Genomic DNA, 40,993 nt, shown 5'->3' on the forward strand with positions numbered 1-40,993 from the left:
TCGAATGCAGGAAGATCGTGAAGAACAGCGACAGTATGTGCCAATCTCCTGACTGATAAATGGGATTTGGCGTGCTGCGCACGACGCGGTTGCCGAGAAGCCGATCGACTTCCGTTCCGCAGATCGCAAGCTGGGGCTGCTGCTCAAAGAGTGCGACCTGGCGGGAAAAGCGGGTTGGATAGGAGATATCATCCGCGTCCATTCGGGCGATCAGGTCACCTCTAGCCAGGGCGATGCCCTCGTTCAAGGTCGCGATCAACCCGCGGTTCTCGCGTGAGACAATGCGAACGCGATCGTCAAGCTTCTGATATCGGCGCAGAATATCCAGCGAGAGATCGTTCGAGCCGTCGTCGATGGCGACGATCTCAAAGCGCTTGTAGTCCTGGCGCAGAATGCTCTCGACCGCCGCAGCGAGATAAGGTTCGCCGTTGTAAACGGGCAATACGACGGAGATCAGCGGGGAGGACATCGTTCGACTCGCAATGGCGTGGCAATTTGAAGTTCCTGTACTTGCCCAGCCTTCGAAATGGCTGTGGCAGACGGCGCGTCATACGTCGGTTGAAGCCTTCTTTGGGGGACGTATGGGAAATAGCGCTTGAACTGGTTAAGTGGTTTTTCGAACGCCAGCCACGAGATCGCCGCCAATGCCAACGTTCCCGTGGTTCCTAAGATGAGGCGTCCGAAACCCTGTTCCGAGACGTTGAACGGAATCCACGGCTGTGCGCTTACGACGAAGGAGAGGACGATTGGATGGAACAGGTAAACCCCGTAGCTGACACGTCCGACAGCGGTCATCGGGGGCAATTCCAATAGACGGCCGGGAGTTCCCCGCAGGCCCGACGAAGAGTATCCGACCAGGGCAGTGAGCGGTATAAGAGGAAGAACCTCCAAGCCGATCCAATTCATCCAGGCGAGCGTCGGTGACAGTGGGAGCGGTTTCAGCCACATCAAAATGGCTGTTGCAACAAGCAAGGGTGCCGAGCTTAGCCGCATCCAGCGCGGCAATGTCTGAGATCGCGCTCGATGGAGCGCAAGGAGCGCGCCGGCCACCAGGGCGTCCATCGACGCCGGAGGAAGGAGATCCCGCGCGAGCGAAGGGGTCCCCGTGAACGGCCAATAGAACCGATAGGCAAGCGAGCATGCGATGAGAGCCATGCAGATCGGCTCAAGCCAGCGGCGCGGGGCGAGCAGGATGACGAGCGGCCACACGACGTAGAACTGCTCTTCGATGCTCAGGCTCCAGGTGTGACAAAGTACCCAGGGCGTCCATTCATCGCGAAGGGCATACCAGAAATTCGAGAGGTAAAGGGCATGCCATTTGATGCTGCCGCGCGCCTGCTCGAGATTGACTAGCCAGACGAAGCTCAGCACCGCAAAGTACGGCGGAAATATGCGTAGCGCCCGGCGAATATAGAACGATCCTATCGCGGTGCGTGGTTCGAACTGGGCGGTAGAGCGCGCTTCCAGCAAAACTCGCGTTATCAGGAAGCCGCTGAGGACGAAGAACAGGCGTACGCCGATATGGCCCCAATGCGACCCGTCGGCCGCGAAAAAATGCGCGTATAGAACCATTGAGATGGCAAGAGTTCTAAGACCATCCAATTGTCGGTCGCGTGCATGAAGCATGGAGCCCCCAGTTGAGCAGAACTTGTGATAACTCCCGCTTCGCTTGTATTTTGCCGCCGTGCTTTGTTTGGAACCCCGAAAACCTATTTTTGCAGTTCGAAAAGTTCAGGCAAAATCCGACCAAACTGTGGCCGACACCGCGATTCAGACTTTAGCCCCGCAGCAGGCCAGCCTTTAGTCCTACTTCCAGCCGCCGAGTTTAGCGGGCCGCGCCTCTTGAGGATCCGAGGCACGAGCGGGCCGCAACATTTCTTAATGCGACTACACAGTGCGGCTCCTCCCCATCGCTATCGTGTGACCAAACAAGCCAGGGCGCTCGCCGGCCCAGTTAAAAGGTCCACTCCATGATCGCGTTATCGACCGTATCATCCACGCTTCGACGCTGCTGCGCGCTTTTCGGTAAAGCAGCGATGCTTGCATGTGCGTTTTCGACAGTGGCGTCCGCAGACGCTCAAATGCCGGTGACGACGATCGTCGCCAAGCGAGGCGCGCTGACGGAAAGGATCGAGGTGGTTGGTTCGCTCGCGGCGCGGGAAGAGATCGAAGTCTATCCCGCCGTCGTCGGCAAGGAGGTCAGGCAGATTCTGGTAGAGGCCGGGCAACATGTTGAACGCGGCCAGGCGCTCGCGCTCCTGGACACGACCGAAGCACTGATGTTGCTGGACAAGAATGCGGTGAGCCTCCTTCGCGCGCGTGCTGCCGTGGCGGTTGAGAGCAGCAAGATAGAGGTGGCGATGGTTACCGAAGCCGAAGCGCGCAAGAAGCTGGAACGCAGCCGCTCGCTACAGCCAAAAGGAGCGATCGCCGACAATGTCCTCGAGGAAGACCTGAATGCTCACGCCCGAGCCGTCGCGGAATTGCGACTGGCGCGCCAATCGTTGGAGCTCGCCAACGCAGATCAACAGTTGATCGCCAGCGAGCGGCGGCAAATCGAACTGACTGTTCAGAGAAGCACCCTGCGGGCCCCCAGCTCGGGTCGGATCTTGAGCCGGAAAGCGCGTGTCGGGGGGATGACATCGAGCTCCGCCGACCCTCTTTTTGTCATTGCTGACGATGATGATATCGAGTTCGTGGCGCAGGTGACGGAGACAAGCTTCGTTCGGCTGCGCGAAGGCATGAGCGCCGAAATTACCTTGCCAGGACGCGACCGAGCCATCGCGGGAACCGTCCGGTTGAATGCCGCGCAACTCGATCCCAAGACAAGAAGCGGGACGGTGCGGATCGAACTTGCAGACAAGGCCGGACTTATCCCAGGCGTCTTTGCGCGGGGTAACATCAGTGTCGAAGACCGGCAGAATGTTCTCCTCCCGGGAACGGCCGTCAAAAGCACGGCGGCCGGCCACAACGTTTACGTCGTTTCAGACGGGCTCGTGGATATCCGCCCGGTCCACATCGGATCACAGCAAGGCGGCTTCGTGGAAATCGTCGACGGCATCCGGGAGGGAGAGGAGGTAGTCCTGAAATCAGGTGCCTTCCTGAAGGCACAGGAGCGGGTGAGGCCCGTATTGGCCGCGACACCGGCAACGCGTGCCGACGCCTCCACATCTACGCCAAATCGGCTCGGAGCTCGACTTCAATGAACATATCGGCCTGGGCAATTCGCAACCCGCTTCCTTCGATCCTCCTATTCCTACTCCTTGTCACCGCGGGTCTTTACAGCTTTTCACGGCTGCCCGTTACTTACTTCCCGACCATCGACGAGCCGGCGGTGAATGTGACCATCGACCAACCCGGCGGCGCGCCGAGCGAGTTGGAGACTGAACTCACTCGTCTTGTTGAAGACGCGGTAGCGTCTCTTGCAGGCGTGGAAGAGATCAAGTCGACGGTCACTCAAGGCCGTTCCGTTACCGCTGTCGAATTTGAGTTGGGCGTGATTTCGCCAGACCGCGCCATGGGTGACGTCCGCGACGCGGTTGCGAAAATCCGCAGCGATCTTCCCGATGGAATAGATGAGCCTGTCATCGAACGGGCTGAGGAAGAAGCGCAGGCGGTGGTGACTTATGCCGTGACAAGCCAGGACATGACCGTTGCTGAGCTTTCGTGGTTCGTCGACGATGTTGTTGCCCGGCAGTTGCAGGGTCTGAAGGGCGTTGGCCGCATTGATCGTGTCGGAGGTGCTGACAGGGAAATCCATGTCGAACTCGATCCTTCGCGATTGCAGGCGCTCTCCCTGACGGCGAATGCCGTTAACGAAAGCCTCATCGCAAGCCAGTTGGATCGTTCCGGGGGCCGCAGCAACCTGAATGGCAGAGAACGGACGCTGACGACCGCCGCGGCGGCGCAGACGATTGCAGAACTGGGTGGTTCTCGCATCCTCCTGTCGGACGACGCCAGTGTGAAACTGGAAGATGTCGGCAGCGTCCAGGATACGATCACGGAGGCCCGCGCCTTTGCGACTTTGGATCAGGAGGACGTTGTAGGTTTCGCGGTCTATCGCTCAAAGGGTTCGAGCGAGCTCGCTGTTGCGGAGGAAGTGGCCGTCGCACTGGAGAAGCTACATCTCGAACAGCCGTCGATCCGCTTCAAGCTGGTCGACGACAATATGTCCTACACGGCGGGCAACTACAACTCGGCCATGCATACCCTCTATGAGGGCGCGGCATTGTCAATCGTCGTCGTATTTCTATTCCTGCGCGACTGGCGGGCCACGGTCGTGGCGGCAATCGCGCTTCCGCTTTCGATCATCCCGACCCTTTTTGCCATCGATCTCCTGGGCTTTTCCCTCAACATTCTCAGTTTGCTTGCGATCACCCTGGTGACAGGAATTCTCGTGGACGATGCGATCGTTGAAATCGAAAACGTGGTGCGTCACCGCGACATGGGCAAATCCGCCTACCGGGCTGCGTTGGACGCCTCTGACGAAATAGGGCTTGCTGTCATAGCCATATCCGCAACGATCATGGCTGTCTTCATACCCGTGGGCTTCATGAGCGGCGTGGTCGGGCTGTACTTTCGAGAATTCGGGCTGACCGTTGCGATAGCGGTGTTCTTTTCACTTCTGGTGGCCCGATTGATCACCCCAATCATGGCTGCATACATCATGACCAACGCTCCTCCGTCGGACATTCGGAGAGGGCGCCTGGTGTCGGCCTATGAGGGACTGCTGAAGGTCAGTCTGCGGTGGCGATGGATGACGGTCGGATCCGCATTCGCGGCTTTCGCATTGGCTTTATACGCCCTGACCTCGCTGCCGACCGCCTTTTTGCCGGAAGAGGATACGGGGCGGTTGACCCTTTCGGTGGAGCTGCCCCCTGGGGCGGCTTTGCAGGAAACACGAGCAGCGACGGACGAAATAGCCGCCCTGATCCGGCGGGATCCCGCGGTGGAAGGCGTATTCGTTAGGGCGGGGTCGAGTACGGCCGGACAGGAAGACGTACGATATGCGGTCGTCCTGGTCGATCTGCTCCACAAATCCGACCGCGACCGTTCATCGTTCTCGATACAAGCCGATCTTGAAAAGGCGCTTTCCTCCATTTCGGACGTCAGGCTGCGCTTTCTCAACACCCGCGGCGGGCGGGACATATCTTTCGCTGTCCTGTCCGCGGATGGCGTTCTGGCTCAGCGGGCCGCAGATAACATACTGCAGGAGCTCGCCGCTGACAGAAATTTCGTCAACCCGACCGCTGACAACGCGGCAACGCGACCAGAACTGCGGGTGAAAGTCGACCCCGACAAGGCCTCAACGATCGGTGTATCTCCGGCAGAGCTTGCGCGCACGATCCGCGTATCGACGGTGGGCGACGTCGACAGCCGACTGCCCAACTTCATCGACGGCGGCCGACAGATCCCAATCCGTGTGCTGCTCCAGACGGATGCTCGCGACGATTTGCCAACCCTTGAAATGCTGTCGGTACCGACGACGCGAGGGACGTCGGTTCCGTTGTCTTCCGTCGCCGACGTCAGCTTCGATGAGAGGGTCGCCGCCATCGAGCGATTCGATCGCCAGCGTCGCATCGAAATCTCAGCGGACATGGCTGACGGCATGACGTCGGGCCAGGGCCTCGACAGGCTGACACAGCTCAATAGCGTCAAGAACCTGCCGGCGGGCGTGCGCATTCAGGCGACCGGGGATTCCGATACCGAAGGCGAGGTGTTCTCAAGCTTTGCGGTGGCGATGGGATCGGGCGTCATGCTTGTGCTTGTCGTTCTCATCCTCCTCTTCGGAAGCGTGCTGGCGCCCTGGACCATCCTGGCCTCCCTTCCCCTGTCGATCGGCGGCGTTGCAGCTGGCCTCATGCTGAGCGGCAACGCCGTCTCGCTTCCCGTCGTCATCGGTATCCTGATGCTGATGGGGATCGTGACAAAAAACGCCATCATGCTCCTGGACTTCGCCATTGAACGTGAAGCCCATGGGCTGTCTCGCGTCGATGCGATCATCGAAGCCTGTTCGGAGCGAGTTCGCCCCATCATCATGACCACGTTCGCTATGATCGGGGGAATGGCCCCATCCGCGCTCGGGGTAGGGGACGGAGGCGAATTCAGGGCGCCGATGGCGATCGCGGTGATTGGCGGTCTGCTCGTGTCCACGGTTCTATCGTTGATCGTCATCCCGTCGCTCCACCTGATCGTTTCCGACTTTGGCGATCGTACCGCTCGGATCTTCAAGCCCTTCCTCCAGTCGGCCGAGATCTGAAGGTTGCAGGCGCCGCAAGGACGCTTGCACTACCAATGGAGGGCCGGCCAACCACCTGGCCGGCCCTGCCGTATATCGCAGAGCGTTTTTTCCGCAGCGCCGCCACTTTGCCGGTCACGTCAATTCTGCGTCGCGATGCGAGCGGCTGCGGCTCTTATCGCCATGGCTGGACGCGTTTGGTATCACTGCGTGTAGTGACCGTAACAAAACTTAATAAAGCGAAATATTCGAGGACCAGCAGCCGGCCCATTGTCGGGTCCTTAAACAGGAAAAGACCTATGCAGCCCAATTCAGCATCCGCGAAGATATTGATCGTGGAAGACGACTTCGAAATCGGCAATCTTCTGGCGTCGACAATTCAGGAAAGCGGGATGCTGCCGACCGTGGCCGAGGACGGAAACGTGATGCAGTCCCTGCTTCGCAGCAATTCCTATGATCTGATCATCCTCGATGTCATGCTGCCGGGCGAAGATGGCCTAAGCATTTGCAAACGCATCCGTTCGGAAAGAACGATCCCCATAATCCTGTTGACGGCACTCGGAGAGGAAGTCGACCGGATCGTGGGACTGGAAGTCGGCGCCGATGACTACATTACGAAACCCTTCAGCCCAAGAGAGGTGGTCGCTCGGATTCGCAGTCTCCTGCGTCGCGCCTCTTACGGCCTGACAAGTAGCTCTGCTCAAAGGAAGCTGCGGTTTGACGGATGGGTGATTGACCCGATGCGGCGCCGGCTTCACGACCCCGGCAACGCTCGCATCGCTTTGACAACGACGGAATTCGATCTTCTGCTGGCGTTCTGCAGAAATCCGGGCAGGGTCATCACCCGCGAGGAGCTGCTCTTGTTTACCCATTCCGGGCTGGCTGGGCCGATCGAGCGCAGTATTGATGTGCATATCAGCCGCCTCCGCCAAAAGATCGAGGCTGATCCTCGCGAGCCAACGCTCCTGCAGACGGTCAGGCTGGGAGGATATACTTTCACCGCGTCGGTGGAGGAGGTCTGAAGTAGCGGCCGCGATCTTTCTCCGCCGCCGCAACTGCCATATTGCGCACGGCAACGCATGTCGCCTGCGGATCGGATGCGATCCGTGCAGGCGACACGCCATTTATCTTCGCTCGCCGGCTTTAGAACTTGTAGCCAACAAAAGCAGAAACGGAAGGCTGGATCTTCTTCTCGACGATCGGGCTATCCGCGGCATCTCCGGTGAGCACTCCGATGCCTGCTTCACCACGCACCAACCAATGATCGCTCAGTGCGTATGTGGCAGAGGCAGAAAGGTCGACACGCTTCAAGCCTGCTTCCGCTTTATATTCAGGCAGGCCTGAACGTGCCGACTGAGCGGCATCGACGCCAAAATAGGCCTGCATATGTTTGTCATTGGCCACGGTGGCTTCGGCGCGTGCGCCCAGAATGAGACGCTCCGTGACCGGGGCCGAGTACTCTACCCCAAACTTTCCGATCAGGCTTTCACTGCCATTGATGGTCTGGTCGACGCTCGCATAGATTTTGACCGGACCCCAATCATAGCCGACTTTTGCGCCGACTGTTGCGGCGAAGTCGATGTCGCCGAGGCCGCGGAGGCGATCACCGTCACCCTCATCCCGCCCTGATTCGTAGCCAACCGCAGCGGAAATGGAAAATCCGCCTTGATCCAGGACAGTGACGCTGATCCCACCTGGATCGATTTCCAACCATTTGCCGTAGGTAAACACGACGAAGGGAATGGGGCTGACTTCAAATTCGTCGCTCCCTTCGTATTTAGGCTCGTAAGAAGCGCCTGCGCCAAGGATCAAGCTCCAATTGCGCTCCGGTTGGCGTTTGTCGAAACGCTGCTTGTCGAAAGGTGGCTCCGGCGTCTGCTCGGTGGCGGTCTGGTCGGCGCCATAGGCGTTTGGAGAAAATCCCGCAACGCTGAATGCGGCGCATAAGGCGAGGGGCGAAAGACGCCGCTTGGCTTTTTTAAGATGTAGCATAAGGGCTCCAGAACAGGTTATCAGTCCCCCCAACAGAGGAGCCTGCGATGGCTTGTGTTTCATGCTGGAGCCCTCGGTTGCGTGTTTTTTTGTTGCACTTTGTTGCAGCCCGCCGCGATCGGCAACGAGGCGGCCCCGCCGTAACAAAACGTAATAATCGCGCAGCAGGAAACGCGGGATCTTGTGAGGGAGTTCGACTATGTTTCCGGTTCGCCGAGCGGCCTCGGCTCAAGCGCGCTTCTCAATTCCAAAAGGGTGCTCATGTTCTTTCGCCGGCTTCCAGGCCTATCGACGATCCATAGTCAGATCACGGGCGTCATTCTTCTCAGCCTCGCCATCACCGTTTTAGGCGGCTCTTTTCTCAAGCAGCGGGTTGAAACCGGATACTCGCTAGTTGATGTTGAGGAACTCGCCGACAGTGTGTTCACGATAAGCTCCATCCTCAAAACGGCCACGCCCGAAGAGCGCGACATCGTTCTTCAAGCAGCCAATCGTGCCGGTTGGCACTTCACTCTGCGACCTCGCGCCTTGGCGGAAACGTTCAAGAGTTCATGGCCGGGGGAAAGCGTCCTGGACGCTACGATGGACTGGCTTTTTTCGCCCGATGGGAGACAGACGCCACTCGGCGGCTGGAAAACCTTTGTTGATGACAAGCGCGTCGTCTCAGCTGAGATTGACGATAAAACAATCCTCGTTTTGGACGGCCTTCCCAGCACGGCGTTCTGGAGCGAGGTCCTCGATTATCTGGTGGCGGTTATTACTTTGATCGTGCTGTTTTCTTCGTTCGGGGTCTGGGCAATCACGCGGCCGCTACGGAAGATTGCTTCCGCGGCTGCGAATGCTGACATCACGTCTGGTCGGGTAATCTTCGAAGAGGAAGGCAGCGTAGAGATCGTCGCTGTTGCGCGCTCCTTGAACGGGATGAGCGATCGTATCACCGATATGATCCACGGCAGGACGCGGATGCTGCGCGGGGTGAGCCACGATCTGCGCACGCCATTGACGAGACTAAGACTTCGAATAGAGCGGGTCGGCGACGGGCAATTGCGCGATATGTTGCTGGCGGATATCTCTCGCATCGATAGTCTCCTCAAAGAGAGCCTCAGCTATCTGCGTGACGACCATCATCGCGAGCAGGTAGAAACGATTGACCTGGCAACGACGCTGCAGACGATCTGCAGCGAGTTTGACGATGTGGGCCACAAGGTCGACTATATCGGCCCCAATCATCTGTCCGCCAATTGCAAGCCTCTCGCGATAACGCGTGCAGTGACCAACCTTTGCGAAAACGCTGTGAAATTTGGCGACAAGGTCGCAATCGAGCTGAAGCGAAGCGGAGACAAGGTCGTTGTCGACGTATCGGACAATGGCCCCGGGATACCGAAGCAATCTCGTGCACAGGTGTTGGAGCCATTCTTCAAGCTGAATGCGGCGAGGACTGACGGCAACGCCGGGTTCGGGCTAGGATTGTCCATCGTTGGGGAAATCGTGCAAGCTCACCGAGGAACGCTGGAACTGTTGGACGGGGAGTCATCCGGCCTCTTGGCGCGGTTAACGTTTCCAGCAGATCTCCAGGCTGACAGCGTCACCGCGCAGGTTCGGTGAACGCCTGGGCGATGGCTTTGATCGGTGCAGTAAGGACCTTAGCTATGGCTATAACTCGGCGGGTTTGCCCGCTCTGGGCCGGTATTTGCTGCGGAGGTATGGGCGCTCGCGTCGAAATTGCCTGCAGCATTGGTGAGGGAAGCCAACATCGCGTCCGCCTGATTGAAATATTGTTCGATCCATGGGACGGGGCCGACGCCAAATCGCCTTTTCGATCCCCACCGCTGGCCTTTTTCGACCATTGTATCCCAAGGTCTCGGCTTCCCGTGGAAGACGATGATTTTTGCGTTCCGCGGCTGCCTGATCCTCGGCAAAAGCAGATTGATCGGAAAGTATTTTGTGCAGCTTCTCTTGAAGCTGACGCAGAAACCTGTCGGCCAGTAACTTTTTTGCCGCACTGCCTGCGTCAGGTAGGACTGGTCGTTCTTGAATTGCGCGATGATCGCCTCAGCTTTGCCTACGAAGTCGTGGTAAATTCCATCGACATCTCCTGCATGAAACCCAAAGACGGATGACTGGGCACCCCTGTCCGGCCTGAAGCTATCTGGGAGAAGGCTCCAGAGATCCGGATTCCACTCCCGTTGGATCACAAAATGATGGCGCTCCCGAAGCACGCCGACCAGCGGGGCGAGTGATTGTTGGATCATGACGTCGAGATCGAGAAAAAGCACGACGTCTCCGGGCGGGAAAAGACCCGGGGCAAACACGCCGATCTTGGGCCAGCACCCTCGTCTCCACGCCTGCTCAGGCAAGCCGAGATTCGGGATATGACGAGTGAGAATGCCGGAAGCAAGGCCGCGACGATCGTCGGTCAGGCAGACAAAGTCGAACGGCTCCTCCATGTTGCGCAGCACACCGGCATAAAGAGCATTGACATGGCTGGCGGTGAAAGCCGTGCCCCATTTCATGCAAACAATCGTAACCAACATGCCGCTCCATCGATGATCTGGAGACGGTCTAAGCGACTTCGGCGCGAATGATTGTTTATAGTTGTTATATGATGTTGCCGAAGATTGTCATCGATGTCGGCGGGTTCCCACCACCAGTTGCGCCCTGGCGCCGAGGCCGAGAAAGCCGAGACCGGCGACCGTGAGGAGGATGCCCGACATGTTGAGGGTCGGGCGGATGATGATCGACGGCGCGCACAACGGCGGCACGCGAAGCAGGACGCGACCCGTATCGACATAGATCTGAAATCTGGTATATCAGGCGCTGTACGCTCACCGCCTCGTCAACGGATTTCGCGAAAATGATTCCTGAGCCCACTGGAAGCCCACGGTCCGAAGCGTTTGCGAAGATCGACCCGAAATTTCAGATGACGGTGCGCGATCACGTCCATCGCAGTTTGCGGGCTGCCATCCTCGCGGGGCGGTTCGCAACGGGGGAGAAGGTCAACGAGCGCAGCCTGGCCGAACAATTCGGCGTCAGTACCACGCCGATCAAAGAGGCGCTGCGGCAACTCGAGACGGAAGGCCTGGTCGAGGCGCTGCCCCGGCGCGGCGTCATCATCCGGTTCGATATGGGATGGGCGGAGGAGATGATTCTTGCCCGCGCGGCGCTCGAATCGATGATTGCGCACCTGGCCGCCAAGCGCATCGGCAAGCCTGCCGGCGCCGAGCTGACGGCAATAGCCGACCTGATGGCAAAGGCGACGACCTCGGCGGATGCGGACAGCCTCATTTCCCTCAACGAGCAATTCCACGAGCACATTCACCGCAGTTCGCGCTGCAGTTATCTGGCGAAACTGATCGAGCGGCAGCAATTTTATGACGCCAGCATCCGCCGCGTCATCCACATGGATCCCGCCGAGCGGCAAAAAGCCCTCGAAGAACACACCGCCATCGCTAAGGCTATCGTCACCGGTGATGCGGATCTCGCCGAGCGGCAGATGCGCAACCATGTCGTGCGCTCCGGCGAAACCTATTTGAACATCGTTTTCGGCAGCAAAAAGGATATCGGACGTGAATGACAGGCTTCAGACTGTAAGAAAGGCGCTGACCGGCATTTCCGGTGTTCCCGTGACGCCTTACCGGCAAGACGGGACTGTCGACGTCGAAAAGCTGGGAGAGCTGATCAGGCGCCTGGCGGTTGCCAAGGTCCACAACTTGATGGCGGCTGGCAATACCGGCGAGTTCTTCACGCTCACTATGGACGAAGTTCGCATCGTGCATGCCACCACGATCAAGGCGGCCGACGGCATGTCGCTGGTGAGCGCCGCCGTCGGTCGCTCGCTGACCGAAGCAAAGGCGCTTGCCAAGGACGCGATTGCCGAAGGTGCGGACGCGATCATGGGCCATCATCCCATGGACCCGTTTGCCGGGCCGTCCTATCAGGCCGGCTATTTCCTGGAACTGGCGGAGTTTTGCACCGTACCGGTCATCGCCTACGTGCGCAGCGATAGTTTCTCGGTCGAGGATTTTCGCAAACTCGCACTGCATCCGAACATCGCCGGCATCAAGTTCGCCTCGTCGAACCTGATGCTGCTCGCAGAAGTCATTCGTGCGACCCGCGACGCTCCCGCGATCTGGGTCTGCGGTCTGGCCGAAGGCTGGGCGCCGGCATTTTACGCCATGGGCGCCAAGGGCTTCACCTCGGGTCTCGTCAACGTCTTCCCCGAACGCTCGCACGCCATCCACCGGGCGCTGGAGGCGGGCAATTATGCGACGGCGCGAGAATTGATCGACAGCATCGCCGGCTTCGAAACGCTGCGCACGAAATACAATAACGGCGCCAACGTGACGGTTGTGAAGGAAGCGCTCGGCATGCTCGGCACCGATGTCGGACCGGTGCGCATTCCGGGCGTCGTCGCCCTCAACGAAGATGAGCGGCGGATCCTGCGGACCATCGTCGATCGCGTCAAAACCGAAACGCTTGCCGCCTGAGGAGGAAACCAAGGTGCATATTACCGGAATAAAGACATACATGCAGCGCGTCGACGACCGTCCTCGCCTGCTGCTCAAGATCGAGACCAGCGAAGGCATTTCCGGCTGGGGCGAATGCTACAATCATGGCCCCGACTGGGCGCTTCCGCCGCTTCTCGACTACTTCTTCCACCAGATCGAGGGAGAAGACCCGCGCCGCGTGGAATTCCTCGTCCTGAAGCTCAACCAACAGTGCCGGTTTCCTCCCGGCGCGCTCGGCCTTGCCGCGATTTCTGCAATCGATCACGCATTGTGGGATATCGCCGGCAAGGCTGCGGGTCTGCCGGTCTACATGCTGCTCGGCGGCAATGTGCGTGACCGCGTCCGCGTCTATTGCGGTGTCTATACCGCACCCGATCCACAGGACGCGCTCGATCAGACGCTCAAGCTCCATGAAGACTACGGTTATACCGCGTTCAAGCTGAGCCCCTATCGCCGCGATCTTCACAACAGCCGCTGGGGCGAACTGGTGAAGGAAACGGGCGACTATTTCGGCAAGATCCGCGAGATCACCCCTTCGCATTTCGAATTCGCCTTCGATGCACACGCGAAGATCTACGAACCTTACCAGGCCGTCCAGCTGGCTGCGGCGATCGCACCCTATGATCCGCTTTTCTACGAAGAACCGATCCGGCCTGAACATATTCCCGCATGGACGGAATTGAAGTCGAAGGTAACGGTGCCGCTGGCGACCGGCGAATCTCTCTACAACCGCTTCGAGTTCCTGGCACTGCTTTCCGCCCGCGGCGCCGACATCATCCAGCCGGACATCTGCGTCGTTGGCGGCGTCAGCGAAATGCGCCGCATCGCGGCGATCGCGGAAGCCCACTATGTCACCGTCGCACCGCATAACCCGATGGGGCCGCTCGCAACCGCGGTGAACATCCACTTCTCCGCAGCCCAGCCGAACTTCAAGATCCTGGAGTTCAAGCCGCATGTGCACGCGCCCTGGGCGCTCGACCCCTATATGCCGGTGGACGGATATATGAACCTGCGCCCGGATCGCCCGGGCTGGGGTATCGAGATCGACGAAAAGGTGCTGGCCAAGGACGATTACATCCACTGGGAGCGCAAGATCACCCGCAAGCCGGACGGCTCGACGGCCTATCCGTGAAAACCGCCGGAGATCGGCCGCAAACATGCGATGCCGAACCGGTGGCTCATGATCATGCCCGCAAGCCGTAGCGGGCATGTGTCAGAGTTCTCTCGATGCCGCGAAGCTCCGCCAGCCCCTTGAGACGTCCGATGGCGGGGTAGCCCGGCTGGGCTCCGCGCGTCAGGTCGTCGAGGATTTCCTGCCCGTGATCCGGCCGCATGGGGATGCGATGATCCTCGCGGCCTTCCCCGCGCCGACGAGCCTCTTCCGAAAGCAGTGCGGCGATCACCGCAACCATGTCCGTTCCGCCTTCCAGATGTTCGTCCTCGAAGAAAGAGCAGGGGACCGTGTCGGTGTCCCGTGTCACATTCCGCAGGTGCACGAAATGGATGCGGTCGGCAAAGCGCGAGGCGATGAAGGGCAGATCGTTATCGGGCCTGGCACCGAGCGAGCCGGTGCAGAGCGTCACGCCATTGGCGCGCGCGCCGACCTGATCCAGCATATGTGCGTAATCGGCCTCGGTCGACAGGATGCGCGGAAGGCCAAGCAACGGCCAGGGCGGATCGTCGCCGTGAGCGCAGATATTGATGCCGACCTCTTCCGCCACGGGCGTGACTTCAGTCAGAAAGTCGACGAGGTTCTGCTGCAGCCGTTCCCGGTCGATACCCTGGTAGGAGCGAAGTTTTTCCAGCAGTTGGTCGAGCGTATAGCCGTCCGCCGAGCCCGGCAGCCCCGCCCCGATGTTTTTGCCCAAGGCTGCGATCTTCGCATCGGCCATCTCGGAAAACCGTTCCGCCGCACCCTCCTGCAGCCATTCCGGGTAATCACTGTAAGCCTCGGGACGCTTGAGGATATGGATATCGAAGGCGGCAAAATCCGTCAGGTCGAACCGCATGGCCTTGGCGCCATGGCGCATGTCCCAGCGCAGGTCCGTGCGTGTCCAATCGAGGATCGGCATAAAATTGTAACAGACCGTGCGGATGCCGGAGGCCGAAAGACGCCGCAGCGTTTCCTGCCAGTTGGCGATATGGCGCTTCCAGTCGCCGGTCTGCGTCTTGATGTCTTCGGAAACCGGAACACTCTCCACGACATCCCACACCAGGCCGCCGGCCTTGATCTCCTCGTGTCGCCTGGAAATCTCGTCGACCGGCCAGACCTCGCCGGTCGCAATGTGGTGGAGCGCCGAAACGATGCCTTCCGCGCCGGCCTGCGCCGCGTCTCTTACGCTCACTTTGTCGACCGGGCCGAACCAGCGCCACGTATGTCTCATGTCTCGTCCTTCACGCTTTCTCAGTTTGTTTAAATGTGATCTGCACCTTGCAGGCCCTGGAACGGTCCTCGGCCTGTTCGAAAGCCGCGGTCGCCGCATCAAGCGGGAAACTGTGCGAGATGATCGGCCGCACGTCGATGCGCCGCGTGGCGATCAGATCGACCGCCTCGGCAAATTCGGAATGGAAGCGCTGCGAGCCGCGCCAGACGATCTCCTTGCCGACCAGCGCATTCAGCGGGATCGTCATGTCACCGGTCACGCCGACCTGGACGAGGGTTCCGCGCGGCTTGATCGCGGCAAATGCCGATCGCAGGGCCGCACCTGAAGCCGAGCATTCGAACACCACGTCGAAGCTGCCCTTGTTCTCCTGGAAGGGGAGGAGCCCGTCCGGATCGGAGGCCACGTTGATCGTTTCGGTCGCTCCCATTGACGGCGCCCGCGACAGGGCTGCGTCAGCCAGATCCGTCACCACGATTCTCGCGGCACCCGCATGCCGGGCGGCGGCAACCGTCAGAAGCCCGATCGGGCCTGCCCCCGTGACCAGCACGTTGCGACCCGACAGGTCTCCGGCCAGGGCGACGGCATGCAGGCACACCGCAAGCGGCTCCGCACAGGCAGCCTCGCCCGGCGACACGTCACGTCCCACCGGATGGCACTGGATCGCCGGAACGACCAGCCTCTCGCGGAACATGCCGTTTTCGTGCGGCAGGCGCATGGCCGAGCCCATGAAACGCATGTCGAGGCAATGGATCGGCTGGTCGATCCGGCAGTATTGGCAATGGCCGCAGGGCTGCGATGGGTTGACCGCTACCAGTTGCCCAAGATTGAGCCCGGAAACCCCTTCGCCCAAGGCTTCGACGAAGCCCGAGGCCTCGTGGCCGGCGATGATGGGTTCGCGAACCCGCACCGGCCCAAACCCGCCATCCTGGTAATAATGCAGGTCCGAGCCGCAGATGCCGCCCGCCGCCATGGCCAGCAGCACTTCGCCCGGGCCGGGCTTGCGGTAATCAAGATCTTCGATCCTGATGTCACGGATACCGTGGAGACGAGCGACGCGCGTCTTCATGCGATGCCTTTCTCTTTCAGAGAGATCGTGCCCCGTACGCGTCAGAAAGCCGTACGGGACCGGGTTTCAGCGGATCAGTCCCATCTCCGTCGGCAGCCAGAGAGTGATGGCCGGGATGAAGGTGATCAGCAGCAAGGCGATGATGAGCGGCACCAGCCAGGGAATGATCGCCATCGTCGTACGCTCGACGGATAGTCGCGCGACACGCGACAGGACGAAGAGCACCATGCCGAGCGGCGGATGCAGGAGGCCGATCATCAGGTTCAGCGTCATTATCAATCCGAAATGCACCGGATCGATACCGAACTGCTTGACCAGCGGCAGCAGGATCGGGACGAGGATGGTAATCGCCGCGATCGTATCGAGGAAGCAGCCGACGAACAGCATCAGCAGGTTCACCAGGATCAGGAAGATCCATTTGTTGCTGGTGATGGAGAGAATCGCATTCGACAGAAGCTGCGCCGTCTGGCTGACGGTCAAAAGCCAGGCAAACACGGAGGCTGCGGCCACGATGAACAGCACGGATGCCGTCGTTTCAATCGTGTCGAAGCTCGCCTTTGCGATCGTCCTGAATGTCATGGTCCGGTAGCGCACCATGCCGAGGAAAAGCGACCAGAGAACGGCCGCGACGGCTGCTTCCGTCGGCGTAAACCAGCCCATGGTCATGCCACCAATCAGGATGACCGGGGTCATCAGCGCCATCACCGCGGAAAAGTTGAAATACCAGTCGCATATCAGCAGCACGGCCAGTGCAATGAAAATGGCAAAGTTGAGCGACAGGCCGAGCGTGATCAGAACCCAGATGGTGGCCGGGACCATCATCACGACGAGGATCTCCGACGACGCGCCGATCAGGCCCTTGATGCTGAACGGGGCATCCGAGCCCCAGCGTTTGACGTAGGCAAAGATCGCCACGGTGACCATCATCAGCACCGTCATCACGACGCCGGGCACGATGCCGGCCATGAAGAGAGCGCCGATCGAGACATTCGCCATCATGCCGTAGATGACGAAGGGCAGCGACGGCGGAAAGATCGGCCCGAGCGTGGCAGAGGCCGCGGTAACGCCAACGGCCGCTTCCACCGGATAGCCGTGATCGCGCATGGCCTTGATCTCGATGGTGCCGATGCCTGCGGCATCTGCCAGTGCCGTTCCCGACATGCCGGAAAACACCACCGAGCCGATGATGTTCACCTGCGCGAGGCCACCCTTCATCCAGCCGACAAGGGCAACGGCGAAGGCGTAGATGCGGCCGGTGACGCCCGCGATATTCATCAGGTTGCCGGCGAGGATGAAGAAGGGAACGGCCAGAAGCGGAAAGCTTTCGACGCCGGCAATCAGCCGCTGCGCGGCAATGATGTCGGGCGCGACGTCATAGAAGACAATGTACAGGACCGATGACACGGCCATGGAGACGGCGACCGGAAGTCCGATCAGCATCAGGGCAAGAAACGAACCTATGAGCAGCAACATGGCGTCAATCCTCCACGCTCTGGAAAGCTTCCGGTCGCTCCAGAACGGAGTAACCCCGGCGCATGTTGGCGATGAAGACCTGGATCGAGCGCAGCAGCATCAGCACGAAGGCGGCAAGCACGGAATAGAAGACGATGTTGCGCGGCAGTTGCACCGTCACCATCTCCTCGTCCGCCACGATCTCCATGTAACGCCACATCAGCCATGATCCGTAGAGGAAGAAGCCGATGCGGATGAGATCCACCGCCGTCGCCATCACGCGGGTCACGCGGGCGGGCAGGTAATGATAGAGGACATCCACCTGGATATGGCGTGATGTGCGCACGCACATCACGGCGCCCAGGAACACCACGCCGATCAGGCAGTTGACGGCGATTTCCTCTGTCCAGGCATAACTGTTGTTGAGGACGTAGCGTGTGAAGAACTGGAGGAAGACACAACCCGTCATCAGCCAGAAAAGGGCCAGGGTGATCCAATCCTCGAACGCATAAGTGCTGAGATTGGCCTCAGTTGGCGCCTCGTCAAATGTATGGGCAAGTTCTTCAGGCGTGACCTTGGTATGAATTTCCTGCGACGCTGACATCGATAGCATCCTGTCCGGGTATGAACCTCACTGCGCCGGGAAAACGTTCGCCGGCCGGGCGAGCCGCCGCAGCCTCCAGAAAGGTGCGGCGGGCCCGCCTGGTGACCAGCCGAAACGGCAGGTCCCATGCGCAATGGAAGGAATTGTCGAACAGGCGCGGCCCGAAGACCGCGCCATGGGCTTACTTGATTGCGCGGATTGCTTCCCAGTCGGCCTTTTCATAGCCGAACTCCTCGAGCTTGACCTTTTCGACGACGTTCTTCAGGAAGTCCGCCTTGTCGACTTCCGTCACGGTCAGGCCCTTCTTCTTGAACTCGTCGACCAGTTCCTTTTCACGGGCGTCGATCGTTTTCGACGAACGCACGCTGGCTTCCTGCGCGACGTCGGAGAAGATCTTCTTGTCCTCGTCTGACAGGCTGGTCCAGAGCTTCTTCGAGAACAGCGTGTTGAGGTGGTCGACGATATGGCCGGTCAGGACGATATTCTTCTGCACCTCATAAAACTTCTTCGCCTCGATCGTGGTCAGCGGATTTTCCTGCGCGTCGACCGTGCCATTCTGCAGGGCGAGGTAAACTTCGGCAAAGGCGATCGGCGTTGTATTGGCGCCGCAGGCCCGCGGCATGGCGAGATAGGCTGGAACATCCGGCACGCGCATCTTCACGCCCTGCAGGTCGGCGCACTTGGAAATCGGCTTGTTGGATGTGGTGTGGCGCGTTCCGTAATAGGTTACGGCGGCGATATGGTTGCCGGTCTTGTCTTCATAGCCCTTGGCGAGACGCTTGAAGATGTCGCTCTTGGTATAGGCGATCAGGTGGCTCGCATCGCGGAAGATATAGGGATAATAGGTGACGCCGATCGGCTTGTAATCGCGCGCCGCAAAACTGGAGCCGGAGATGATGATATCCACGGTGCCGAGCTTGAGGCCCTGGTTGATGTCGGCTTCTTTTCCAAGCTGTGAAGCCGGATATACGTCGATCTTGTAACGGCCATTGGTCCGCTTGGCGATTTCGCCGGCGGCCCAGACGGAGTCGGTGTGGAAAGGCTCGGATGTCTCATAGACATGAGCCCATTTCAGCACGGTTTCGGCATGCGCCGAAAGCGTCGATGCAATGATGACTGCGGCGGCGCCAAGCAATGTCTTCAGTCGGTGTTTCATTCTTTCCTCCCAGTGAAACGGAACTGTATGGTCGACCCCACCGCAGTGGTGGAGGTCAGTCTTCTCTGGTCTGCTCCTCCTCGAAGCTTTCCGAGAATCTCTTTTGCGCCAGCGTCAGATGACGGCGCATGGCCTCGCGTGCCGCGGCAGGGTCTCCCGCTGCGATGGCGTCACGAATGACGCGGTGCTCCTCGAGCGCCAGCTTCCATGTGTGCGGCCCTTCGAAATAGCTGGCGAGCTTCGTAAAATAGGGCGACATCCGCGTATCGTAGATCAGCCCGGTGAAGTGCTTCAGGGCCGAATTGCCGATGATGTCGGCGATCGCCGTGTGAAAATCGCGGTCGCAGGCAAGAGCGACCGGGCCGTCGTCCAGCGACTGCTCCATGCGCTCCAAAAGCAGATCGATCCGGGCGATGCCGTCGGGCGTCACCAGACGCGCGGCCTCCTCCGCGATGCTGCTTTCGATCAGGCACCGCGCCTGAAGGATTTCGAGGGGGCCGCCTCCTTCGTCGTTCGGCAGGACGCTGGCGGGCTGTCGCGGAGCGCTGCTGATATAGACGCCGGATCCCATCCGGATCTGAATCCGGCCTTCGACCTCGAGCACGATCAGAGCCTCGCGGACCGTCGGCCGGGAAACGGAAAATCGCTCGGCAAGCTCTCGTTCGGGCGGAAGCCTCGAACCCGGCTTCAGCTCCCCCGTATCGATCAGCGTACGAATCTGCTCCGCAACCTGGCGATAAAGCCGGCGCGGCTCCAAGGCCACGAACATCGAACTCCTCCGAGCGCATCACTCCTCTGATGCGCAGGCGGTCAGATTGTCTGACCAATTTCTACTATGGGTTAATTGAAAAATCTGTCAAGTGGCCATCGGCCTATTCCGCGCGCGGTGTTTCCGTTCTCAACGCCGCTATCAGCATGTCCACGAATGCGGAAACCTTAGGCGGGCGAAAACGTGCAGCCGGATAGACCGTGAAGACGCCGCCCGACGGCAGCTGCCATTCAGGCAGGACGTGAATAAGGCGTCCATCGGCCAAGTCAGCAGTCGCGAGGAAATCCGGCAGCACGGACAATCCGCCACCTTGCCTTACTGCTTCCATGACCGCCGGCGTGGTATTGATCGCGATAGACGCCTTGAACCGCACCGTGAGTGCCTCCTGATCACCGCGCGTAAACGTCCATTCCAAAGGTTCTCGCAGCGCGTTATTGGCAACGAAGGGCAGGGCGGGCAAATCGGCGAGCCCGTTTAATTCCGCTAGTCGTGTGGCAAACTGAGGCGGGCCGACAAGGTATTGCCGGAAAAAGCCGATCCGTCTGGCCTGGAGGCTTGAGTCAGCCAGCCACCCGACGCGAATAGCGAGGTCCATGTTCTCGGAGACCAGATCGACCATCCTGTCGCTGAGATTGAGTTCCACCCTGCAATCCGGATAGCGGGACGTGAAGGCGGTGACCAAAGGCACGACTACCGACGTGCCATAGTCGTAGGGTGCGGTGATCCTCAACAGGCCCTTGGGTTCCGACCTGGCTTGAGCCAGTTCCCCCAGCGCATCCTCGGCCTCTCTGAGGATCGACACGCAACGGGCGTGAAACATCTGTCCTGCCTCGGTAGGCTGGACCCGCCGCGTCGTGCGCATCAGCAACGTCGTGCCGACCTCCTGTTCGAGCCTGGCAACCTGCTGGCTGACGACTGCCTTGGTTATGCCGAGATACTCCGCCGCCCGGGTGAAAGATCCGGCGTCGACGACAGCGACAAAATAGGCGAGCCGGTTGAGATTTCTCGCTTCTTGCATAAAAGCCCCCGCGCGACTGTCAACTCCTAGCATACATTCTGTCGTATTTGTTGGTCTTCTTCGTTCTATCCCGCCGTGTCATCTTTGGCTTCACAAGGAGCGAGGCAGGAGAGGCAAGGCCTGCAAGGCCGTCATCTCTCAGCCCCAGATAGCGAACGAAACACCGGAGACAGTCCATGTTTACAAGGAGAACGATCATGAAAACCACTCTCGCCGCAGGCGCCACCGCCGTTTTTGCGCCTGCAGGACTTGGCCATGCAGCCGGAACCCTGACCTGGAAGCATTTCCCCGCCGGACAGAACGGCTTTTTCCGTGCTCCCGTTCTGGTTTCCGGTGCGACGGAAGCCGTACTGATCGACGGCGGCTTCACGCTCCCAGACGGCAAGGCGCTGGCGGACGCGATCAAGGCGACTGGCAAGACGCTCACCACGATCTACATCAGCCAGTCCGATCCGGATTATTATTTCAGCCTTGGGCCGATCAAGGCGGCTTTCCCGGATGCCAAGGTAATCGCCGCCTCGGCAACCGTTGCCGCCATCAAGGGCAGCGTCGAGAAGAAGCTCGCCGTCTGGGGTCCGCAGCTGAAGGAAAACGGCCCGCAGACGCTGGCCGACGTCGTCATGCCGGAAGCCTTTGACGGCAAGACGCTGACGGTGGATGGCGAGACGATCGAGATCGTCGAAGCGGAAGGACTTGCCAACCGGCGCTATCTCTTCGTCCCGTCGCTGAACGCCGTATTCGGCGGCGTGCTGATCTTCAATGGCGTCCATGTCTGGACTGCGGACACCAACAGCGCCGAACTGCGGGCCGCCTGGATCGCCAATCTCGAGAAGATCGCAGCCCGCAAACCGGCAATCGTGGTCGCCGGCCATATGACCCCGGAAGCGTCGACTGACCTTTCAGGTGTCGCGCATACCCTTGCCTATCTGAAGGCGTTCGAGGAAGAACTGGCCAAGGCCAAGGGCTCAGCCGGGCTCAAGGCGGCGATGGAAGCGCGCTTCCCGGGCCTCGGCATGGGCATTGCTCTGGACATCGGCTCCAAGGTCGCCACGGGCGAGATGAAGTGGGGCTGACCGGTCATGGGTGCAAATCTCGATCTCATCCGTGCCACGTATGAGGGCACCTCGGAAGATAATGGCCGCAACTTAGTTGCGGCCCTGGCGCCCGATGCGACCTGGACGGAAGCCGAAGGTTTTCCCTATGCCGGTACCTATGTCGGAACCGACGCCATCATCGCCGGTGTTTTCCACAGGCTCGCCACTGAATGGATCGGCTACAGCGTCAAAGTCCACACCTATCTGGAGGACGGCGATCGCGTAGCCGCCTTCGGCTTCTATTCCGGCACCTACAAGGCCACGGGCAAGTCGATGACCGCGAGCTTTGCCCATCTCTACCGCGTATCCGATGGCAAGATCGCCAGCATGGTCCAATATGTCGACAGCCATCTCGTCATGCAGGCGTTGGAGAACTGACGGCGGCAGGACGGACGACTTTCCCCTTCAGGATGGTCGTCCACCACCGTCAACGGCCACATTCTCATTGAACCTCGTTGACATACCTATGGTGCGCGGTCGTCGCGCGATGAGCGGAGATTAGAACCGGGACCGCCAGTTGATCATAGGCGACCTCGTCGATCGTCAGAACGGCAGCGGGTAGAGCCAGATCCAGCCACCGAGCATCGGAATCGTTCGCAAGATCGGCACCGATCTGCTCGCGTATGGCCGAGATGCGGATCCCATAATTTTCCAGCAGATGCAGGTAGAAGAGCTGAGGGATTTCCTCCGGCCTTTCGGGGAAGTCCGGGACCCGTTCGCGGGAAAGCGTCAGCGTCTCATGCATGATCGGCCGCTCGTCGACGTAACGCACCCGGTGGAAGGTGACGATCGGCGATCCCTCGTCGATCTGAAGTTTTCGCGCATCGGCAGTGGAAGCAATGCTCCTGTCGAGCGCAGTCACCTTCGTGACCGATTTGCTGAGCGAACCATCCAGACCGTGCAGTCGAAAATACTGAAAAAACAGGCGCAGGCTGTGCTGCGGCTTGCGGCCGGTCACGACTGTGCCGGTCTTGCGACGGCGGCTGAGAAGGCCGTCATTGGTGAGATCCATCAGCGCCCGCCGGATGGTGCCCACGGCCACGCCGTAGGTTTGCGACAGCGCCACTTCGCTCGGCAAAACCGCACCCGGTTCCAGTTTGCCAAGCATGATCGCTTCAGTGATCTGTCGTTTGACCACTTCATAGAGCGGCAACGACAATTCCGTCAGCTTGATCACTCCTGATGAATTATTGGGCAGTTCCGGCAATGATTTGCCTCTTCTTTGGAGTTGACTCAGGGTCTCGATCTACGCAGTATTACTATATAGTTTATATTAAAGCGCAAGCTGGGGAGGCTGGCGCGACGGGTACCGAGGACACTGCCATGAACACGCCGCAGCCAGCTTCTTCGCAACAGGTCCTTGGACCTGCCATGGCAGCGATTGAGCGGGATGTCGAGGTTGCTGTCGATGATCTGGCCCGGATGATCGAAGTTGACACCTCATTCCCGCCGGGTCTGGGCTATGATGCTTTTGCCGATCTGATGGCCGAACTCCTTTCACCCCTGGGGTTCGAGTTCGAGCGGGTGGTCGTGCCGCGTGATCTTTGGCACGTGGCCGGTGGGCCGGCATCCGGCGAGCGGACCAACCTGATTGCCACCCGCGAAACGGGAAAGCCCGTCTGCGGTCTTTATTATCATGTCGACACGGTCCCGGTCGCGCCTGGCTGGGCACGCGATCCTTTGAAACTGACCGTCGAGGGTGACGATCTGTTCGGGCTCGGCGCAGCCGACATGAAGGGCACGATCGCAGCAACCCTGCTGGCGTTGCGGTCCGCAAAAAAATGCGGCCTGCCTCTCTATTACGATCCGATGCTGCTCCTCTGCACCGACGAGGAAGGGGGCCTCTATCCCGGCATTCGCTATCTGGCGGAGCAGGGCAAGTTGAAAGGTCATATCCTCAATTTCAACGGGTCCGCGGCGCCCCGTATATGGGCTGGCTGCTTCGGTGTCTTCCATCTGCAGGTGACGATCAGGGGGCACGCCGTTCATGCGGGCGAAGGCAATCGCACCGGCGCCGGCATCAATGCGATCGAAGGCGCCTTGCCCTTGCTCAATGCCTTGATGGCATTGAAGCCGGACGTGGCCAGCCGGGCATCCGCGCTGACGCCGCCGCCGCACGCGTCAGGTCCGCTGCGGCCGCAGCTTTCAATTTCGGCCGTGAATGGCGGCACCGCCGGCGGACAGGTGCCGGCGGAGATCAAGATTCTCGTGAGCCGACGTTACGCTCCCGAAGAAAACTATGAGGATGCGCGCGCCGAGATCGAAAGCGTGATCCGCGGCAGCGTTGCCGGTACCGGGCTGAAGCTCGAAATTGATCTGGTCGGACACCTCATCCCGACGGGCGATCCGGAAGGTCCGCATTGGCCGCGCTGGCAAGAGGCGCTGTCGCTGGGCTTCGGTTACAAGCCGGAAGACTTTCAAAAATGGGGCGCCGCAAGCTGCTCCGATTTCGGCTACGTGCAGAAGTCCGGTTTTGCCCAGGAGGTGCTGCTGGGCGGGCTTGGCCGCCCGGAAAGCTGCATCCACAGTCCTGAAGAGCACACCACCCGCCAGGACATCATCGCCCTGGCGAAAAGCATACTGGCCTATCTCGCGGCGGACTTTGCCGCCGACGCCATTCCTGAAAACCGCGCCTGAACCATAAGGGAACTGAAAAATGCTGGAAATGAAACGTCGCCTCTTCCTCGCCGGCACCGCCGCCGTCTTTGCTGCACCGGCGCTTGGCCTGGCGCAGACCGCAAAGCCGGCCAAGGGCGGCACGCTGCGCATCTCCGTCGACCAGGCTGCAAGCGTCATCCATCCGCTTTTGACCCGCGTCAACCCGGAATACCTGGTGACCGAGCTGCTCTATAGCAACCTGACACGCCTGAAGGTCGACATGTCGGTCGAGCCGGACCTGGCCGAAAGCTGGACGCCCAACGCTGGCCTGACCGAATGGACGTTCAAGCTGCGCAAGGGCGTGACCTTCCATGACGGCTCGCCGTTCACGGCAAAGGACGTCGTCGCCACCTTCAAGGCAATCCTCGATCCGGCAACAGCGTCGCCCGGCCGCAACAATGTTGGCCCGATCTCCGACATCGTCGCCGTCGACGATACGACGGTGCTGTTCAAGCTCTCCGGCGCCTATGCCGACCTGCCGGTCGCCATGGCCTACACCAACGCTCGCATCATTCCCGCCTCGATCGCCACCGGCGACCTCAAGAGCCTTTCCACCAAGGCTGTGGGCACCGGCCCGTTCAAGCTGGTATCCTACGAGCCGGACCGCCTGATCGTCGTCGAACGCAACCCGAACTATTACGACCCGGCACGCCCTTATCTCGATCGTATCGAGGTCCAGGTATTCCCGGATATCTCCGCCGAAGGTTCGGCGATGATCGCCGGCAACGTCGACATCATCTCGACGCTGCAGCCGACCGAATACCTGCGGCTTGACGGCAATGACGGCGTCGAGGTCCTGCGCACGCCGTCCGGCCAGTTCTGCAACATCAACTTCGGTTGCGACACCGCACCGTTCAATGACGCGCGCGTCCGTCGTGCGATTGCGCTCACGGTCGATCGCGAGGCGATGGTCAACTTCGTTACCGAAGGTTTTGGCACGCCGGGCAACGACACGCCGCTGAACCCGTCCTACCAGTTCTTCAAGGCTGCCAAACAACGCCAGAAGAATATCGCGGAAGCCAAAAAGCTGCTCGCTGAAGCCGGTTTCCCGAATGGCCTGCAAGCGACGCTCATCGCCTCCGACCGCCCGGCGGTGCGCACCCAGCTTGCCGTCGCCCTCAAGGAAATGGCCAAGGAAGCCGGCATTACTATCAACGTCCAGACGATGCCGCACGCCACCTATCTGGAGCAGGTGTGGAAGAAGGGCAGTTTTTACGTCGGCTTCTACAACATGCAGCCGACCCCGGACGGAATCTTCAAGCTTCTCTATACCTCGGATGCCTCCTGGAACGAGACGCGCTGGAACAACAAGGCCTTCGACGCCCTGGTCGCCGAAGCCCGCGGCACGATCGACGCGGCCAAGCGCACCGAGCTTTACACCAAGGCTCAGGAACTGATGAACGAGGAAGTACCCTCGATTATCCCGTCTTTCTTCGACGTGCTGTCGGCCAAGCGGAGTTGGGTCAAGGGTTACGAAGCGCATCCGCGCGCCTCGGTCTTCCGCCTCGACTACGCCTCCCTGACCGACAAGGCGCCCAAGCGCGGCTAACCCCAACTATGCCGGACGCTCCTGGAGCGTCCGGCTGGTGGAACAAGGAACACGACCGTGTCCTCGAACTATATAGCCAAGCGGCTGGTGATGATCGTCTATACGCTCTTCATCGTATCGCTCATCGTTTTCGCCATCACCCAGATCCTGCCGGCCGATGCCGCCGTGATGATGCTGGGTGAGAATGCGACACAGGACGCCCTCGCTGCGCTGCGTCAAAACATGGGGCTCAACGCTCCCGTGTGGCAGCAATATGCAATCTGGCTCGGCCACGTGCTGCAGGGCGATCTCGGCACTTCGCTGCGCACCGGCCAGCCCGTCGGCCCGGTCATGTTCGAGGCGCTCGGCCGTTCGCTGCTTTTGGCTTTCCTGTCGATCGGCCTGATGCTGGTTCTTGCCATTCCGCTCGGCATCATCGCCGCCGTCCGTCGCGGCAAGATCGCCGACATGGTCGTCAGCCTGATCTCCTATGCCGGCGTGGCGCTTCCCGAATTCGTCACGGCGACCGTCGCCGTCCTCGTCTTCGCCGACCTGATGAAATGGTTGCCGCCGACCGGTTATGTGCCGCTCACCGAAAATTTTGTCGGCGGCATCGCGCATCTGGTCCTGCCGGTCTGCGTCATTTCGGTGATCCTGATTGCCCACGTCTCGCGGATGGTGCGGTCGGAACTCGTTGACGTGCTGCACACCGATTATATCCGCGCCGCCCGGCTGAAGGGGATTTCACGCGGACAAGTCCTTCGTCGCCACGCACTGCGCAATGCGCTGTTGCCGACCATCACCATCGTTGCGCTCGATGTCGGTTACCTGCTCGGCGGCGTCATTGTCGTCGAAGAGATCTTTGCCATTCCCGGCATCGGCCGCCAGCTGATCGTGGCGATCCAGGCGCGTGACCTGCCGGCCATCCAGGCCGGCGTGCTGATCATGGCGGCCACCTATTCGATCGTCAATTTCATCGCCGACATCCTCTATGCCTGGCTCGACAAGAGGATCCAGTATGACTGATTTCATCAAACGCCTGCTGCGCACGCCGCAGGGCGCGATCGGTATGTTGCTTGTCCTGCTGGTGCTGGTGGTCGTGCTGTTCGGACCAATGCTCGCGCCGCACGACCCGGAAACGCTTGCACCGCTTACGCGATACAAGGGGCCGAGCGCCGCCTATTGGCTGGGAACGGATCAATATGGCCGCGACATCTTCAGCCGCCTGCTGATCGGCGCCCGCGCCACCGTGGTCATGGCCGTGCTCGCAACCATCGCCGGAACGCTGCTCGGCGCCTTCGTCGGTACCACCTCCGCCTTCCTCGGCGGCCGGGCGGACGAATTGATCATGCGCACCATCGATGCCGTCATGTCGATCCCGAGCCTGCTGTTTGCGCTTCTGGTGGTCAACCTCCTGGGGTCCAGCACGGTCAACGCGCTGATCGCCGTTGCCATCGCGTTTGCGCCGGGCATGGCCCGCATCACCCGCAGCGTCGCGTTGTCGGTTCGCAAGCAGGATTACGTCAATGCGGCGGTCGCCCGTGGCGAGAGCTCAGCCTACATCATCCTGCGGGAAATGCTGCCGAACGTCATCGCGCCGATCATTGTCGAAATGACCATCCGCATCTCCTTTGCGGTCATGCTGTTTGCGACGCTGAGTTTTCTCGGTCTCGGCGCACAGCCGCCGGCGGCCGAATGGGGCCTGATGGTCTCGGAGGCGCGCCGCTACATGCACCTGAGTGCCGGCATCTTGATCTGGCCGAGCGTGGCGATCGCCGTCGTCGCCGTCGGCTTCAATCTTCTGGGCGACGGTCTTCGCGATGCCCTCAATCCGCGAACCTGAGGCCGCCGCCATGACGACAAAACCAGAAACTCCGGTTCTCGCGATCGAGAATTACTCGTTGGATTACGACACGGCCTCCGGCGTCTTCCATGCGCTCAAGAACATCGACCTTTCCGTCCACCGAGGCGAAATCCTCGGCCTGGTCGGCGAATCCGGTTCCGGCAAGACCTCGCTTGCCTGGTCGATCATGCGCTATCTGCCCAAGAACGCCCGCGAACCGGGCGGCCGCATCCTGCTGAGCGGCGAGAACCTGCTCGAAAAGACCGATGCCCAGATCGAGGCCTTTCGCGGCCGACGCATCAGCATGGTATTTCAGGATCCGAGCACGTCGCTCAACCCGACCCTGTCGCTCGGCACGCAACTCGCCGAGGTGCTGGTCCGTCACCGCGGGCTGACACGGCAGCAGGCCTGGAAGGAAGGCGAGGCGATGCTTCACCGCGTCGGTCTGAAGACGCCGGGCGCGATGATGAACCGCATGCCGCACGAGGCATCGGGCGGCGAGAAGCAGCGCGTCGTCATCGCATCGGCGTTTGCGTGCAATCCCGAATGCATCATCTTCGACGAACCGACGACGGCGCTCGACGTCATCACCTCATGCCAAATCCTCGACCTGTTCGTGGAACTGCAGGCCGAGACCGGCGTCGCCTCGCTCTACATTTCCCACGATCTGGCGCTGGTGTCGCGCACGGCCAGCCGCGTCGCCGTCATCCGTCGCGGCGACATCGTCGAGCAGGGCGCGGTGCGCGATATCTTTGCCAATCCGCAGCAGGATTATACCCGCGAACTGATCGCGGCGGTTCCCGATCCGGCCCGCAGGCTGGTCGGCGACATTGTCGTTGACACGGACAAGCCGCTGGTGCGTGTCGAAAACGTCAGCGTCCATTATGGCCGCAAGCCGTTTCTGGCGGCGCTGACCGGCCGCGCCACCGAACGCGTTGCCGGCAACAATGCCATCAGCCTCAGCATCAATCCGGGAGAAATTCTCGGCATCGTCGGCGAATCCGGCTCCGGCAAGTCGACGCTGGCGAAGGCGATGACCGGTCTCAACCGCTTCGAGGGCAAGATCTGGTTCGACGGTCGCGAGATCAGGAACCTTGGCGACATGGACAATGCCTATCGCAAGGACGTGCAGATCATCTTCCAGCACCCCGACGCCTCGCTCAATCCCCGCCAGAAGATCAGCGAGATCCTGTCGCGGCCGCTGAAGCTGTTCGGGGACGCGTCTCATCTCGACCAGAAGGTCGGCGACATGCTGGAGCAGGTGCGCCTGCCGCGCACCCATGCCCAGAGGTATCCGCATCAGCTGTCGGGCGGCGAGAAACAGCGGGTGGCGATCGCCCGTGCGTTTGCCTCCAAGCCGAAATTGGTGATCTGCGACGAGATCACTTCGGCGCTCGACGTGTCGGTGCAGGCGTCCATCGTCCAGCTGCTGCTGGAACTGCAGAAGGCCAGCGGCACCGCCTACCTGTTCATTACCCACGACCTCAACCTTATCCGCCAGATCGCCCACCGGATCGCCGTGATGTATCGCGGCAATCTCGTCGAGATCGCACCCGCAGCAGACATCGATAGCCAGGATCGCGCCGAATATACCCGTCGCCTGATCGAGGCGGTGCCGCGCGCGGCCGGCCAATACCTATGACAATACATCAAGGAGTATGACAATGGACCCGAAATCCCTGGTGGATCGGATCGACGAAAAGGCCTGCCTCGATTTCCTGTCGAAGATGGTTCAGCACAAGAGCCATTCGGAAACCGATGGCGAGCGTGATCTTGCGCGCTACATGGCCGGCGAACTGGAAAAGATCGGGGTCGAAGCCGAATTGCAGCCGTTCGACGAAGGCCGCCGCTTCAACACGATCGGACGCCTCAAGGGTACCGGCGGCGGCAAGAGCCTGCTGTTCAACGGCCATCTCGACACCAATCCGGTTACCGAAGGCTGGACGGTCGATCCCTATGCCGGCCTCGTCGATGACAAGTTCATCTACGGTATCGGCGTGTCGAACATGAAGGCCGGCGATGCCGCCTATTTCTGCGCGGTAAAGACGCTGCTCGATGCCGGCATCAAGCTCAAGGGCGACGTTATCCTGACCTTCGTGGTCGGCGAGCTGCAGGGCGGCGTCGGCACGCTTGCGGCGATCAGACACGGCGTCAAGGCGGACTATTTCATCAACAGCGAACCGAGCGATCTCGTCGCCGTCACCATGCATGCGGCAGCGCTCAGCTATGTCATCGAGCTGACCGGCGACACGCGGCATCTCTCCAAGCGCGAGGAATCCGTCGACGCGATCGCCGCGGCCTGCGACATCATCCCGCGCATCAACGCCATGACCTTCAGCGGCGCCAGGAGCGACGTGCACCGGTCGATCAACCGCGGCCATGTCGGCGTCGTCCATGGTGCGCTCGGGCGCGGTCTCGAAGAATGGCGCCCGCCGCAGGTCGCGGATTTCGTCCGCCTCAAGGGCTCGTGCCGTTATGCGCCGGGGCAGACGCAGGAGGGCGTGCTGGCCGATCTCGAAAAGGAACTGGTGGCCCTTGAAGGCCGCTTCCCCGGCCTCAAGGCAAAGCTGGTTCCGGAATTGATCGAGGGTCGCCCGCTGATGCCGCCCTTCGAGGTCTCGCCGACATCGCGCATCGTCAAATCGATCAACGCAGCCTATGAAGCCGTGCGGGGCGAAAAACAGCCGACCGGCGCGATCACGCCCACCCGGTTCTACGGTACCGATGCCGGCCATCTCTACAAGGAACTCGGCATGGAAGGCATCGTGTGCGGCCCCGGCGGCCGTTACAACACCATGCCCGACGAGCGTGTCGATATCGTCGACTATCTCGACATGATCCGCGTCTACATGCTGACCATCCTCGATATCTGCGAGGTTGCCTGACCATGTTTTCCCGGGTGGAATTCGATCGCCGTATCGCATGCGCCCGGGACGCCATGGCTTCCGCCGGCGTCGATCTGCTGCTCGTCGATAGCGGCGAACTGCTGGCCTGGCTGACCGGCTACACCGTTTCCGAAACCATGTGCCGCGCCGCCTTTTTGTCGCGCGAGGGCGACGCCTGGTTTACGCTGCGGGCGCTGGACGAGGCGCCGTGCCGGGAAAAGAGCTGGATTTCCGACGTGGTCGGCTTCGCCGATACCGGCTTTACGCTGGCTTAGGCTTCACCGATACTAGCCAATCCATCGGCCCGTAAGGCTTTCTTGATCTCGATAGCAGCATCAACGAACCTGTCGAACTCTTCTTCATCGAAAGGGTAATATTGATAGTTGCCCGATGCTTTAGAGGCTAACACTACATAGACGCCACCGCTTCCGCTATCGCGTTTAATACGTAAGGACATAACGCAACTGCCGTTCATAATGTGAACGTCGGATTGCCGGATTATCTTTCCAGTCAGCACTCTCTTCAACGATTTAAAAAGTCCCGCCATCTAATCCCTAGAACCCCAACAGCAGCATAGTCAAACCTAGCTCGTTTCCCATTGGTATCATCGTGTACAGTGGAACGAAAGCTTAGCGGTTTGTCGCGGTGCTTTCATTTTAAGGCTCTCAGGTTGAGCTCAGAGGGATAGGCCCTGGGTAAAAGGTCATCAATTTGGCTGTTTGGATGGCCGTTGACGATCCTGGTAAGCACGTCGGCGAGATAGCCAAGTGGTTCGACATGATTGAGCTTGGGGGTCTCGATGAGCGACGCGATGGTCGCCCAGTGTTCGGCTCCGGCATCAGAGCCTGCAAATAACGCGTTCTTTCGATTTAGAGCAATTGGCCTGATGGATCGCTCGACGGTGTTGGAGTCGATCTCGATACGACCGTCGTCGATGAACCTGGTCAGCCCATCCCAGCGTGACAAAGCGTACCGGATTGCTTCGGCCAGCTTTGTCTTCTGGCTGATGAGGCCGAGCTGTTCGGTGAGCCAGGGGGCAAGGCTGTCGGTGATCGGACGGCTCTTCTCTTGTCTGATGGCACGACGATCATCTTGCGTCCGGTCGCGCATCTCGTCTTCGTTTCTGTAGAGTTCGGCAATGCGCCGTAGCGCCTCGGTGGCAATGGGTGCGGGACCGGCGGCGGCCAGTTCGTAAAAGCGCCGACGAACATGCGACCAGCAGAAAGCCAGAGAGACGGTGTTCTTAGCAGCCAACGGGCGATAGCCGCTGTACCCCTCGACCTGGAGAATGCCGACGAAGCCTTCGAGATGCGCCATCGGGCGCTCGGCCTTGCGATCCGGTGCGTAGACATAAACGACACCCGGTGGATCGTTCCCCTGCCACGGTCGGTCATCACGCGCATAGGTCCAGAGTTGCCCGGTCTTGGTCTTGCCGCGTCCCGGATCAAGCACGGGTGCCGTTGTCTCGTCAGCGGAGAGCTTGGAAGATGTCTTCAACGCTCCGGCTGCTCTCGCAACTGTCGACGCCAGGTGAATAAACCATGCCGTCGAGCAACAGCACTCACCGACACCTCGCCGCTATAACTCTCCGCGACAATCTGGTGCTTCTCCTCGTCGCTCCAATCACGACGGCGGCCCGCGCCAGTGAAAACCTCAAACCGCTGCACACCCTCATCGGCCTTGGTGCTATGCGTAAACCCTGTAATCGTCATATGTCGAAGCCCTGTTTGAGCACAACATCAACGATCAAACGTCAATCCGGAAGGTGGGACCAAAACAGCGCTTACGGTCTTTTTGGCGCTGGAGAATCTTTAAGATACGGACTTGACAATTCTCAGCTAGGACATCAATCTGGCAACTAAGATATCAGTTGGTGAATAGATATGTCTGAAGTCGTGCAGATTCCTGCTCTTCCCCTTGAGGAATTGCTTCGGCCGTTCCTGATGGAAGGCACGGGCAATACGACCAATAAGGTCTATCGCCTGCTGCGGCAGCTTATCGTTGAAGTCAGGCTGCTTCCCGGCCGCGCGCTTCCCGAAAAGGAGGTTGCGGCGATCCTGCATGTCAGCAAGACGCCGGTGCGTGAGGCAATCATCCGTCTTTCAGAAGAAGGCCTGATCAAGGTCGTCCCGCAAGGGGGCACGTTCGTCGCAACGATCGAGGTGCAGCGTTACATCGAGGCCTGTTTTATCCGGTTTCGTCTAGAGGCGGGAGCTGCAGCCGAAGCGGCCAAGCGCCACACGTTCGAGGATCTCGGCCGCCTGGAACTCCTGCTCAACCAGCAGATCGAGGCCGTCGAGAGCGAGGACTACACCAGCTTCTTCGAACTGGACGAGAGCTTTCACAAGGCGATCTTTGCGGCGGCGCGCCTCAGCGGCGTCTGGTCGTTCGTCAACCAGGCGAAGGGGGAAATCGACCGCATGCGTCATCTGAAGATGGTGTTCGGGGTGCGCCGCACCGGCGAGGTCATCGACGAGCATCGCGCCATTGTCGAGGCCATCGGGGCTGCGTCCCCGGATGCCGCGGTGGCGGCGATGACCCGGCATCTGGGTTCGTTGGAAAGCAAGATCACGGAGCTTTCAAAAGATCCGAAGCTGTGGAGCTACATCGAATCCATCAATGCAACAACGACGGAAAAACGGAGGCCGCGGCGCAGTCTGACCTGAAGGCGGACGCAGCGGGAGGAAACTGAAATGTCTGCAGTGGAATTGAACGACGTAGTGAAACGCTACGGCGCACTCGAAGTCGTGCATTCTATCGATCTGTCGGTGGTGCAGGGAGAATTCGTCGTCCTGGTCGGCCCGTCGGGCTGCGGCAAGTCGACAACGTTGCGCATGGTCGCCGGGCTTGAGGATATCTCCGGCGGCACGATCTCCATCGGTGGGCGCGTCGTCAACCGCATGGCGCCCAAGGATCGCGATGTCGCGATGGTCTTCCAGAATTATGCGCTCTACCCGCATCTCAACGTCGCGGAAAATATCGCCTTCGGCCTGCGCGTCCGCGGCGAGAAGAATGCGGTGGTTGAGGCAGCCGTCAGCGAGGCGGCGACGATCCTCGATCTGACGCCCTACCTGAAGCGCAAGCCCGCGGACCTTTCCGGCGGTCAAAGGCAGCGGGTGGCGATGGGACGGGCGATCGTGCGCAAGCCGAGGGTCTTTCTTTTCGACGAGCCGCTTTCGAACCTCGACGCCAAGTTGCGCACCCAGATGCGCGCCGAAATCCGCCGGCTGCACAACCGCATGGGCGTCACCAGCATCTACGTGACCCACGACCAGGTGGAGGCCATGACGCTCGCCGACCGTATCGTGGTGATGAATAGCGGCCGCGTCGAGCAGGTGGGCTCTCCCATGGAGCTTTTTCTCAATCCGGCGAATGCCTTCGTCGCGAGCTTCCTCGGTTCACCACCCATGAACCTGCTGAAAGCGACCGTGACCGCTGCGAACGGCGCAGCCGTCGCACGGATCGACGGGACCGATGACAATCCGGCGCAACTCACGCTCCCCGCCTGGAGCGGCGCCGCCCTCGACGCGGGCCAGCGCATTCTCGTCGGTCTGCGGCCGGAGCATCTGGAGATTGAGACCGGCACGGTCGCGGATGTCCAGACCATTCCGACGACGGTCGATCTTGTCGAGCCGCTTGGTTCCGAAGCCCTGCTGCATTGCCGGATCGCCGGCCAGCCGGTCGTCGCCAAGGTCGACACGCCGTCCGATGTCCAGAAGCTCGCCGAGGTCCGGCAGCTGCTGATGCCGACCGACAGGCTTCACATTTTCGACCTGGAAACCGGCCGGGCCGTCAACGGCCGTTCGTGAGGTGGATGATGACATCGAGGATGACCCACTATCTGAAAGGCATAGGCGAAGATCTTCGCCGGGACTGGCAGCTCTATCTGCTCGCCTTGCCGATGATCGTCTGGTTTCTGCTGTTTCTCTACAAGCCGATGGAAGGGCTGCAGATAGCCTTCAAGGACTTCAGCCCCTTCCGCGGCATCGCCGGCAGTCCCTGGGTCGGGCTTGAGAATTTCCGCACCCTTCTCGAAGACCAGATCTTCATCCGCGCCTTCGTCAACACGATCACCATCAGCGGGCTCGGGCTGATCTTCGCCTTCCCGGTGCCGATCATCCTGGCGCTGATGTTCAACGAACTGCAGAGCGAGTTCGGCCGGCGCTTCTCTCAGACGATTGTCTACCTGCCGCACTTCATCTCGGTGGTGATCGTCGCCGGCATCGTCATCAATCTTCTGTCTCCGACGACGGGCGTGATCAATCTCATCATATCCAGCCTGGGGTTCGAGCCGGTCTATTTCCTCACCCAGCCGGAATGGTTCCGGTCGGTGTTCATCGGCTCCAACATCTGGAAAGAGGCGGGCTTCGAATCGATCGTCTACCTGGCCGCGATCGCCGGCGTCAGTCCGACGCTCTACGAATCGGCGCGGGTGGACGGCGCCTCGCGGTGGCAGATGATATGGCGGATCACGCTGCCCTGCATCCTGCCGACGATCATCATCATGCTGATTATCCGCATCGGCAACCTCGTCGAGGTCGGGTTCGAATATATCATCCTTCTCTATCAGCCGGCCACCTATAGCACCGCCGACGTCGTCTCGACCTACGTCTACCGGACCGGCCTGCAGGGAACCCAATACGATCTCGCAACCGCGGCCGGCCTGTTCAACGCCGTCATCGCCTTCGCTCTCGTCTTCACGGCCAACCGGATCAGCCGGAAGGTCTCGTCAACCTCGCTCTGGTGATGTCATGGCACATTTCAACCTCTATTCCCGGGGCGACCGGATCTTCGGATATGCCAATGCGGCGCTGATCGGCATCTTCGTCCTGTCGACGCTCTATCCGTTCATTTACATCCTGGCGGTATCGATCTCCTCGGGCGCCGCGGTCACCTCGGGGCAGGTTATCCTTTTCCCGAAGGATCTGACGCTTGCGGCCTACGAGTTCGTGCTCTCGGACCGGCTGTTCTGGATCGCTTACGGCAATACCTTCATCTACACGTTCGGCGGCACGGCGGTCAGCCTCGCGATCATGATCCCTGGCGCCTATGCCCTGTCCCGCTCGCGGCTGCGCGGCCGCAAGTTCCTGAACCTGATGGTGGCGTTCACGCTCTGGTTCAATGCGGGAATGATCCCGTTCTTCCTGAACATGCGCGATCTCGGCCTGCTGGACTCGCGCTTCGGGCTGATCATCGGCTTTGCCTGCAACGCCTTCAACGTCATTCTGCTGCGCAATTTTTTCGAGGCCGTCCCGAAATCCTTCGAGGAAGCCGCCAAGATGGACGGCGCAAGCGAGTTCCAGCTGCTCTGGAAGGTCTTCATTCCGCTCTCCAAGCCGGCGATCATCACGGTCGGCCTGTTCTGCATCGTGTCGCGCTGGAACAGTTATTTCTGGGCCATGGTGCTTCTGCGGGGCGAAGAGAAGATCCCCCTGCAGCTCTACCTGAAACGGATCATCGTCGACCTGAGCGCCAATGACGAGTTCGCCAGCAGTCTGATGACGTCGCGCTATTCGTTCGAGACGGTGACGGCGGCGATCATGATCGCCTCGATCATCCCGGTCCTGCTCATTTATCCGAGCATCCAGAAATACTTCAACAAGGGCATCACCCTTGGCGGGGTGAAGGAATAACGCCTGTCAAAGCCAAATCTATTTAAGGAGGAGAAATGGATGAGACACTTTCGAAAAAGCCTTACCCTGCTGGCCACATGCGCCTTGCTGGAGGTCGGCGGAGCCCATGCTCAGGACGCCTCGACCAAGATCGTCGCCAATCCGCTCGAGCTGACGATCCACTTTCATTTTCGTGACAAATACGTCTACACGGAAAACTGGCCGGTAGAGAAGAAGGCGGCCGAATGGACCGGCATCCACGTCAAGAACGTGGCGTCTCTCGCCACCAGCAACAGCCGCGACGCGTTCAATCTGTTGATGGCGTCCGGGAACCTGCCGGACATCGTCGGCGGCGACGTCACCGGCGGCCTGAAGGACGATTTCATCCGTTACGGGATGGAAGGAGCATTCCAGCCGCTCGACGACCTCATCGCGGAACATGCCCCCAATCTGAAGAAGTTCTTCGACGAACATCCTGTCGTGCGCCAGACGATCAGCGCGCCGGATGGCCATATCTATTTCATCCCTTATGTCCCGGAGGGCGAATATTCGCGCGCCTGGTTCATCCGCAAGGACTGGCTGGAGAAGCTGGGCCTCAAGGAGCCTGGCAATGTCGACGAGCTCTACACGGTGCTCAAGGCGTTTCGCGAGAAGGACCCGAACGGCAACGGCAAGAAGGACGAGGTTCCGTATTTCGCCCGCGAGCCGATCGAGGCGGTGCGGTTGATCAACATGTGGGATGCCCGCGTCTCGGGGTCGGAGCGTTATGGCGATTTCATGGTCGAGAACGGCAAGATCGTCCATCCCTGGACGACGCCGAACTACAAGACCGGGATTTCCAAAGTCGCCCAATGGTTCAAGGAAGGCCTGATCGATACCGAGATCTTCACGCGGGGCGCGCGCGACCGGGAATACATGCTCGGCAACAATATCGGCGGCATGACGCATGACTGGTTCGCCAGCACCTCGAACTATACCGACGCTCTGAAGGACACCGTTCCCGGCATCAATTTTGCGCCGATGCTGCCGCCGAAGACGGTTTCCGGCAAGCGGTTCGAAGACAGCCGCCGCGCCACCGTGCAGCCGGCCGGATGGGCGATCTCCTACAGCAACAAGCATCCGGTCGAGACGATCAAATATTTCGACTTCTGGTTCTCCGAGAAGGGCCGCATCCTGTCCAACTGGGGTATCGAGGGCGTCAATTACGACATGAAGGACGGCAAGCCGCTTTACAAGGACAGCGTGCTGCACAATCCGAAGCCCGTAAACGCCCAGATGTGGGAGATCGGCGCCGGCGTACCGCGCGGTTACTGGGCCTCCTATCCGTCCGAGGAGCAGTGGACCAACAAGATGGCCCTCGACGGCATCGCCATGTACAAAAAGGAGCCTGGCCTCCTGCAGCCGGAATTCACCGGCGTCTCCATGGATGCCAAGGAGCGTGCCACCTACGACAAGTACTGGCCGAGCCTGCTTACCTACATGACCGAGATGCAGCAGACCTGGGTGCTGGGCGCGCAGGATGTCGCGGCATCCTGGGACGCCTACCAGGCCCGTCTCGAACAGCTTGGCCTCTCCAAGGTGATCAAGGTCATGCAGACGGCTTACGACCGCCAGTACGGCAAGAACTGACACCTCCGGGCGCGGCCAGCCCGCGCCCTCTTCTCCATAGATTTAAAGGATCTCACTGCGATGCCCAAAATCGCCGACGCCCCCCGTTTGCAGTATCTCGACGAGCCGAAGCCCGGCACGCTGACGATCACATACCAGCCGGACGGCGCCCCCATCCAGGAGAACCCGCCGCGCTTCAGCTGGCTACCGGCGCTTGACGATGATGCCCGTTACGTTCTGAAGGTCTCGCCCGATCCGGACTTCGCGCCCGGGGTCACGCACGTCTTTGAAAATCTGACCTGGAACTTCTTCACGCCCGACGTGATATTCGAGCCCGGCTCCTATTCCTGGGCGTTCGCGCTCTGGGACGCCAAAGCAAAACGCGTCGCCTCAGCGTGGAGCAGCGTCCGGTCGTTCGACATCACTCCCGACCTGCCGCAAACGCAGCTGCCGCGCGCCGAAGCCCGGCTTCAGGCGAGAGACCTTCGCCATCCCCGTCTATGGCTCAATCCCGATGGGGTGGTCGCCTTTCGGGAGACGCTCAAGTCGGCACCCGATCACTGCGGCTGGCAGAATTTCTTCAACAATTCCGTCGAACCCTGGCTATCGCGCGCGATAATTTCCGAGCCTTCCCCCTATCCGGACAATATCCGCATCGCAACGCTGTGGCGGCAGATGTATATCGACTGCCAGGAGGTCATCTATGCCATCCGCCATCTGGCCATTGGCGGCGTGATCCTGGATGACCCCGCCCTGATTGCCATGGCCAAGACCTGGCTTCTGTCCGTTGCCGCATGGGATCCGAAAGGCGCGACGAGCCGCTCCTACAACGACGAGGCGGCCTTCCGCGTCGTCACCGCGCTCGCCTGGGGTTACGACTGGCTACACGACCATCTGGATGAGGATGAGCGCAAACAGGTCCGAAATGTGCTGCTTGCCCGCACCCGCGAAGTGGCCGACCATGTCCTGTGGCGCGCGCGCATCCATGTCTTTCCCTATGACAGCCATGCGGTACGTTCCCTTTCGGCGGCATTGACGGCCGCCTGCATCGCGCTGGCCGGCGAGGAGAAGGAGGCGGAGGACTGGCTGGACTATACGGTAGAATTCCTCTTCACCCTTTATTCCCCCTGGGGCGGCAAGGATGGCGGCTGGGCCGAGGGGCCGCATTACTGGATGACCGGGATCGCCTATCTGACCGAGGCGGCCAACCTGATCCGCGCCTTTCTCAAGGTCGATCTCTACCAGCGGCCGTTCTTCCAGAAGACCGGTGATTTTCCGCTTTACACGAAGGCGCCAGGCACGCGCCGCGCCTGTTTCGGAGACGACTCGACACTCGGCGATCCGCCGGGCCTCAAGGTCGGATACAATGTCCGTCAGTTCGCCGGGGTGACGGGCAATCCCTATTACCAATGGTATTACGAACGCCTGAACGCGGGGGCGGCCGGCACCGCGATGGAATTCTATAATTATGGCTGGTGGGATCTCAATTTCGACGATCTCGTCTATCGCCACGATTATCCGCCGGTCGAAGCCAGGGCGCCATCCGACCTGCCGCCGGTCAAGTGGTTCAAGGACATCGGCTGGGTCGCCGTCCAAAAACACATGGACGACCCTGCTCGACATATCCAGTTCCTGTTCAAGAGCAGTTCCTTCGGCTCCCTCAGTCACAGCCACGGCGACCAGAACGCCTTCCTTCTTTATGCCTTCGGCGAGGACCTGGCGATCCAGAGCGGCTATTATGTCGCCTTCAACTCCACCATGCACCGCAACTGGCGGCGCCAGACGATCTCCAAGAACGCCGTCCTGATCGAAGGCAGGGGCCAGTATGCCGACGGCGACAAGACGATCGCCAAGAAGGCCGGCGGGCGGATCCTCGCGGTCCGGGAAGAAAAGACGCATGTCTTCATCAGCGGCGATGCGACGGCCGCCTACCATGCCGCCGATCCGGACGTCCTGCGCGCCGAACGAGATATCTATTTCTCGCACAGCGATTTTCTGGTGATCGTCGACCGTGTCGAATGCGCGACTGCCAAGTCGATCCAGTGGCTGTTCCATGCCACCCGGTCCATGGATGTCGGATCGAACAGCTTCCGGCTGACCGGAGAACGCGCCGGGCTCTACGGACAGTTCGTCCACTCCACGTCCGGAGCGCCTGAAGTTCGGCTGGTGGAAGGCTTCAAGGGCGTCGATCCGGTCGAAGTCGAGGGGCTGGCGACGCAATTCCATATCGAGGCAAGCCTTCCCCCGTCCACCAAGCACACGCTCGTGACCCTACTCGTCCCTTATTCGCTGAACGAACCGAGGCGGGTCTTCCACTTCATCGACGACCAGGGCTTCAGCGCCGACATCTATTTCACCGATGTCGACGACAACCAGCTGCGGATCGTCATCCCGAAGAACTTCTGATTGCGCAAGGAATTTCCCATGAACGGATTGAAAGACAAGGTCATCCTGGTGACCGGCGGCGGACGCGACATCGGCAGGGCCTGTGCCGAACGGCTGGCTGAGGAGGGCGCCCGGGTGGTGGTGACCTATTTCGGCTCGGCCGCCGGGGCACAGGCCAGCATCGCGGCCATTG

General features: G+C 60.3%; 37 protein-coding genes and 2 pseudogenes (1 of these 39 running past the window's edge). 23 read left to right on the plus strand and 16 right to left on the minus strand.

Annotated features, from left to right (window positions below; all coding sequences use genetic code 11):
• A protein-coding gene (locus MOV61_RS03330) for a glycosyltransferase family 2 protein (protein WP_247135547.1) crosses the window boundary here: on the minus strand, positions 1-469 show its start. Its footprint begins 635 nt before the window's first position; only the first 469 of its 1,104 coding nucleotides appear in the window; the start codon lies at positions 467-469; the stop codon falls past the left edge of the window.
• On the minus strand, positions 454-1,626 hold the full coding sequence (locus MOV61_RS03335; RefSeq protein WP_247135549.1) for an acyltransferase: 1,173 nt from the start codon (positions 1,624-1,626) through the stop codon (positions 454-456). The genes MOV61_RS03330 and MOV61_RS03335 overlap by 16 nt, the downstream gene beginning before the upstream one ends.
• A gap of 455 nt (positions 1,627-2,081) precedes the next feature.
• Between MOV61_RS03335 and MOV61_RS03340 the strand changes: the two genes are divergently transcribed.
• The 3 genes from MOV61_RS03340 to MOV61_RS03350 all read left to right on the plus strand — a co-directional run bounded on the left by MOV61_RS03340 (position 2,082) and on the right by MOV61_RS03350 (position 7,260).
• Positions 2,082-3,206 carry an efflux RND transporter periplasmic adaptor subunit gene (locus tag MOV61_RS03340; protein WP_247135550.1) on the plus strand — a complete coding sequence of 375 codons (1,125 nt, stop codon included), beginning with the start codon at positions 2,082-2,084 and terminating at the stop codon, positions 3,204-3,206.
• A complete protein-coding gene (locus tag MOV61_RS03345) occupies positions 3,203-6,259 on the plus strand; it encodes an efflux RND transporter permease subunit (RefSeq protein ID WP_247135551.1) in 3,057 nt (1,018 codons plus the stop codon). The genes MOV61_RS03340 and MOV61_RS03345 overlap by 4 nt, the downstream gene beginning before the upstream one ends.
• A 278-nt stretch (positions 6,260-6,537) precedes the next feature.
• A complete protein-coding gene (locus MOV61_RS03350; RefSeq protein ID WP_040124382.1) occupies positions 6,538-7,260 on the plus strand; it encodes a response regulator transcription factor in 723 nt (240 codons plus the stop codon).
• 121 nt (positions 7,261-7,381) lie between these two features.
• Here the strand turns inward: MOV61_RS03350 and MOV61_RS03355 are convergent, their stop codons facing one another.
• Entirely contained in the window at positions 7,382-8,230 is an 849-nt protein-coding gene (locus tag MOV61_RS03355; protein ID WP_247135552.1) for a MipA/OmpV family protein, read from the minus strand.
• A 183-nt stretch (positions 8,231-8,413) separates the two neighbouring features.
• Between MOV61_RS03355 and MOV61_RS03360 the strand changes: the two genes are divergently transcribed.
• Positions 8,414-9,835 carry an ATP-binding protein gene (locus MOV61_RS03360; RefSeq protein WP_247135553.1) on the plus strand — a complete coding sequence of 474 codons (1,422 nt, stop codon included), beginning with the start codon at positions 8,414-8,416 and terminating at the stop codon, positions 9,833-9,835.
• Between the two features lie 38 nt (positions 9,836-9,873).
• Here the strand turns inward: MOV61_RS03360 and MOV61_RS03365 are convergent, their stop codons facing one another.
• Together MOV61_RS03365 and MOV61_RS03370 are read right to left on the minus strand one after the other, a co-directional pair.
• Positions 9,874-10,764, minus strand: coding sequence for a hypothetical protein (locus tag MOV61_RS03365; RefSeq protein ID WP_247135554.1), 891 nt, complete (start codon positions 10,762-10,764; stop codon positions 9,874-9,876).
• Positions 10,765-10,887: 123 nt separating this feature from the next.
• A pseudogene (locus MOV61_RS03370) lies at positions 10,888-11,004 on the minus strand (D,D-dipeptide ABC transporter permease); the annotation flags it as partial.
• Between the two features lie 80 nt (positions 11,005-11,084).
• Here MOV61_RS03370 and MOV61_RS03375 point away from each other — a divergent pair.
• The 3 genes from MOV61_RS03375 to MOV61_RS03385 are packed head-to-tail and all read left to right on the plus strand — an operon-like array spanning position 11,085 to position 13,870.
• Positions 11,085-11,804, plus strand: a complete 720-nt coding sequence (locus MOV61_RS03375) for a GntR family transcriptional regulator (protein WP_247135555.1) — start codon at positions 11,085-11,087, stop codon at positions 11,802-11,804.
• Complete coding sequence (locus MOV61_RS03380) at positions 11,797-12,717, plus strand: dihydrodipicolinate synthase family protein (protein WP_247135556.1); 921 nt, start codon at positions 11,797-11,799, stop codon at positions 12,715-12,717. Before MOV61_RS03375 ends, MOV61_RS03380 begins: the two co-directional genes overlap by 8 nt.
• Before the next feature lie 13 nt (positions 12,718-12,730).
• On the plus strand, positions 12,731-13,870 hold the full coding sequence (locus MOV61_RS03385) for a mandelate racemase/muconate lactonizing enzyme family protein (protein ID WP_040125716.1): 1,140 nt from the start codon (positions 12,731-12,733) through the stop codon (positions 13,868-13,870).
• Positions 13,871-13,922: 52 nt separating this feature from the next.
• On the opposite strand, the gene uxuA is transcribed toward MOV61_RS03385, so the two are convergent.
• The 7 genes from uxuA to MOV61_RS03420 all read right to left on the minus strand — a co-directional run bounded on the left by uxuA (position 13,923) and on the right by MOV61_RS03420 (position 21,187).
• Positions 13,923-15,122, minus strand: a complete 1,200-nt coding sequence (gene uxuA / locus MOV61_RS03390) for a mannonate dehydratase (protein WP_247135557.1) — start codon at positions 15,120-15,122, stop codon at positions 13,923-13,925.
• A 10-nt stretch (positions 15,123-15,132) separates the two neighbouring features.
• A complete protein-coding gene (locus tag MOV61_RS03395; RefSeq protein ID WP_247135558.1) occupies positions 15,133-16,188 on the minus strand; it encodes an L-idonate 5-dehydrogenase in 1,056 nt (351 codons plus the stop codon).
• 66 nt (positions 16,189-16,254) lie between these two features.
• Positions 16,255-17,661, minus strand: coding sequence for a TRAP transporter large permease (locus MOV61_RS03400; protein WP_247135559.1), 1,407 nt, complete (start codon positions 17,659-17,661; stop codon positions 16,255-16,257).
• 4 nt (positions 17,662-17,665) lie between these two features.
• The gene (locus MOV61_RS03405) at positions 17,666-18,244 is read right to left on the minus strand and encodes a TRAP transporter small permease (RefSeq protein WP_247135560.1); all 579 of its coding nucleotides are present in this window, start codon (positions 18,242-18,244) and stop codon (positions 17,666-17,668) included.
• A gap of 181 nt (positions 18,245-18,425) precedes the next feature.
• On the minus strand, positions 18,426-19,400 hold the full coding sequence (locus tag MOV61_RS03410; protein ID WP_040124394.1) for a sialic acid TRAP transporter substrate-binding protein SiaP: 975 nt from the start codon (positions 19,398-19,400) through the stop codon (positions 18,426-18,428).
• Positions 19,401-19,455: 55 nt separating this feature from the next.
• Positions 19,456-20,169 carry a FadR/GntR family transcriptional regulator gene (locus tag MOV61_RS03415; protein ID WP_247135561.1) on the minus strand — a complete coding sequence of 238 codons (714 nt, stop codon included), beginning with the start codon at positions 20,167-20,169 and terminating at the stop codon, positions 19,456-19,458.
• Between the two features lie 103 nt (positions 20,170-20,272).
• Positions 20,273-21,187, minus strand: coding sequence for a LysR family transcriptional regulator (locus MOV61_RS03420; RefSeq protein WP_247135578.1), 915 nt, complete (start codon positions 21,185-21,187; stop codon positions 20,273-20,275).
• Positions 21,188-21,363: 176 nt separating this feature from the next.
• On the opposite strand from MOV61_RS03420, the gene MOV61_RS03425 reads away from it, so the two are divergent.
• Together MOV61_RS03425 and MOV61_RS03430 are read left to right on the plus strand one after the other, a co-directional pair.
• Positions 21,364-22,260, plus strand: a complete 897-nt coding sequence (locus MOV61_RS03425; RefSeq protein WP_247135562.1) for an MBL fold metallo-hydrolase — start codon at positions 21,364-21,366, stop codon at positions 22,258-22,260.
• Between the two features lie 6 nt (positions 22,261-22,266).
• Entirely contained in the window at positions 22,267-22,659 is a 393-nt protein-coding gene (locus MOV61_RS03430) for a nuclear transport factor 2 family protein (RefSeq protein ID WP_247135563.1), read from the plus strand.
• A gap of 64 nt (positions 22,660-22,723) precedes the next feature.
• On the opposite strand, the gene MOV61_RS03435 is transcribed toward MOV61_RS03430, so the two are convergent.
• The gene (locus tag MOV61_RS03435) at positions 22,724-23,488 is read right to left on the minus strand and encodes a GntR family transcriptional regulator (RefSeq protein WP_408962344.1); all 765 of its coding nucleotides are present in this window, start codon (positions 23,486-23,488) and stop codon (positions 22,724-22,726) included.
• Positions 23,489-23,604: 116 nt separating this feature from the next.
• Here MOV61_RS03435 and MOV61_RS03440 point away from each other — a divergent pair, with 116 nt between their 5' ends.
• From MOV61_RS03440 to MOV61_RS03470, 7 genes are read left to right on the plus strand one after another with little or no spacing between them, the layout of a single operon-like run.
• Complete coding sequence (locus tag MOV61_RS03440; protein ID WP_247135579.1) at positions 23,605-24,918, plus strand: M20 family metallopeptidase; 1,314 nt, start codon at positions 23,605-23,607, stop codon at positions 24,916-24,918.
• Between the two features lie 19 nt (positions 24,919-24,937).
• Complete coding sequence (locus tag MOV61_RS03445) at positions 24,938-26,488, plus strand: ABC transporter substrate-binding protein (protein WP_247135565.1); 1,551 nt, start codon at positions 24,938-24,940, stop codon at positions 26,486-26,488.
• Positions 26,489-26,545: 57 nt separating this feature from the next.
• Positions 26,546-27,493 (plus strand): ABC transporter permease, encoded by a 948-nt coding sequence (locus MOV61_RS03450; RefSeq protein WP_247135566.1) that lies wholly within the window; start codon positions 26,546-26,548, stop codon positions 27,491-27,493.
• Complete coding sequence (locus MOV61_RS03455; RefSeq protein WP_247135567.1) at positions 27,486-28,310, plus strand: ABC transporter permease; 825 nt, start codon at positions 27,486-27,488, stop codon at positions 28,308-28,310. Before MOV61_RS03450 ends, MOV61_RS03455 begins: the two co-directional genes overlap by 8 nt.
• Positions 28,311-28,320: 10 nt before the next feature.
• Complete coding sequence (locus tag MOV61_RS03460) at positions 28,321-29,952, plus strand: ABC transporter ATP-binding protein (protein WP_247135568.1); 1,632 nt, start codon at positions 28,321-28,323, stop codon at positions 29,950-29,952.
• 22 nt (positions 29,953-29,974) lie between these two features.
• Positions 29,975-31,195: a M20 family metallopeptidase gene (locus MOV61_RS03465; RefSeq protein ID WP_247135569.1), complete on the plus strand. Its 1,221-nt coding sequence runs from the start codon at positions 29,975-29,977 to the stop codon at positions 31,193-31,195.
• Positions 31,196-31,197: 2 nt separating this feature from the next.
• Entirely contained in the window at positions 31,198-31,470 is a 273-nt protein-coding gene (locus MOV61_RS03470; RefSeq protein WP_247135570.1) for an aminopeptidase P family N-terminal domain-containing protein, read from the plus strand.
• On the opposite strand, the gene MOV61_RS03475 is transcribed toward MOV61_RS03470, so the two are convergent.
• The 3 genes and pseudogenes from MOV61_RS03475 to MOV61_RS03485 all read right to left on the minus strand — a co-directional run bounded on the left by MOV61_RS03475 (position 31,467) and on the right by MOV61_RS03485 (position 32,907).
• Positions 31,467-31,742: a hypothetical protein gene (locus MOV61_RS03475; protein ID WP_040124412.1), complete on the minus strand. Its 276-nt coding sequence runs from the start codon at positions 31,740-31,742 to the stop codon at positions 31,467-31,469. The genes MOV61_RS03470 and MOV61_RS03475 overlap by 4 nt on opposite strands.
• Before the next feature lie 104 nt (positions 31,743-31,846).
• A pseudogene (gene tnpC / locus MOV61_RS03480) lies at positions 31,847-32,707 on the minus strand (IS66 family transposase); the annotation flags it as partial.
• Positions 32,689-32,907, minus strand: coding sequence for a transposase (locus MOV61_RS03485; protein WP_157885290.1), 219 nt, complete (start codon positions 32,905-32,907; stop codon positions 32,689-32,691). The gene MOV61_RS03485 and the pseudogene tnpC, both read right to left, overlap by 19 nt.
• 171 nt (positions 32,908-33,078) lie before the next feature.
• On the opposite strand from MOV61_RS03485, the gene MOV61_RS03490 reads away from it, so the two are divergent.
• From MOV61_RS03490 to MOV61_RS03520, 7 genes are all read left to right on the plus strand, one after another.
• The gene (locus tag MOV61_RS03490) at positions 33,079-33,861 is read left to right on the plus strand and encodes a GntR family transcriptional regulator (RefSeq protein ID WP_041364453.1); all 783 of its coding nucleotides are present in this window, start codon (positions 33,079-33,081) and stop codon (positions 33,859-33,861) included.
• Positions 33,862-33,888: 27 nt separating this feature from the next.
• Complete coding sequence (locus MOV61_RS03495) at positions 33,889-35,004, plus strand: ABC transporter ATP-binding protein (RefSeq protein WP_247135571.1); 1,116 nt, start codon at positions 33,889-33,891, stop codon at positions 35,002-35,004.
• An 8-nt stretch (positions 35,005-35,012) separates the two neighbouring features.
• A complete protein-coding gene (locus MOV61_RS03500; RefSeq protein ID WP_408962345.1) occupies positions 35,013-35,942 on the plus strand; it encodes an ABC transporter permease in 930 nt (309 codons plus the stop codon).
• Positions 35,943-35,946: 4 nt separating this feature from the next.
• Positions 35,947-36,828 carry a carbohydrate ABC transporter permease gene (locus MOV61_RS03505; RefSeq protein WP_040124419.1) on the plus strand — a complete coding sequence of 294 codons (882 nt, stop codon included), beginning with the start codon at positions 35,947-35,949 and terminating at the stop codon, positions 36,826-36,828.
• A gap of 39 nt (positions 36,829-36,867) precedes the next feature.
• A complete protein-coding gene (locus MOV61_RS03510; RefSeq protein WP_247135573.1) occupies positions 36,868-38,436 on the plus strand; it encodes an extracellular solute-binding protein in 1,569 nt (522 codons plus the stop codon).
• Between the two features lie 60 nt (positions 38,437-38,496).
• Positions 38,497-40,821: a DUF4962 domain-containing protein gene (locus MOV61_RS03515; RefSeq protein WP_247135574.1), complete on the plus strand. Its 2,325-nt coding sequence runs from the start codon at positions 38,497-38,499 to the stop codon at positions 40,819-40,821.
• Between the two features lie 18 nt (positions 40,822-40,839).
• Positions 40,840-40,993, plus strand: a 154-nt coding sequence (locus MOV61_RS03520; protein WP_247135580.1) for an SDR family NAD(P)-dependent oxidoreductase, incomplete at its 3' end; no start/stop codon positions are given.

This window comes from Neorhizobium sp. BETTINA12A (genome assembly GCF_023006485.1).
In the GTDB taxonomy this organism is placed as follows: Bacteria; Pseudomonadota; Alphaproteobacteria; order Rhizobiales; family Rhizobiaceae; genus Neorhizobium.

Bases quoted from the DNA above. Each gene is read 5' to 3' on its own strand.
- MOV61_RS03375 (WP_247135555.1), top strand. From the start codon at position 11,085: ATGATTCCTGAGCCCACTGGAAGCCCACGGTCCGAAGCGTTTGCGAAG.
- MOV61_RS03470 (WP_247135570.1), top strand. From the start codon at position 31,198: ATGTTTTCCCGGGTGGAATTCGATCGCCGTATCGCATGCGCCCGGGAC.
- uxuA (WP_247135557.1), bottom strand. From the start codon at position 15,122: ATGAGACATACGTGGCGCTGGTTCGGCCCGGTCGACAAAGTGAGCGTA.
- MOV61_RS03335 (WP_247135549.1), bottom strand. From the start codon at position 1,626: ATGCTTCATGCACGCGACCGACAATTGGATGGTCTTAGAACTCTTGCC.
- MOV61_RS03475 (WP_040124412.1), bottom strand. From the start codon at position 31,742: ATGGCGGGACTTTTTAAATCGTTGAAGAGAGTGCTGACTGGAAAGATA.
- MOV61_RS03350 (WP_040124382.1), top strand. From the start codon at position 6,538: ATGCAGCCCAATTCAGCATCCGCGAAGATATTGATCGTGGAAGACGAC.
- MOV61_RS03415 (WP_247135561.1), bottom strand. From the start codon at position 20,169: ATGTTCGTGGCCTTGGAGCCGCGCCGGCTTTATCGCCAGGTTGCGGAG.
- MOV61_RS03410 (WP_040124394.1), bottom strand. From the start codon at position 19,400: ATGAAACACCGACTGAAGACATTGCTTGGCGCCGCCGCAGTCATCATT.
- MOV61_RS03460 (WP_247135568.1), top strand. From the start codon at position 28,321: ATGACGACAAAACCAGAAACTCCGGTTCTCGCGATCGAGAATTACTCG.
- MOV61_RS03515 (WP_247135574.1), top strand. From the start codon at position 38,497: ATGCCCAAAATCGCCGACGCCCCCCGTTTGCAGTATCTCGACGAGCCG.
- MOV61_RS03340 (WP_247135550.1), top strand. From the start codon at position 2,082: ATGCCGGTGACGACGATCGTCGCCAAGCGAGGCGCGCTGACGGAAAGG.
- MOV61_RS03465 (WP_247135569.1), top strand. From the start codon at position 29,975: ATGGACCCGAAATCCCTGGTGGATCGGATCGACGAAAAGGCCTGCCTC.
- MOV61_RS03355 (WP_247135552.1), bottom strand. From the start codon at position 8,230: ATGCTACATCTTAAAAAAGCCAAGCGGCGTCTTTCGCCCCTCGCCTTA.
- MOV61_RS03495 (WP_247135571.1), top strand. From the start codon at position 33,889: ATGTCTGCAGTGGAATTGAACGACGTAGTGAAACGCTACGGCGCACTC.
- MOV61_RS03500 (WP_408962345.1), top strand. From the start codon at position 35,013: ATGACATCGAGGATGACCCACTATCTGAAAGGCATAGGCGAAGATCTT.
- MOV61_RS03485 (WP_157885290.1), bottom strand. From the start codon at position 32,907: ATGACGATTACAGGGTTTACGCATAGCACCAAGGCCGATGAGGGTGTG.
- MOV61_RS03365 (WP_247135554.1), bottom strand. From the start codon at position 10,764: ATGTTGGTTACGATTGTTTGCATGAAATGGGGCACGGCTTTCACCGCC.
- MOV61_RS03455 (WP_247135567.1), top strand. From the start codon at position 27,486: ATGACTGATTTCATCAAACGCCTGCTGCGCACGCCGCAGGGCGCGATC.
- MOV61_RS03445 (WP_247135565.1), top strand. From the start codon at position 24,938: ATGCTGGAAATGAAACGTCGCCTCTTCCTCGCCGGCACCGCCGCCGTC.
- MOV61_RS03400 (WP_247135559.1), bottom strand. From the start codon at position 17,661: ATGTTGCTGCTCATAGGTTCGTTTCTTGCCCTGATGCTGATCGGACTT.
- MOV61_RS03345 (WP_247135551.1), top strand. From the start codon at position 3,203: ATGAACATATCGGCCTGGGCAATTCGCAACCCGCTTCCTTCGATCCTC.
- MOV61_RS03425 (WP_247135562.1), top strand. From the start codon at position 21,364: ATGTTTACAAGGAGAACGATCATGAAAACCACTCTCGCCGCAGGCGCC.
- MOV61_RS03430 (WP_247135563.1), top strand. From the start codon at position 22,267: ATGGGTGCAAATCTCGATCTCATCCGTGCCACGTATGAGGGCACCTCG.
- MOV61_RS03395 (WP_247135558.1), bottom strand. From the start codon at position 16,188: ATGAAGACGCGCGTCGCTCGTCTCCACGGTATCCGTGACATCAGGATC.
- MOV61_RS03440 (WP_247135579.1), top strand. From the start codon at position 23,605: ATGAACACGCCGCAGCCAGCTTCTTCGCAACAGGTCCTTGGACCTGCC.
- MOV61_RS03420 (WP_247135578.1), bottom strand. From the start codon at position 21,187: ATGCAAGAAGCGAGAAATCTCAACCGGCTCGCCTATTTTGTCGCTGTC.
- MOV61_RS03505 (WP_040124419.1), top strand. From the start codon at position 35,947: ATGGCACATTTCAACCTCTATTCCCGGGGCGACCGGATCTTCGGATAT.
- MOV61_RS03510 (WP_247135573.1), top strand. From the start codon at position 36,868: ATGAGACACTTTCGAAAAAGCCTTACCCTGCTGGCCACATGCGCCTTG.
- MOV61_RS03490 (WP_041364453.1), top strand. From the start codon at position 33,079: ATGTCTGAAGTCGTGCAGATTCCTGCTCTTCCCCTTGAGGAATTGCTT.
- MOV61_RS03405 (WP_247135560.1), bottom strand. From the start codon at position 18,244: ATGTCAGCGTCGCAGGAAATTCATACCAAGGTCACGCCTGAAGAACTT.